48 protein-coding genes are annotated in these 57120 nt (G+C 70.1%); 23 read left to right on the top strand and 25 right to left on the bottom strand.

Annotation, left to right across the window (positions count from 1 at the left end; all coding sequences use genetic code 11):
* Positions 1-149: 149 nt before the first annotated feature.
* Positions 150-1142 carry a helix-turn-helix transcriptional regulator gene (locus ACSQ2D_RS11155; RefSeq protein WP_435986013.1) on the bottom strand — a complete coding sequence of 331 codons (993 nt, stop codon included), beginning with the start codon at positions 1140-1142 and terminating at the stop codon, positions 150-152.
* The gene (locus ACSQ2D_RS11160; protein ID WP_435986014.1) at positions 1139-2179 is read right to left on the bottom strand and encodes a helix-turn-helix transcriptional regulator; all 1041 of its coding nucleotides are present in this window, start codon (positions 2177-2179) and stop codon (positions 1139-1141) included. Before ACSQ2D_RS11160 ends, ACSQ2D_RS11155 begins: the two co-directional genes overlap by 4 nt.
* Before the next feature lie 78 nt (positions 2180-2257).
* Between ACSQ2D_RS11160 and ACSQ2D_RS11165 the strand changes: the two genes are divergently transcribed.
* Positions 2258-3370, top strand: a complete 1113-nt coding sequence (locus ACSQ2D_RS11165; protein WP_435986015.1) for a DUF3866 family protein — start codon at positions 2258-2260, stop codon at positions 3368-3370.
* A gap of 103 nt (positions 3371-3473) precedes the next feature.
* Here the strand turns inward: ACSQ2D_RS11165 and ACSQ2D_RS11170 are convergent, their stop codons facing one another.
* From ACSQ2D_RS11170 to pafA, 3 genes are all read right to left on the bottom strand, one after another.
* Positions 3474-3860, bottom strand: a complete 387-nt coding sequence (locus tag ACSQ2D_RS11170) for an FKBP-type peptidyl-prolyl cis-trans isomerase (protein ID WP_435986016.1) — start codon at positions 3858-3860, stop codon at positions 3474-3476.
* Between the two features lie 43 nt (positions 3861-3903).
* Positions 3904-4899, bottom strand: coding sequence for an FKBP-type peptidyl-prolyl cis-trans isomerase (locus ACSQ2D_RS11175; protein WP_435986017.1), 996 nt, complete (start codon positions 4897-4899; stop codon positions 3904-3906).
* Between the two features lie 178 nt (positions 4900-5077).
* Positions 5078-6469, bottom strand: a complete 1392-nt coding sequence (pafA, locus tag ACSQ2D_RS11180) for a Pup--protein ligase (RefSeq protein WP_435986018.1) — start codon at positions 6467-6469, stop codon at positions 5078-5080.
* A gap of 286 nt (positions 6470-6755) precedes the next feature.
* Between pafA and ACSQ2D_RS11185 the strand changes: the two genes are divergently transcribed.
* A complete protein-coding gene (locus ACSQ2D_RS11185) occupies positions 6756-7979 on the top strand; it encodes a hypothetical protein (protein ID WP_435986019.1) in 1224 nt (407 codons plus the stop codon).
* Positions 7980-8106: 127 nt separating this feature from the next.
* On the opposite strand, the gene prcA is transcribed toward ACSQ2D_RS11185, so the two are convergent.
* Genes prcA through ACSQ2D_RS11200 form a run of 3 tightly spaced genes read right to left on the bottom strand, consistent with a single transcriptional unit; the run spans position 8107 to position 9970 of the window.
* Positions 8107-8937 (bottom strand): proteasome subunit alpha, encoded by an 831-nt coding sequence (prcA, locus tag ACSQ2D_RS11190; protein WP_435986020.1) that lies wholly within the window; start codon positions 8935-8937, stop codon positions 8107-8109.
* The gene (prcB, locus tag ACSQ2D_RS11195) at positions 8934-9767 is read right to left on the bottom strand and encodes a proteasome subunit beta (protein ID WP_435986021.1); all 834 of its coding nucleotides are present in this window, start codon (positions 9765-9767) and stop codon (positions 8934-8936) included. The genes prcA and prcB overlap by 4 nt, the downstream gene beginning before the upstream one ends.
* The gene (locus ACSQ2D_RS11200) at positions 9764-9970 is read right to left on the bottom strand and encodes a ubiquitin-like protein Pup (protein WP_056756869.1); all 207 of its coding nucleotides are present in this window, start codon (positions 9968-9970) and stop codon (positions 9764-9766) included. Before ACSQ2D_RS11200 ends, prcB begins: the two co-directional genes overlap by 4 nt.
* A gap of 365 nt (positions 9971-10335) precedes the next feature.
* Here ACSQ2D_RS11200 and ACSQ2D_RS11205 point away from each other — a divergent pair, with 365 nt between their 5' ends.
* The gene (locus ACSQ2D_RS11205) at positions 10336-11100 is read left to right on the top strand and encodes a hypothetical protein (RefSeq protein ID WP_435986022.1); all 765 of its coding nucleotides are present in this window, start codon (positions 10336-10338) and stop codon (positions 11098-11100) included.
* The gene (locus ACSQ2D_RS11210; RefSeq protein ID WP_435986023.1) at positions 11097-12215 is read left to right on the top strand and encodes a hypothetical protein; all 1119 of its coding nucleotides are present in this window, start codon (positions 11097-11099) and stop codon (positions 12213-12215) included. Before ACSQ2D_RS11205 ends, ACSQ2D_RS11210 begins: the two co-directional genes overlap by 4 nt.
* A 13-nt stretch (positions 12216-12228) precedes the next feature.
* Here ACSQ2D_RS11210 and dop read toward each other — a convergent pair whose 3' ends face one another.
* Positions 12229-13749 (bottom strand): depupylase/deamidase Dop, encoded by a 1521-nt coding sequence (gene dop, locus ACSQ2D_RS11215; RefSeq protein WP_435986024.1) that lies wholly within the window; start codon positions 13747-13749, stop codon positions 12229-12231.
* A gap of 79 nt (positions 13750-13828) precedes the next feature.
* Positions 13829-16342, bottom strand: a complete 2514-nt coding sequence (locus ACSQ2D_RS11220) for a lysylphosphatidylglycerol synthase domain-containing protein (RefSeq protein ID WP_435986025.1) — start codon at positions 16340-16342, stop codon at positions 13829-13831.
* A gap of 195 nt (positions 16343-16537) precedes the next feature.
* Here ACSQ2D_RS11220 and ACSQ2D_RS11225 point away from each other — a divergent pair, with 195 nt between their 5' ends.
* From ACSQ2D_RS11225 to ACSQ2D_RS11235, 3 genes are read left to right on the top strand one after another with little or no spacing between them, the layout of a single operon-like run.
* Positions 16538-17536 carry an alpha/beta hydrolase gene (locus tag ACSQ2D_RS11225; RefSeq protein ID WP_435986026.1) on the top strand — a complete coding sequence of 333 codons (999 nt, stop codon included), beginning with the start codon at positions 16538-16540 and terminating at the stop codon, positions 17534-17536.
* Between the two features lie 40 nt (positions 17537-17576).
* Entirely contained in the window at positions 17577-18566 is a 990-nt protein-coding gene (locus ACSQ2D_RS11230) for a ribose-phosphate diphosphokinase (protein ID WP_435986027.1), read from the top strand.
* Entirely contained in the window at positions 18563-18991 is a 429-nt protein-coding gene (locus ACSQ2D_RS11235; RefSeq protein WP_435986028.1) for a DUF3054 domain-containing protein, read from the top strand. The genes ACSQ2D_RS11230 and ACSQ2D_RS11235 overlap by 4 nt, the downstream gene beginning before the upstream one ends.
* An 84-nt stretch (positions 18992-19075) precedes the next feature.
* Here ACSQ2D_RS11235 and arc read toward each other — a convergent pair whose 3' ends face one another.
* From arc to ACSQ2D_RS11255, 4 genes are all read right to left on the bottom strand, one after another.
* Positions 19076-20839, bottom strand: a complete 1764-nt coding sequence (gene arc / locus ACSQ2D_RS11240) for a proteasome ATPase (RefSeq protein WP_435986029.1) — start codon at positions 20837-20839, stop codon at positions 19076-19078.
* 56 nt (positions 20840-20895) lie between these two features.
* Positions 20896-22110, bottom strand: coding sequence for a tRNA (adenine-N1)-methyltransferase (locus ACSQ2D_RS11245; protein ID WP_435986030.1), 1215 nt, complete (start codon positions 22108-22110; stop codon positions 20896-20898).
* 11 nt (positions 22111-22121) lie between these two features.
* The gene (locus ACSQ2D_RS11250) at positions 22122-22595 is read right to left on the bottom strand and encodes a single-stranded DNA-binding protein (protein WP_435986031.1); all 474 of its coding nucleotides are present in this window, start codon (positions 22593-22595) and stop codon (positions 22122-22124) included.
* Positions 22596-22821: 226 nt separating this feature from the next.
* Entirely contained in the window at positions 22822-23967 is a 1146-nt protein-coding gene (locus ACSQ2D_RS11255; RefSeq protein ID WP_435986032.1) for a site-2 protease family protein, read from the bottom strand.
* 105 nt (positions 23968-24072) lie between these two features.
* Between ACSQ2D_RS11255 and ACSQ2D_RS11260 the strand changes: the two genes are divergently transcribed.
* Positions 24073-24912 (top strand): RecB family exonuclease, encoded by an 840-nt coding sequence (locus ACSQ2D_RS11260; RefSeq protein WP_435986033.1) that lies wholly within the window; start codon positions 24073-24075, stop codon positions 24910-24912.
* An 85-nt stretch (positions 24913-24997) separates the two neighbouring features.
* Here the strand turns inward: ACSQ2D_RS11260 and ACSQ2D_RS11265 are convergent, their stop codons facing one another.
* Both ACSQ2D_RS11265 and ACSQ2D_RS11270 read right to left on the bottom strand, forming a co-directional pair.
* Positions 24998-26380 carry an aspartate aminotransferase family protein gene (locus ACSQ2D_RS11265; RefSeq protein WP_435986034.1) on the bottom strand — a complete coding sequence of 461 codons (1383 nt, stop codon included), beginning with the start codon at positions 26378-26380 and terminating at the stop codon, positions 24998-25000.
* 17 nt (positions 26381-26397) lie between these two features.
* The gene (locus tag ACSQ2D_RS11270) at positions 26398-27900 is read right to left on the bottom strand and encodes a CoA-acylating methylmalonate-semialdehyde dehydrogenase (RefSeq protein WP_435986035.1); all 1503 of its coding nucleotides are present in this window, start codon (positions 27898-27900) and stop codon (positions 26398-26400) included.
* A gap of 60 nt (positions 27901-27960) precedes the next feature.
* On the opposite strand from ACSQ2D_RS11270, the gene ACSQ2D_RS11275 reads away from it, so the two are divergent.
* From ACSQ2D_RS11275 to ACSQ2D_RS11285, 3 genes are all read left to right on the top strand, one after another.
* Complete coding sequence (locus ACSQ2D_RS11275) at positions 27961-29313, top strand: PLP-dependent aminotransferase family protein (protein ID WP_435986036.1); 1353 nt, start codon at positions 27961-27963, stop codon at positions 29311-29313.
* Between the two features lie 134 nt (positions 29314-29447).
* On the top strand, positions 29448-29771 hold the full coding sequence (locus ACSQ2D_RS11280) for a YciI family protein (protein WP_435986037.1): 324 nt from the start codon (positions 29448-29450) through the stop codon (positions 29769-29771).
* Positions 29768-31000 carry an RNA polymerase sigma factor gene (locus tag ACSQ2D_RS11285; RefSeq protein ID WP_435986038.1) on the top strand — a complete coding sequence of 411 codons (1233 nt, stop codon included), beginning with the start codon at positions 29768-29770 and terminating at the stop codon, positions 30998-31000. The genes ACSQ2D_RS11280 and ACSQ2D_RS11285 overlap by 4 nt, the downstream gene beginning before the upstream one ends.
* Here ACSQ2D_RS11285 and ACSQ2D_RS11290 read toward each other — a convergent pair.
* Together ACSQ2D_RS11290 and ACSQ2D_RS11295 are read right to left on the bottom strand one after the other, a co-directional pair.
* Positions 30997-31467 carry a DUF1905 domain-containing protein gene (locus ACSQ2D_RS11290; protein WP_435986039.1) on the bottom strand — a complete coding sequence of 157 codons (471 nt, stop codon included), beginning with the start codon at positions 31465-31467 and terminating at the stop codon, positions 30997-30999. The genes ACSQ2D_RS11285 and ACSQ2D_RS11290 overlap by 4 nt on opposite strands.
* A 4-nt stretch (positions 31468-31471) precedes the next feature.
* Positions 31472-31849, bottom strand: a complete 378-nt coding sequence (locus ACSQ2D_RS11295) for a DUF5997 family protein (protein ID WP_435986040.1) — start codon at positions 31847-31849, stop codon at positions 31472-31474.
* 143 nt (positions 31850-31992) lie between these two features.
* On the opposite strand from ACSQ2D_RS11295, the gene ACSQ2D_RS11300 reads away from it, so the two are divergent.
* Complete coding sequence (locus ACSQ2D_RS11300) at positions 31993-32808, top strand: LysR substrate-binding domain-containing protein (RefSeq protein WP_435986041.1); 816 nt, start codon at positions 31993-31995, stop codon at positions 32806-32808.
* Positions 32805-33386: an SRPBCC family protein gene (locus tag ACSQ2D_RS11305; protein WP_435986042.1), complete on the top strand. Its 582-nt coding sequence runs from the start codon at positions 32805-32807 to the stop codon at positions 33384-33386. Before ACSQ2D_RS11300 ends, ACSQ2D_RS11305 begins: the two co-directional genes overlap by 4 nt.
* Here the strand turns inward: ACSQ2D_RS11305 and ACSQ2D_RS11310 are convergent.
* Positions 33349-34056 carry an HAD family hydrolase gene (locus ACSQ2D_RS11310; protein ID WP_435986043.1) on the bottom strand — a complete coding sequence of 236 codons (708 nt, stop codon included), beginning with the start codon at positions 34054-34056 and terminating at the stop codon, positions 33349-33351. The genes ACSQ2D_RS11305 and ACSQ2D_RS11310 overlap by 38 nt on opposite strands.
* A 4-nt stretch (positions 34057-34060) precedes the next feature.
* On the bottom strand, positions 34061-37843 hold the full coding sequence (gene metH, locus ACSQ2D_RS11315; RefSeq protein WP_435986044.1) for a methionine synthase: 3783 nt from the start codon (positions 37841-37843) through the stop codon (positions 34061-34063).
* Positions 37844-38108: 265 nt separating this feature from the next.
* On the opposite strand from metH, the gene ACSQ2D_RS11320 reads away from it, so the two are divergent.
* The 3 genes from ACSQ2D_RS11320 to ACSQ2D_RS11330 all read left to right on the top strand — a co-directional run bounded on the left by ACSQ2D_RS11320 (position 38109) and on the right by ACSQ2D_RS11330 (position 41515).
* Positions 38109-38963 carry a PAC2 family protein gene (locus ACSQ2D_RS11320; RefSeq protein WP_435987848.1) on the top strand — a complete coding sequence of 285 codons (855 nt, stop codon included), beginning with the start codon at positions 38109-38111 and terminating at the stop codon, positions 38961-38963.
* Between the two features lie 226 nt (positions 38964-39189).
* A complete protein-coding gene (locus ACSQ2D_RS11325; protein ID WP_435986045.1) occupies positions 39190-39774 on the top strand; it encodes a hypothetical protein in 585 nt (194 codons plus the stop codon).
* Between the two features lie 991 nt (positions 39775-40765).
* On the top strand, positions 40766-41515 hold the full coding sequence (locus tag ACSQ2D_RS11330) for an ABC transporter ATP-binding protein (protein WP_435986046.1): 750 nt from the start codon (positions 40766-40768) through the stop codon (positions 41513-41515).
* A 3106-nt stretch (positions 41516-44621) separates the two neighbouring features.
* On the opposite strand, the gene ACSQ2D_RS11335 is transcribed toward ACSQ2D_RS11330, so the two are convergent.
* Entirely contained in the window at positions 44622-45956 is a 1335-nt protein-coding gene (locus ACSQ2D_RS11335; protein ID WP_435986047.1) for an ISL3 family transposase, read from the bottom strand.
* Positions 45957-49555: 3599 nt separating this feature from the next.
* On the opposite strand from ACSQ2D_RS11335, the gene ACSQ2D_RS11340 reads away from it, so the two are divergent.
* Entirely contained in the window at positions 49556-49996 is a 441-nt protein-coding gene (locus tag ACSQ2D_RS11340; protein ID WP_256796448.1) for a hypothetical protein, read from the top strand.
* A gap of 141 nt (positions 49997-50137) precedes the next feature.
* Here the strand turns inward: ACSQ2D_RS11340 and ACSQ2D_RS11345 are convergent, their stop codons facing one another.
* Positions 50138-50608, bottom strand: a complete 471-nt coding sequence (locus ACSQ2D_RS11345) for a hypothetical protein (protein WP_435986048.1) — start codon at positions 50606-50608, stop codon at positions 50138-50140.
* Between the two features lie 291 nt (positions 50609-50899).
* Here ACSQ2D_RS11345 and ACSQ2D_RS11350 point away from each other — a divergent pair, with 291 nt between their 5' ends.
* The gene (locus tag ACSQ2D_RS11350) at positions 50900-51619 is read left to right on the top strand and encodes a hypothetical protein (protein ID WP_435986049.1); all 720 of its coding nucleotides are present in this window, start codon (positions 50900-50902) and stop codon (positions 51617-51619) included.
* Between the two features lie 396 nt (positions 51620-52015).
* On the opposite strand, the gene ACSQ2D_RS11355 is transcribed toward ACSQ2D_RS11350, so the two are convergent.
* Positions 52016-52537 carry a GNAT family N-acetyltransferase gene (locus ACSQ2D_RS11355; RefSeq protein ID WP_435986050.1) on the bottom strand — a complete coding sequence of 174 codons (522 nt, stop codon included), beginning with the start codon at positions 52535-52537 and terminating at the stop codon, positions 52016-52018.
* 154 nt (positions 52538-52691) lie between these two features.
* Between ACSQ2D_RS11355 and ACSQ2D_RS11360 the strand changes: the two genes are divergently transcribed.
* From ACSQ2D_RS11360 to ACSQ2D_RS11375, 4 genes are all read left to right on the top strand, one after another.
* Positions 52692-52907, top strand: a complete 216-nt coding sequence (locus tag ACSQ2D_RS11360) for a hypothetical protein (RefSeq protein ID WP_435986051.1) — start codon at positions 52692-52694, stop codon at positions 52905-52907.
* A 124-nt stretch (positions 52908-53031) separates the two neighbouring features.
* Positions 53032-53541 carry an AAA family ATPase gene (locus tag ACSQ2D_RS11365; protein ID WP_435987849.1) on the top strand — a complete coding sequence of 170 codons (510 nt, stop codon included), beginning with the start codon at positions 53032-53034 and terminating at the stop codon, positions 53539-53541.
* Between the two features lie 120 nt (positions 53542-53661).
* Positions 53662-54033 (top strand): hypothetical protein, encoded by a 372-nt coding sequence (locus ACSQ2D_RS11370; protein WP_435986052.1) that lies wholly within the window; start codon positions 53662-53664, stop codon positions 54031-54033.
* Between the two features lie 184 nt (positions 54034-54217).
* Positions 54218-54649 carry a hypothetical protein gene (locus ACSQ2D_RS11375; protein WP_435986053.1) on the top strand — a complete coding sequence of 144 codons (432 nt, stop codon included), beginning with the start codon at positions 54218-54220 and terminating at the stop codon, positions 54647-54649.
* Positions 54650-54728: 79 nt separating this feature from the next.
* Here the strand turns inward: ACSQ2D_RS11375 and ACSQ2D_RS11380 are convergent, their stop codons facing one another.
* Together ACSQ2D_RS11380 and ACSQ2D_RS11385 are read right to left on the bottom strand one after the other, a co-directional pair.
* Entirely contained in the window at positions 54729-55238 is a 510-nt protein-coding gene (locus ACSQ2D_RS11380) for a hypothetical protein (protein WP_435986054.1), read from the bottom strand.
* 133 nt (positions 55239-55371) lie between these two features.
* The gene (locus tag ACSQ2D_RS11385) at positions 55372-55977 is read right to left on the bottom strand and encodes a DUF3995 domain-containing protein (protein WP_435986055.1); all 606 of its coding nucleotides are present in this window, start codon (positions 55975-55977) and stop codon (positions 55372-55374) included.
* Between the two features lie 192 nt (positions 55978-56169).
* Between ACSQ2D_RS11385 and ACSQ2D_RS11390 the strand changes: the two genes are divergently transcribed.
* The gene (locus ACSQ2D_RS11390; protein ID WP_435986056.1) at positions 56170-56574 is read left to right on the top strand and encodes a hypothetical protein; all 405 of its coding nucleotides are present in this window, start codon (positions 56170-56172) and stop codon (positions 56572-56574) included.
* The last annotated feature ends 546 nt before the right edge of the window (positions 56575-57120 follow it).

Consider the following 57120-nt stretch of genomic DNA (forward strand, 5'->3'; position numbering starts at 1 on the left):
CAGGTGTCCAGCATACGTGCGCCCGGTGAACCTGACCCGTGCGGCGCCAGTGAGAACGGCCAACTGACCGGTATGTGGGCACCCGGGGTCACTGGGTGGACAGCGGTCGCGTCGCCGCGGGACCCGCGGCGCCCCGGCGTGTCGGGTGGTCAGCCGTCCGAGCCGTAGGCCGACAGCGCGGCGCGGGCCTCGTCGGCGACGGCGTCGACGAGCTCGGGCGGCTCGACCACGCGGGCCTCTCCCCCGAGGCGCAGCACGAGCCGACGCACGAGGGCGGGGTCGGCCACCTTGAGCGTGACGCGCAGCGACCCGTCGGGGCCGCGCTCCACGCCCTCGTTGGGGTAGTAGTCGGCGATCCAGGCGGCCCAGCGGCTCGCCTCGATGACGACGGTGACGTCGTTCTCACCGGGGACGAAGACGTCGTCGAGGTCACGGGGACGCGCGTCCTCCGGCGGCGTGCCGTCGACGTCGAGCACCGACGCGTCCTCGATCCGGTCGAGCCGGAAGAGCCGGACGTCCTCGGCGCGGTGGCAGTAGCCCTCGACGTACCACTGGGCGTCGAGGTTGAGGATGCGCATGATGTCGACGTCCCGCTCGGTCGACTCGTCGCGCGTCGCGACGTAGTAGCGCAGGTGGACCCGACGCCCGCGGGCGAAGGCGTCCTTGAGGGTCGCCATGGCCGCGTGCTGGCTGCCGTCGTCGAGGTCGAGGTCGATCCGGCCCGTGGGCCCGCCGACGGTCGTCGCGGCCGCAGCCCGGATCTTCTCGAGGGTGCGCTCGGCGACGTCCGAGCCGACGAGCGTCGATCCCAGGGCCTGGAGGCCGGCGGTCAGGGTGACGGCCTCGTCGCGCGTCAGCCGCATCGGCGCCGCGATGTCGTCGGCGTTGTCGAGGTAGATGTGGCCGCTGTCCCACTGCGCGTCGATGAGCTCGGCATGGCCGTAGCCGGGCGTGCCGCACACGAAGAGCAGCTCGAGGTCCTCGACGACCTGCTGCTCGTCGACCCCGAACTCCTGTGCCGCCTCGGCGATCGACACGCCCCGGTGCTGCAGCAGCCACGGGACCATGTCGAGCAGCCGTCCGAGGCGTTGCGTGGCCGTCTCGGGGGCACGCCGTGCCGTCGTGCGTCGTGTCGTGCTCATGCCTGCTCCCCCGTCCGGACCTGCTCGCCGTCCGACCGCCCATCCTCTTCGGCCTGTCCAGCCGGCTCGGCCTGCGCCTCGAGCACGGCCCGGAGCGCGGACCTCACCCCGTCGACGAGCTCGGGCGGCGACACGGCCACGGCATGCGTGCCGAGGGCGACGACGTCGCGCTCGGTCGTGCCGCGGCGGTAGGGCACCTCGATCTCGGCCCACCGCTCGTCGAGCTCGGTCGTGCGCTGGGCGTGCCGGCGCAGGGTGTGGCCCCGGCCGTGCCGCACGCGCACGACCGCGGTGCCCTCGGGCTCGGGCAGCTGCGCCTCGAGGGCCACCTCGGGCACGTGGTCGGTCGGGACGGCATACGAACCCGCCCGTCCCTTGCGACGGACGGCGCCCTCGAAGCGGCTGAGCCGGAAGGCGCGCTCGTCGCCACGGTCGACGTCGAAGCCCGTGAGGTACCAGCGGCCGTGCCAGTTCTTCAGCGCCCAGGGCTGCACGTGACGGGTCGTCAGCTCACCGTCGTTCTTGCGGTAGTCGAAGGTGATCGGCTGCAGGGCCGACACGGCGGCGTGCACCGCCTCGAAGGCCGGCTCCTTGGTGCGGATGCGCGGCTCGGCACCCGCGGCCACGGACTCGTCGATCTCGACGCCGGACAGCCGCAGCTTGCGCAGGCCCGCGGACGCGGCGCCCGAGATGCTCGCCGTCGACCACGCGCGGGCGGCCAGCGCCAGGGCGGCGACCTCGTCGGCCTCGAAGCTGATCGCCGGCAACGTCGTCTCGCTCGCGTCGATGCGGTAGCCGACCTCGTCGTCGAAGAGGACGTCGAGGACCGTCGTCGTGATGGGGATGCCCATCTCGCGCAGCTCGTCCTTGTCGCGCTCGAACATGCGGTCGAAGGCCTCGTCGGAGCTCGCCTGGGCGTAGGCCGGCAGCGACTCGCGGATCTTCTGCTTCGAGACCGGTCGCCGCGCGGACTTCAGCGCGAGGATGAGGTTGAGCAGCCGTTCGGTCTTGTCGGCCGAGGCAGACGCAGGGCTCATCGAGACCTTCCTGAAGGGGCGCGGCGCAAGGGGGGCAGTCCGACGCTACCCGAACATGCGATCGAATAGGGTCAGCCCATGATCCAGTGGCGCCGGGGTGTCGTGGTCGAGGTGCGCTCGCGCTGGGCGGGCGCGGTCGAGTATGCCGTCCGGCTGCCCTCCGGTGACGTCGTCCGCGCGCTCGGCTACGTCGACGTCGTCGGTGACCTCCGTCCCGGGACCGCCGTGCTGCTCAACACGACGGCCCTCGAGCGGGGGCTCGGCACCGGCGGCCTCGCCATCGTCGTCGCCGCGCCGGACGCCCTCCCCCGCCCCGTCGACGACGTCACCGCCGTGCCCGGGCACGTCGTCAAGGCGCGCTACACCCCCTCCCAGACGATGGTGCTCGGGGTCGACGAGCAGGACAGCGAGCACCACGCGGTGCTCGCCGAGGCCGACGACCTCGACGGGCTGCCCGTCGTCGTGGCCGACCTCCACTCGGCGCTGCCCGCGATCCTCGCGGGCGTGCGCGAGACCGCGCCGACGCTGCGGGTCGCCTACGTCATGACCGACGGCGGCGCGCTGCCCATCGACTTCTCCCGCACCGTGGCCGGTCTGCGCGAGGCCGGCTGGCTCGACGCGTCGATCACCGTCGGTCAGGCCTTCGGCGGCGACCTCGAGGCGGTCAACGTCCACACGGGGCTGCTCGCCGCGCGCCACGTCGTCGGTGCCGACGTCGTCGTCGTCTCGCAGGGGCCGGGCAACCTCGGCACGGGCACCCGGTGGGGCTTCTCCGGGACCTCGGCGGGCGAGGCCGTCAACGCCGCAGGCACTCTCGGCGGCCGCCCGGTCTGCTCCCTGCGCATCTCGGAGGCCGACCCGCGCGAGCGGCACCGCGGCGTCTCGCACCACAGCCTGACGGCATACGGCCGCGTGGCGCTCGTGCCGGCCGACGTGCCGGTGCCCGACCTCCCCGGGGAGGTCGGCACCCGGGTCCTCGCGCAGGCGCGCGCACTCGCGGCGGCGAGCGACGGGCGCCTCACCCTCCAGGAGGTGGCGACAGAGGGGCTCGACGCCGCCCTGCGCGCGTCGCCGGTGCCGCTGCGCACCATGGGGCGCGGATACGACGACGACCGCGCCGGATTTCTCGGCGCGGCCGTCGCGGGGAGGTATGCCGCTCGCGTGGTCCGGCGCGCGTCACGCCTGGCCTGACGAGCGACGCGAGCGCATCGAGCGAGTCGAGCGAGTCGAGCGAGTCGAGCAGGGAAGGCGTGACGTCAGGCGCGCCGAACCCTGCGAGCGAAGCGAGCCAGTGTCAGCGCACGTCGTCGAGGTCGACGACGAAGATCAGCGTCTCGCCGGGCTTGATGGCAGCGCCGGCACCGCGGTCGCCGTAGGCGAGGTGCGCCGGGATCGTCAGCTTGCGCCGACCGCCGACCTTCATGCCCTCGATGCCCTTGTCCCAGCCGGGGATGACCATGCCGACGCCGAGACGGAAGTCCAGCGCGCTGCCCCGGTTCCAGGACGAGTCGAACTCCTCGCCCGTCGAGTGCGCGACGCCGACGTAGTGGGCGCTGACGGTGTCGCCGGCCTTCGCCTCGCGGCCGTCACCCTCGATGAGGTCCTCGACGACGAGGTCGGCGGGCGCGTCGCCCTCCGGGAAGTCGATCTCGGGCTTCGTGCGGTTGGGGTCGAGTGCCATGCTGCGTGTTCCCTTTCGTCGGTGAACTCGGTGGGTGGAGCGGTCAGTACGCGTCGAGGATGTCGACGACGAAGACGAGCGTGTCGGTGCCGGAGATCTTCGGCGCGCTGCCGGCCTTGCCGTAGCCGTCAGCCGGCGGGATGACGAGCAGCACGCGGCTACCGACCTTCTTGCCCACCAGCGTCTTGTCCCAACCGGGGATGACGCCGCCGACGCCGATCGGGAAGTCCGCGGCCGCGCCGCGCTGCCACGAGGAGTCGAAGACGCTGCCGTCCTTCCAGAGGACGCCGTGGTACTGGGCGCTGATCGTCTGGCCCTTCTGGACCGTCGCGCCGGTGCCCTCGACGAGGGTCGCCTGCTGCGTCGTCGTCGGGGCCGCCGACTTGGGCACCGTGACGGTGGGCTCCTTGGTCGGGCCGTTCTTGAACTCGACCGTGGGCAGCCCCGCGGGCGCGGCCGTCTGGGTGCCGTCGATCTTGGTCAGGGGCGTGTGCACGTCCTGGATGTCGGCGACCACGACGATGGTGTCGGTGCCCTTGACGCCGAGCTGGTCGTTGCCGGCGCTGCCGAAGCCCTTCTCGGGCGGGATCGTGAAGGCGATGCGGCCGCCCTTCGTGGCGCCCACGAGGCCCTCGGTGAAGCCGGCGACGATGTCGGTGCGGCCGAGGCGGTAGGCCTCCGCGGACCGTCCGGCGGCGTAGCCGTCGTCGATGAGCTTGCCGCTCGTGCCGTTGTAGATCTGGGCGCGCAGGCGCACGGTGTCGGCCTTCGTCGCGGCCTTGCCGGTGCCCGGGGTCAGCACCTTGTGCTCGACGGCCTTCGAGCTGATCGGCGTGGCGCCGAGGGTCACCTTCGGAGCCGTCTTGAGGTCGACGGCACCGGTCGCGGTCACGCCCTTGAGCGCGGCCGAGGCGGCGACGGTCGTCGTGGCGGTGCCGGTGGAGCCGGACGACCCGGACCCGCAGGCAGCGAGCGTGGTCAGGCCGAGGGCAGCGATGAGGGCAACGGCCGTGCGAGCGGCCGGACGGTTGGGGCGCACAGGGGAAGACTTTCGGTCGGGGCGGGCGGGCGTGGAGGTCCCGCAGGGCAAATCCCAGCCACTGTAACGCCCGCCCTTGTGCGCGCTTCACAGCGCACTGACAGGTCCGCACAGGTTCCCACGGGCTGTCGTGCGGCGGGGAGGAGGCCCGGTCGGGACCGTGCGGACCCGGGTGGGTTCAGAGCGGGCGCTGGATCGTCGGCGACCGGTCGATCGTCTCCATGAGGCGCTCGACGCGCTCGTCCACCGACCGGAAGGGGTCCTTGCACAGCACGGTGCGCTGCGCCTGGTCGTTGAGCTTGAGGTGCACCCAGTCCACCGTGAAGTCACGCCCGTGGGCCTGGGCGGCGCGGATGAAGTCGCCACGCAGCTTGGCCCGGGTCGTCTGCGGCGGGCGCACCTTCGCCTCGAAGATCTCGACGTCCGAGGAGACGCGCGCCGTCCGGCCGTGGCGCTGGAGCAGGTAGAACAGGCCCCGACGGCGGTTGATGTCGTGGTAGGCGAGGTCGATCTGCTGGATCCTCGCGTCGGTGAGCGCCAGCCCGTGCTTGGCGCGGTAGCGCTCGATGAGGCGGTACTTGATGACCCAGTCGATCTCGGTGTCGATGGCGTCGAGGTCGCCCGAGCCGATGGCGTCGAGGGCGCGGCCCCACAGGTCGATGACCTGCTTGGTGTCGGGGCTGTCCATCCCCTCGCGGTCGACGAACTCGACGGCCTTGTCGAGGTACTCGCGCTGCATGTCGAGGGCCGAGAGCTCGCGGCCGTTGGCGAGCCGCACGGTGGCCCGTCCCGTCGGGTCGTGGCTCATCGTCCGGATCGCACGGATGGGGTTCTCCATGGACAGGTCGCGCATGACGACGCCCGACTCGATCATCCGCAGGACGAGGTCGGCACTGCCCACCTTGAGCAGGTTGGTCGTCTCCGACATGTTGGAGTCGCCGACGATGACGTGGAGGCGGCGGTACTTCTCGGCGTCAGCGTGCGGCTCGTCACGGGTGTTGATGATGGGCCGGCTGCGGGTCGTCGCCGACGACACGCCCTCCCAGATGTGGTCGGCACGCTGGCTCACCGCGAAGCTCGCGCCGTGCGCGGTCGCGACGACCTTGCCGGCACCGCAGATGATCTGGCGGCTGATGAGGAACGGGATGAACATGTCCGAGACGCGCTGGAAGTCACCCGAGCGTCCGTAGAGGTAGTTCTCGTGGCAGCCGTAGGAGTTGCCGGCGGAGTCGGTGTTGTTCTTGAAGACGAAGATCTCGCCCTCGACGCCGTCGTCGCGCAGCCGACCCTGGGCATCCTCGACGAGGCCCTCGAGGATGCGCTCGCCCGCCTTGTCCTGGATCACGAGCTCGCGCACCGAGTCGCACTCCGCCGTGGCGTACTCCGGGTGGGACCCCACGTCGAGGTAGAGCCGCGCGCCGTTGCCGAGGAAGACGTTGCTCGAGCGGCCCCACGCGACGACGCGGCGGAAGAGGTAGCGGGCGACCTCGTCCGGAGTCAGGCGCCGCTGGCCCTGCGTCGTGCAGGTGACGCCGTACTCGTTCTCGATCCCGAAGATCCGCCGCTCCATGAACCAACTCTAGGCGGCGGGTCCCGCGGCCGTCGGGCACGACCACCCGTCGGCGCGGCTCTGCGGCCTCCGGAGGCTCCGAGAGGCGTCGGGGGACGCCCACGGCGCCTGCGCCGTACGCCGCTCGAGGAGGGCCGCGGCGGGCCCGTGTCTCGGTGTCGCGACGATCCCTCCGGCACGGTGTCCGACAGGCCGACGTCTGTGATAGTCAGTCAGGTGTGGCTGTCACAATGGCCGCTGTCCCCCTCTTGCCGTACCCCTCCACGATCCCCTGCATTGGACGGAAATGATCGACAGACCACACTTCAAGTTCTCCCGCCGCGGCTACGAGCCCGAAGAGGTTGACTCGTTCATCGAGTCGCAGAACCGCACCCTGCAGGCGGCCAAGAAGGACGCCGCCGAGCGCAGCGTCGAGCTGACCAAGCTCAACGCCGCCCTGACCGACCTGCGGGGACAGCTCGGTCAGCAGTCGCGCGTCATGGCCGACCTCAAGAAGAACAGCTCGCCGGCGCCCGCCCAGACCTTCGCCGACCTCGGTGAGCGCATCGCCCAGATCCTGTCCCTCGCCGACCAGGAGGCCGGCGAGATGCGCACCCGGGCCAACGGCGAGGCCGACGAGATCCGCGAGCGCGCCAACCGCGCCGCCGCCGAGCTCAAGGCGACGACGGCGAGCTACGCCGAGCAGGCCCGCGCCCGCGCCGACGAGGAGGCCGTCCGCATCATCGCCCAGGCCAACCGCGAGGCGCAGGCCATCGTCGCCGAGGCCCAGAGCGTCACCGCGGCCCAGCGCCAGGAGGCCGCCGCGGAGTACGAGGCGCACCGCCTCAAGGCGTCCACCGCCTCCGCCGAGCTCGAGGTCAAGCTCGCGGCTCGCCGTGAGTCGGCCGACGCCGAGTTCGAGGCCCGCCGCCAGCAGCAGGAAGCCGCGCTCAACGAGAGCGAGTCGCGCCTGCGCCAGCTGACCGAGCGTGCCGAGCACGACGCGCACGAGATGCGCGCCAAGGCCGAGCGCCTGCTCGAGAACGCCCAGGCCCAGTCCGACCAGATCGTCTCCGAGGCGCGCGACCACGCCTCGCGCCTGCGTGAGGAGTCCGACCGCGAGCTCGCCGCGGCGACGGCGCAGCGTGACAGCATCACCGCCCAGCTCGGCAACGTCCGTCAGATGCTCGCCACCCTCGGTGGCGGTGCCCTCATGGACACGCTCGGCGCTCCGGACAAGCCGGCGCAGCCGCCGCAGGTGCCCGACGTCCAGCAGCCTGTCCCGGCCGTGCAGCAGGCGTCCGAGACCGAGGACAACGACGACCGCACCGACGAGGCCTCCCCCGAGGCCGTCGCGCCCGAGCCCGAGCAGGCCGAGGACGACGCGCAGCCCAGCGCCGAGGCCGACGTCGCGCAGGGCGACGACGTGCAGGACGACGCGGACGGCGAGAGCTCGTCCTACGGCTCCGACCAGTCGTCGTACTACCAGCGCAGTGCCTCCAGCGACCGGGTCGGCGCCACGCGCCGCTGACCCGACGGCGTCGCCCCGGTGACGGGGTCACGGCACCGCACGGCGGCACACCGGACGACACGAAGGCCGCCCACCGTCACGGTGGGCGGCCTTCGACGTGTGCACCCCCGGGTGCAGCCTCGCCGGCTCAGGCAGGCGGTGGCGGGGACGCGGGACCATCAGGGGTCTCCCCCGTGGCCACCGAACCGCCTTCTCCTGCAGGGGGCTCCGTCGCCGCCACCTCGGTTGGAGCACCGGGGGCACCGCTGTCTCCGGTGGCTCCGGGCGCGTCACCGAGGAGCCGCGTCAGCAGCGGACCCACGATGCGCCGGAACGAGCGGCGCGGACGGTCGCGGTCGAGCACCGCGACCTCGAGCTGGGCCTCGTCGAGGGCCCGGCGCTCGCCGTTCTCGCCGGCGCCGAGGACGTCGACGGCCAGTCGCAGGACCTCGGCGAGGGTCATGCCCGGTCGCCAGCCGGTGCCGAGGCGCTCCTCGGCGGCGTCGCTGGCGCCACCCATCGCCACGAAGCCCTGCTCGTCGGCGACCGACCCGTCATAGGTGAGCCGGAAGATCTGGTCGGTGTCGCTGTCGACCCCGACCTCGGCCACGACGATCTCGATCTCGAACGGCTTGGACTCCTGGGTGAACACCGCCCCGAGCGTCTGGGCGTAGGTGTTGGCGAGGGCCCGCGCCGTGACGTCGGTGCGGTCGTAGGAGTAGCCGCGCAGGTCGGCATACCGGATGCCGGCGACCCGGAGGCTCTCGAACTCGTTGTAGCGGCCGACGGCGGCGAAGGCGATGCGGTCGTAGATCTCGGACACCTTGTGCAGGGCCCGCGACGGGTTCTCGGCGACGAAGGCGATGCCGCGGTCGTAGCCGACGACGATGACCGACCGTCCACGCGCGATCCCCTTGCGCGCGAAGTCTGCCCGGTCCTTCATGACCTGCTCGGGCGGGACGTAGAACGGCATGCTCATCGGGCACCTCCCGGGTTGTCGCGACGGGCCGCGACGACGCGCTGCACGTGTGCTTCGAGGACGTCCTGCGCGACGAACCGCGCACCGGAGTGGTCGACGACGGCGACGGTCGGCCAGATCTGGCGGCCGAGGTCGGGGCCACCGGTGGCGGAGTCGTCGTCGGCGGCGTCGTAGAGGGCCTCGATGGCGACCGACACGGCCTGCTGCTCCTCGAGACCGGGGCGCCAGAGCTTCTTGAGGGCACCACGTGCGAAGACGGACCCGGAGCCCGTCGAGTGGTGGCCGCCCTCGACGTAGCAGCCGCCCGTGACGTCGTAGGAGTAGATCCGCCCCGTGGCCGACTCGAGGTCGAAGCCGGCATACGTCGGGACGACGGTCAGGCCCTGCATCGCGAGCGCGAGGTTGCCCCGGATCATCGAGGCGAGGCGGTTGGCCTTGCCCTCGAGCGACATGATGGCGCCCTCGATCTTCTCGTAGTGCTCGAGCTCGACCTGGTAGAGCCGGACGAGCTCGATCGCGATGCCGGCCGTGCCGGCGATCCCCACGACGCTGTAGTCGTCGGCCGCGAAGACCTTCTCCATGTCGCGGTTGGCGATGACGTTGCCCATGGTGGCCCGGCGGTCGCCGGCCATGACGACGCCGCCGTCGAAGAGCAGGGAGACGATGGTCGTGCCGTGCGGGGCCTCGATGCTCGCCCCGGACGGCAGGCGCCGACCCGAGGGGAGCAGCTCAGGACGGTAGGCGGAGACGAACTCGGCGAACGACGACGACCCCGCGCTGAGGAAGGCGTCGTCGAGGCGGCGGGGCTGCCCCGTGGACCACTGGGTCACTGGCCGCCCTTCTGCACGAAACCGCGGACGAACTCCTCGGCGTTCGACTCGAGGACACCGTCGATCTCGTCGAGGACGCTGTCGATGTCGTCGGACAGCCCCTCCTTGACGGCGGCGCCGGCGGGCGCGGTCGGGGGTGCCTCCGGTGTCTCCGGCGGCTCCTCGTCACGACGCTGTGGCTTGACGTGCTCCTGACCCGGCATGGCTACCTCCCAGACGTGAAAGACCTCGTGCCCCGACCCTAACCCGTGCACGCCCCGCGGTCCGAGCACCCACCGTCGACGGTGGACGCGCCTCTCCCCCGGCGCGGCTCACGATGGCGTCACGCCCTCACCGACGCCTGCCGTTCCCCGGCCGACCGGTCGCCTCGGCTCGGGTGTCACGGCCCCGCTCCCGGACCGCTCGCGGACACGGCTGGGACGCAGCGGTGGGCACGGTCGGGACACAGTGGGGCAACCCGGACACCTTGTGCGCCAAGCGTTCCCATCGATGGCGGTGGCTGTTACGTTGTCGCCGGACGCCCTCGTTCTCGGCGTCCACACAACTGCATCTACTCGGGGGAGTAACCATGAACGCTGCTCAGCAGCAGGCGACCGCGCCTTCTCGCGGCCAGTCGCGACGCGCCGTCGTCAAGGGGGCCGCCTGGGCGGTGCCCGTCCTCGCGATGGGGGCACCGGCCGCGCACGCCGGCATCAGCCGGTGCACGGTGACCGGTTCGATCCAGATGGGTCCCAACGTCTTCACCGACGTCGACGCCGTCTGCCAGGCCAACGCCCAGAGCCCGGACCTCAACGTGCCTCGCATCCGCACGGGCTACGGCCGTGCCTACCTGCCGGTCTACATCGAGATCTGCAACTGCACCGTCGACTCGGCGTGGTACCGGTTCCGCGAGGTCGACACGCTCGACAACTTCCAGATCGAGGTCGCCGGTCGGCACAACGACCAGAACGGGGCGGGGGCGGGCTACCGCCCCGGCTTCAAGCTGAGCCCGGTCGGCGAGTCCGGCGGCTGCCAGCGCTTCCCGCTCACGTACCGCACGTCACAGAGCCGTCCGTTCTCGTCGAGCCTGAGCGGCGTGCCGGGCAACGCGGTCGGCGTCTCGATGACCGTCACCCTCCAGCGTCACCCGAGCGCGAGCGGCAGCGCGCCCTCGCAGAACGACCCGGGGTGGGCGACGGTCTCGACCTTCACCGTCTCGGGCTCGGTGTGGCGCACGGTGCGGGTCGGCGCGTCGAACAGCTCCGACCCCGTCAACTTCGGCTCGTGCGCGCGGCAGTCGGGCGTCGCCGGCGCGGCCGTCCAGGCGGAGACCCGCGTCGCGGGCCTCGATTGAGGCGTCAGACACGGCAGGCCGTCACCCGCGATGACGACGGCCTGCTGTGCCTGCGCGTCCTCGGCGAGGTCGTCGGTGTGCGCTTCGCGGGCTCCGGCCCACGGGAGCAGGTGCGGGCGGTGTGGTCGAGGTGTGTCGTCCCGACGCCCGACGGCGCCGTACGCACCATCCGGTCCGAGGAGTCCGACCTGCCGTTGACCCGGCCGCTCGCGCACCGGCTCGCCCACGACCTGACCGACCTCGGAATCGACCTGCAGGCGGGCCGCGCCGTCATGCTGCACGCAGCGGGGCTCAGCCGTGGCGACGGGTCGGTCGTCGCACTCGTCGCGACGTCGGGGACCGGCAAGACGACAGCGGCGGCGACCTTGGCCCGCAAGGGGTTCGGCTACGTCACGGACGAGACCGTGGCGGTCCTCGCGGACGGCACGGTGCTGCCGTTCCCGAAACCCCTCTCGGTCGTCGTGAATCCCGACGTCGCCGACGACAAGGTCCACGTCGGTCCGGACGAGCTCGGGCTCGAGCCGTGCCCCGACGGGCTGCGGCTGCGTGCGGTGGTGCTGCTCGACCGGGACGCCACGCAGGCGGGTCCCGCGCGCCTGGAGCGGCTCGACGTCCTCGACGCCGTCATGCACCTCGTCGGTCACACGAGTGCCCTGACCCGCCTGCCCCGACCCCTCCTGCGCCTCGCGCGGCTGGCGGCCGACGGCGCCGGGGTCCATGTCGCGCACTACGCGGAGGCCGGGGACCTCGAGCCGCTCCTCCACGCGTTGCTCGAGGCACCCCCCGCGGCCCCCTCCGTGCTCGACGACGTGCACACGGGCGGCCGAGCGCGTATGCCGGCCGGTGCCCCCGGGCGGCATCGCGAGGGCTACGTGCGCGCCCGGGTGGCGGACGGCATACGCACGCAGGACGGTGCGGTCCTGCTCGTCGGGGCCGACCCGGTCCGGCTCGGCCCGCTGGGGCTCACGCTGTGGGACGCCGCAGCCGACGGGGCCGGGCGCGAGGACCTCCTCGCGGCGGCCCTTCGCGAGCACGGACCGCACCCGGACGCGGAGGGTCTCGTCGACCGTGCCGTCGCGGCCCTCGTCGACGCGGGGGTGCTCCGGGCTCGGTAGGCCGTGGTGTCGCCTACTCGGGCGTGGCCAGGCCGCGGAGCAGCTCGCCCACGTCGGCGCTCTGCTCGAGGAGGGTGCCGACCTGCGCCCGGGTGCCGCGCTCGGGCTCGAGGATCGGCACGCGCTGGAGGCTCGCCCGGCCCGGCACGTCGAAGACGACGGAGTCCCAGCTGGCCGAGAAGACCTGGCCGGTGAAGCGGCGGACGCACTCGCCGCGGAACCATGCGCGGGTGTCCTCCGGTGGTGTCGTCTGGGCCGCCTTGACCTCCTCGGGGGTGACGAGGTCACGGAGCAGCCCCCGGTCGCGCAGCCGGTGCACGAGCCCCTTCTCGGGGCGCACGTCGGCCCACTGGATGTCGATGGCCGCGAGCCGGTGGTCGTCCCACGCGAGGCCGTCACGGGCGCGGTAGCCCTCGAGCAGCTGCAGCTTGGCGACCCAGTCGAGCAGCGGCGCGCACGACATGACGTCGCGCCCGAGGCCGGTGAGGACCTCCTCCCACAGACCCATCACCTCGGCGGTCGCCTCGGCCTCCGGGTCGTCGCCGCGACGGTCGAGCCAGGCGCGGGCGGCCTCGAGGTACATCCACTGGAGGTCGAGGGCGGTGACGGTGCGACCGTCGACGAGCTCGACGGTGGCGGTGAGCGTCGGGTCGTGCGAGACGGCCTGGAGGGCGGCGACGGGCCGGCGGACCGACCAGTCCTCGGTGAGGTGGCCGTCCTCGATCATGCCGAGCACGAGCGAGGTCGTGCCGGTCTTGAGCAGCGTGGCGACGTCGAGGTGGTTGGCGTCGCCGATGATGACGTGGAGGCGCCGGTAGCGGTCGGCCACGGCGTGCGGCTCGTCGCGGGTGTTGATGATCGGGCGCTTCAGCGTCGTCTCGAGCCCGACCTCGGTCTCGAAGAAGTCGGCGCGCTGCGAGATCTGGTAGCCCGCTCCCCTGCTGTCGACGCCGATCCCGACGCGTCCCGCACCGCAGACGACCTGCCGCGTCACGAAGAACGGGATGAGGTGCCGCACGATGTCGGGGAAGGCCGTGCGCCGTGGCATGAGGTAGTTCTCGTGGGTGCCGTAGGACTGGCCCTTGCCGTCGGCGTTGTTCTTGTAGAGGTTGACCGGCGGCTGCCCGGGACGCGCGGCGAGCAGGCGTACCGACTCGAGCGCGATCGCGTCCCCGGCGCGGTCCCACGTCACGGCGTCGCGCGGCAGGGTGACCTCGGGCGAGCTGTACTCCGGGTGCGCGTGGTCGACGTAGTAGCGGGCACCGTTGGTCAGCACGACGTTGGCGAGCGTCGGGTCCTCGACGTCGGTCAGCTGGCTCGGGTCGGCCGTCTGCCGGTCGAGCTGCCACCCGCGCGCGTCGCGCAGCGGGTCCTCGAACGCGTAGTCCCAGCTCGACTGGTTGGACCGGATCCCCTGGGCGGCGGCGTAGACGCTGATGACCTGGCCCGAGAGGAACATCGGGTTGGCCATCGGGTCCCCGGGCACGGAGATGCCGTACTCGGTCTCGAGCCCCATGATCCGCCGCACCGTCATGGCCCGACGATAACCGTCCGGGCCGGCTGCGCCGCGTCCGGTCCCGCCGTGACCGATGGCGTATGCCGTCCGGCCGGGGCTAGATGGCCCCAACCTTCTGCAGCCGGTTGAGCGAGAACCACCCGAACGGGATCGGCAGCCAGTACGTCGCGAGCCGGTAGAGCAGGACGGACGAGACGGCCGTGCCGCTGTCGACGCCGATGGAGATGAGCCCGAACGACATCGCGGCCTCGATGCCGCCGAGGCCGCCGGGCGTCGGGACGGCCGAGCCGACGATGGCACCCGCGAAGTAGACGACGGCGATGGCGGCCACGGGCGCGTCGGCACCGAACGCCCTCGTGGCGCAGACGAGGGCGGCGACGAACGACATGTCGAGCAGGAGCGCCCCGCCGAGCAGCTGGGTCAGCTTGGCCGGGTGCTGCAGGACGGCGAGCACCTGCGGGACGGCGGACTTGACCTGCGGGAGCACCCGGTCGGTGAGCAGCGCCCGGACCTTCGGCAGCGCGAGCAGCCCGAGGGCGAGGATGACGACGACGAGGATCGCCGCCACGAGCACCGGGGACGGGCTGAACGAGACCGCGGGGCCGGTGCCGGCGAGCACGCCGGAGATGACGAGCAGGACGAAGTACGAGCAGAACTGAGCGACCTGCGCGACGCCGACGCTGGCGCCCGCGACCGTCGGGGACAGCCCGGACGTCTGCAGGTAGCGGGTGTTGAGCGCGATGTTGCCGACCGCGGCGGGGGCGACGAGGCCGCTGAACGCCACGGCGAGCTGCGTCATGTAGGTCCGGACGAACCTGAGGTGGATCTGGACGGCGCCGGCGAGCGCGACCGAGGCACCCGCGAAGGTCGCGGCCGCGAAGAGCAGCAGCAGGGCGGCCCAGCGCCAGTCGGCCGTGCTGACGACCTGGCCGATGTCGACCTGGGCCAGCTGCGTCAGGAGCAGGTAGCCGGCGATGCCGCCACCGATCAGGGTGACGATGCCGCGCGCCGAGATGCGACGCAGCTGGACGGGCTCGACGGCCTCGGCCTTGGGCCTCAGCGCCACGAGGCGCTCGCGCAGCTCGCCCATGACCGACTTGGACTCCTTGAGCGCCACGCGTGCGTCGGGGCTCAGGGCGACGGGCTGGAGCACGGGCACGGCTCGCAGGACGGCGTCCTCGCCGAGGGCCGCGACGGCCGAGTCGACGGTCCGCTCGGGACCGACGGCGAGGGCCACGGTCGTGAGCAGCTGCGCGAGGTCGATGCGCAGGCTGATGTCGTCGGCGGCGACGTCCCCGCTGCCGAGGCGGGACAGGGCGACCCGCCCGTGGTCGTCGATGAGGATCGTCGACGGTCCGAGCTGACGGTGCACGATGCGGCGTCGGTGCAGCGTGGCGGCGAGTCGCCAGATCGCGGCGAGCCGGGCGTCGTCGAGATCACCGTCGACCTCGGTGAGCGGGGTGCCCTGCGGCTCGTCGTAGGCGATGACCGCCGAGAAGGGGCCGACCTCGGACACGGCGACCGGCCGTGGCGCGCGGATGCCCGCGTCGTGCAGGGCGAGGCCCATCAGGGTGCGGTGCTCGATCTCGGAGCGCAGGGTCAGCGCGGGCGGTCTCGTGAAGCCGCTGCGCAGCCGCAGCACGCGCAGCAGGCGCCGACCGGAGGCGAGGCCGAAGGTGTCACGGTCGATGACGTGGACGTCGAGGGTCCCGTCGTGGGTGGCCCCCACGTAGCGTCGGTCGCCGGCGTCGTTGGCGTCGATCAGCTCGAGGCGGGTCAGGGGCACCCCGCCCGAGACCAGCACCGCGGCCACCTCGATCCCCGGTGGGCGGGTCGACGTCACGCCGAAGGCGAGTCGGAAGGCCAGGCCGACGATCCAGCCGAGCAGGAGCGAGCAGACGAGGGCCGCGAGGGTCATGGCCCCCGAGAGGAGGGTCGTGACGAGCGTCGCGATGACGACCACCGTGGCGATCGGGGAGATCCACTTGCGGCCGGAGATGTCGGCGACCGTGAGCAGCGCAACCATCGAGACGATGACGATGTCGAGCGGACCGGTGCGGCCTGTCGCCGTGGGTCGGGTCAGCACGTCGGTGAGGAACCCGCCGTTGCCCGAGTGCACGAGCACGGCCACGACGATGACGAGGACACCCCCGACGACGGCGGCCCCGAGCGCCTGGATCAGCTGCATCGGGCGGCGACGCACGAGCAGGTCGGCGCCCACCCCGATGGGCAGCAGCAGGACGCCGAGGCCGCTCATCCAGCCGAGCAGCGTGAGCAGCAGCCGCGGGAGCCCGCTCGTCGCCTCGGTGAGGTCCTGCTCGACCGCACCGCGCGTGCCCGACGCGACGTCGGCCACGACGAGGCCGAGCACGAGGAAGACGACGGCCGCGGCCAGTCGGACGCCGTCGACGGGACGGCGTACCCGCTCCGGGATGGGTGGCTCGATCACCTCGACGTCGGGGAGCTGCGGCCGGGAGCGTCCGTCGGACGGCGGCTGCGCGCCGGGCACGCCGCCGTCGTCAGCACCGGCGACCGGTTCCCCCTCGGTCACCTCGGCGCGCTCGTCACGCTCCTCGGTCTCGTCGTGCACGTGCTCCGCCGTCCGGCGCATGGTCTCCCCCGTGGTGTCGTCCGATGATCCGGCGGGTCGGGAGACGGCCCCGTCCATGGGGGGCTGCGTCCTCTCCGAGTCGCCGGGCATGTCCCAATCCTGCCTGAGGCGGGGGCCGAATGGCCGCAGCGTCGCCGTGCGAGCGTCCGTGCTCCCGGTGCGGCGACCATCAGGAAGCGGTGCGAGACTGACGCCGTGACGGTCACCGACTCGTGGGACATGCCCCTGCGCACCAAGCTGCTCGCCCGCGTGCTGAGCCGCACCCGCGACGGGTCGCGGATGCTCTCCGGTGACGAGATCGCCCGCAGCAGAGCGTGGTTCGCTCCTGCGCGGGTGCCCTTCACGTGGGTCACCGGTCCGGTCCCGGCCGGCGTCGAGATCGGCGAGACGAGCTTCGCCGCCCGGGACGGGCACGTCGTCGACGTCCGCACCTACCGTCCGAGACACGCCGACGGCGAGGCCCTGCCCGCGATGCTGTGGTTCCACGGGGGTGGCTGGGTGCTCGGCAACACGCGAGGGTATGACCCGATCTGCGCCTGGATCGCCGACCGCGCCCGGGTCGCGGTGCTCAACGTCGACTACCGCCTCGCGCCGGAGCACCGCGCCCCGCAGGCCGCCCACGACTGTGTCGACGCCGCCCGCTGGGCCGCGTCCGACGCGTCCGGCGACCGCATCCGCCACACGGGTCTCGGCCTCGCCGGTGACTCGGCCGGCGGCAACCTCGCGGCCGTGGCCGCACAGGTGCTCCGTGCCGAGGGTGGCGCCGACGTGGCCTACGAGGCGCTCGTCTACCCGGCCGTCGACGCGACGATGAGCTCGCCCTCCGTGGCCCAGCACGCGGCGGCACCGATCCTCACCCGCAGCGACATGGACGCGTTCCTCGCGCACTACCTCGGGGACGGCGACGACGCCCTCGACCCGCTCGACCCGCTCGTCTCACCGCTGCACGCCGACGACCTGGGCGGGCTGCCCCCGACGCTCGTGCAGACGGCCGACCTCGACCCGCTCCGCGACGAGGGCACGGCCTACGCCGAGGCGCTGCGCGAGGCCGGGGTCGAGGTCCGGCACACCAACTACCCTCGCGTCCCGCACGGCTTCATGAGCTTCCCCGGGGCCACCCGCGTCGGCGGCGCCGCCCGTGCGGAGCTCGCCCAGTGGGTTGCCCGGCACGCGCGACCGGGAACGGTCGGATAGTCTGCGAACGCACGCGAGTCTCGTGAGGGATGGTCTCGAAGTGAACGATGTCGTCGTGTTCAGCGGCTCGGCGCACCCCGCCCTGGCCGACCGGATCTGCTCCCACCTCGGGGTGACCCGGTCCCCCGTCGACATCAAACGGTTCAGCAACGACTGCCTGCAGGCGCAGCTGCTCGCCAACTGCCGCCAGCGCGACGTCTACATCGTGCAGCCGCTCGTGCCCCCGACGCAGGAGCACCTCATGGAGCTGCTCCTCATGATCGACGCGGCCCGCGGCGCGTCGGCGGCGCAGATCACCGCGGTCATGCCGCACTACGCCTACGCCCGCTCCGACAAGAAGGACGCCTCGCGCATCTCCCTCGGTGGGCGGCTCGTGGCCGACATGATCTCGACGGCCGGCTGCCACCGCGTGCTGACGATGGCCCTCCACGCCCCCCAGGTGCACGGCTTCTTCTCGACACCCGTCGACCACCTGACGGCCATCGGAGTCCTCGCCGACCACTTCCGCGACAACGACCTGACCAACTCGATCGTCGTCAGCCCCGACCTCGGCAACGCCAAGGTCGCGACCCAGTTCGCCCGCCTCCTGGGGCTGCCCGTGGCGGCCGGCTCGAAGCAGCGGGTGGCCGACGACCGCGTCGTCATCGACTCGATCGTCGGCGACGTGTCCGGTCGCCGGGCCATCATCCTCGACGACGAGATCGCGACCGGCGGCTCGATGCTCGAGCTCATGGACCGCCTCAAGGACGCCGGCGCGACCGAGGCGGCGATCGTCTGCACCCACGGACTCTTCGCCGGCAAGGCGGTCGAGCGGCTGCGCGACCACCCCTTCGTCACCGAGGTCGTCACCACCGACACGGTCCCCGCTCCGGACGGCTGGCCCGAGCTCAAGGTGCGGTCGGTGTCGGCACTCTTCGCCGAGGCGATCAGCCGGATCCACCACGGTCGCTCGGTGAGCTCGCTCTTCGAGGGCGTCGACCCGACCCACGCCCCGCCGCAGGCCAAGCTCCCCTTCGACACGCCTTCATGAGCCGACCCGCCTGGTGGCGCCGCCCCGCGGTCGCGCTGCTCCTCGACGTCGCGCTCGTCCTCGTCTTCGCCGCCGTCGGTCGGGCGAGCCACGAGGAGTCGAGTCCGGTGGTCGGTGTCCTCGCCACGGCGTGGCCCTTCCTCGTCGGGACCGGCCTGGGCTGGCTCGTCGTGCGGGTCCGGCGTCGCGCGTGGCCCCTCGACGTCGGGCCGGGCATCACCGTGTGGTTCGCGACCGTCCTCGTCGGCATGCTGCTGCGTCGCGCGGTCGGGTCGGGCACGGCGCCCAGCTTCGTCGTCGTCGCCTCGGTCGTGCTCGCGCTCTTCCTGCTGGGATGGCGTGCCCTCGGGACGTACGCCGCCCGCCGCGCCACCCGGCATACGCCAGCCCCGCCGACACACCGAGCAGGTCACAACCCACCGTGATCTGATCCCGGTGGGTCGTGACCTGCTCGGTGTGTTGCGGACGGTGTGTCTCGTGACGAGGCTGCCAGGGCGTTGGCCGAGGACTCAGAGGTACTGGCCGGTGTTGGCCGTCGCGATGGAGCGGCCCGGCTCGGTGCCGTCCTTGCCCTTGAGCAGCGTGCGGATGTAGACGATCCGCTCGCCCTTCTTGCCGCTGATCCGCGCCCAGTCGTCGGGATTGGTCGTGTTGGGCAGGTCCTCGTTCTCCTTGAACTCGTCGACGCAGCTGTTGAGCAGGTGCTCGACGCGGATGCCCTTCTGGCCGGTCGTGAGGAAGTCCTTGATCGCGAGCTTCTTGGCCCGGTCGACGATGTTCTGGATCATCGCGCCCGAGTTGAAGTCCTTGAAGTAGAGGATCTCCTTGTCGCCGCCCTGGTAGGTCACCTCGAGGAAGCGGTTCTCCTCCATCTCGGAGTACATCCGCTCGACCGCGGCCGTGATCATCGCCTCGACGGTCGCGTCCCGGTCCCCGCCGTTGACGGCGAGGTCGTGCTCGTGGAGCGGCAGCGACTCGGTGAGGTACTTGCTGAAGATGTCGCGCGCGCTCTCGGCGTCGGGACGCTCGATCTTGATCTTCGCGTCGAGGCGACCCGGCCGGAGGATCGCAGGGTCGATCATGTCCTCGCGGTTGGAGGCACCGATGACGATGACGTTGTCGAGGCGCTCGACGCCGTCGATCTCGGCGAGCAGCTGCGGGACGATCGTCGTCTCGACGTCGCTCGAGACGCCCGAGCCGCGGGTGCGGAACAGCGAGTCCATCTCGTCGAAGAAGACGACGACGGGCGTGCCGTCGGAGGCCTTCTCGCGGGCCCTCTGGAAGATGAGCCGGATGTGCCGCTCGGTCTCGCCGACGTACTTGTTGAGCAGCTCGGGGCCCTTGATGTTGAGGAAGTAGCTCTTCTCCGTCTGCTTGCCGGTGCGCGCGGCGACCTGGCGGGCGAGGGAGGCGGCGACCGCCTTGGCGATGAGCGTCTTGCCGCAGCCGGGAGGACCGTAGAGCAGCACGCCCTTCGGCGGCTTGAGCGCGTGCTCCTTGTAGAGCTCGGGGTGCAGGAAGGGCAGCTCGACGGCGTCGCGGATCTGCTCGATCTGGCCGGCGAGGCCACCGATGTCCTCGTACTCGACGTCGGGCACCTCCTCGAGGACGAGCTCCTCGACCTCGAGCTTGGGCACGACCTCGTGGACGAAGTTGGACCTCGGGTCGAGCGTGAGCGAGTCGCCGACCCGGAAGTGCTCACCGAGCAGGGGCGTCGCGATGCGGCACACGCGCTCCTCGTCGCCGTGGGTGACGACGACGACGCGGTCGTCGTCGAGACGCTCCTTGACCGTCACGACCTCGCCCACGCGCTCGTAGCCGTGGACCGAGACGACGTTGAGGGCCTCGTTGAGCATGACCTCACGGCCGAGGCCCAGCTCCTGCTGGTCGACGGAGGGGCTGACCGCGACGCGCATCTTGCGACCACCGGTGATGATGTCGATCGAGCCGTCCTCGGGCGGGTCGATGACGAGGCCGTAGGTGCTCGGTGGCTGCGCGAGACGGTCGACCTCCTTCTTCAGGGTGACGATCTGCTCGCGGGCGTCCTTGAGCGTGCGCACGAGGCGCTCGTTCTGGGACGAGAGCGTCGACAGGCTCGTCTGGACGTGGGCCAGCCTCGCCTCGAGCTCACGCGTGCGCTGGGGCGAGTGTCGCGCCACCTCGCGCAGCGACTCGACCTCGGCGCGCAGGGCTGCGAGCTCGCGGTCCCCCGCTCCGGGGACTCCGGCGCCGGCGGCACCTTCGGGGTCTGGGTTGCGGACGTCATCAGACATCTCGGCCTCCTCAATCCGTCACTCGCACATAGTGACGATTCGACCCTAACCCCGTGTCAGCCGATGTCGTCGGACGTTTCAGCCAGTGATCGGCGCACGCGTCGGATCGTCTTGTCGCTCTTGACGCGCTCGCCGAGCGCCTCGGGCGTCCACGCGTCCGCCGGGATGTCCGTCGAGGCGGTCGAACCGGCGACCGGCGCGGCGGCACCCGCAGCGTCGTCCGAGGCGTCGACGACCGTCGCGGCCGCGTCGCCCGCGTCGCCGTAGGCGCCCTTGGCCGGACGGCGCTTGCGCTCCGGCGGGACGACTCCCGGCGCGAGCCGCCGCGTCGTGATGAGGAAGCCGGTGTGCCCGTGCATGCGGTGCTGCGGACGCACGGCGAGGCCCTCGAGGTGCCAGCCACGCACGAGCGACTCCCAGGCGGACGGCTCGGTGAACCCGCCGTGGGCCCGGATGCCCTCGGCCACCCGGCTCAGCTGGGTCGTCGTGGCGACGTAGCAGATGAGCACGCCACCGGGGATGAGCGCGTCGGAGACGGCGTCGAGGCACTCCCAGGGCGCGAGCATGTCGAGCACGACCCGGTCGACGGTGCCGGCCTCGGCGACGGACGGCAGGGACTCGACGAGGTCACCGACGGTGACGGTCCAGGCCGGGTGGTCTCCGCCGAAGAACGCCCGTCCGTTGCCACGGGCGATCTCGGCGAAGTCCTCGCGACGCTCGAACGACAGCAGGCGTCCGCGCTCGCCGATGGCGCGCAGCAGGGACATCGACAGCGCACCGCTGCCGACGCCGGCCTCGACGACCGTCGCGCCGGGGAAGATGTCGGCCATCTGGACGATCTGGCCGGAGTCCTTGGGGTAGACGACCGCGGCGCCTCGCGGCATCGACATGACGTAGTCGCTGAGCAGCGGCCGGAGCGCGAGGTACTCGACGCCGGCGGTGTTCGTCACGACGGAGCCGTCGTGGGAGCCGATGAGGTCGTCGTGGCGCAGGAAGCCACGGTGCGTGTGGAACTCGCGCCCGGGCTCGAGCGTGATGGTGTGCAGACGTCCCTTGGGGTCGGTCAGCTGGATGCGCTCCCCCACCTCGAAGACGCCACGACGGTCGTGCGCGCCGGCGACGTGGGACCGCTCCGTGTCGGCACTGGGGCCGTCGCTGGGGACGGCGCTAGTGCCCGACTCGTCGCGGGTCCCGGCGTGCCCGGTGTCAGGCCCGGAGCGCTCGGAGTGCTCGGCGTCGGGCTGCTCGGCGTCGGTCGTGGGAGCGGTCATGGGAGCACAGTCTAGGTGCCGGCGAGGCCTCCTCCGGACACCTTCCGGAGCGCCGCCGCCTCGACCTCGTAGCGGCTCTGGGGACCGGCCGGCCCACCGAAGAACCGTCGCCGCAGGGCACCCTCGACCTCGACGAGGTCGCCCGCGCGAAGACGCAGCGCGCGCCGTCTCGTCACGGCCGTCCAGCACACGACGTCGATGGTGTCGACCGTCGCCCGCCTCGGCTCGTCGGCGCCTGCGCGGCGTCGCCCGGGCAGCGGAGGGCGTGGGACGACGACGCGCAACGTCGCGATGCGGTCACCGCTCGGGAGCTCACGCTCCTCCGCCTCGGACCCCAGGCGCCCGCTCAGGACCACCTCGTTGCGGCCCGACACCGACGCGCTGCCGACCGGTCCGCCGCCTTTCGCCTGGCGGCCCGGGCGCGGAGAGGACCGAGGTGCTGCCCCGCCCGCAGTCGTCGTCGTCTCGCTGCGGCTCGTCCTCATGGTGTCTCCCTCCGGCCCGCCCGTCGGGCCCTGGACCAACCGTGACGGGATCGTGGCCGTCCTGCTGCCGCGGTGGGAGCGCCTGTGGACGACGGACCGAGCCGTCGAGGGGGTGTGGACACGACGAACCGACACGGGGCGCTGAGGTGACGGACGCGGGGGCCTGCGCCGCACGGCACACGCCGTCAGGGGCCCTGGGCGGCCTGGCCCGACTCGGTGGAGGGGGTCAGCGACGACCGCGGCGCGCCAGCTCGGCCCCGACCACGGCGTTGATCCGCTCGGCGCTCGCCAGGCCGCGGATGTCGCGGGTCGCCTCGTCGACGACGACGGCCAGCGAGAGCTCGCGCTCGCTCATGACGCGGATGAGGTCGGTGAGCACGGCGTCGTCGGGCAGCGCCACGACCCACGACGCGGGCTGGGCCAGCGTGACGGACGCGATGGCCGTTCGCGCCCGGCTGTCGGCCGGCACCCCGGCCGCCGAGTCGGCGTCGACGACGCCGAGCGGCCACCCGGTCGGGTCGGCCGCCGCCACCCATGCGCCTGCAGCCACCGCGGTCTCGACCTCGGAGACGGTGGCCGTGCCCGCGACGAGGGACAGCGGCTCGAGCACGTCCGTCGCGCGGCCGGCGGTCGCCTCGTGGATGTGACCGGCCCGGACGGCTCCCGTCGCGCCCTGCCAGAGGAAGAAGGCGATGGCGAACGGCCAGACGAGGTCGAAGATGTCGGGCGCCCGCCCCTCGGCGAGTGGGCGCAGGGCGAACCACGCGACGGTCAGCACCGCGACGACGCGTCCCAGCCAGCCGGCCGTGACGAGGCCGCGACCCTTGCTGCCCGTGGCGCGCCAGACGAGGGCGCTGACGATCTGGCCGCCGTCGAGGGGCAGGCCCGGCAGGAGGTTGAAGACGCCGACGAGGACGTTGGCGAAGGCGACGATGCCGAGCAGCGTCAGCGCGGTCTCGTTCGTCGTCAGGGCACGGAGGCCCCAGACGACCGCGGCGAGCGCGAGGTTCGACAGCGGCCCGACCACGGCGACGATGGCGGTCGTGCTCGGCGACGTGCGGGTCGCGTCGTAGACGGTGTGGCCGCCCCAGACGTCGGCGACGATCCGGTTGACCGGGTGCCCCCGCCACCGCGCGGCGAAGGCGTGGGCCGCCTCGTGCACGAGCACCGAGACGAGCAGCAGGAGGGCGTAGGCCGAGGCGAGCAGGTAGCCGTAGGCGGCGCCGCGGTCGGACCTCGACAGGTTGGGCCCGAAGACGACGACGATGAGCACGGCGATGATCGGCCAGGACCGACCGAGGTAGACCGGGATCCCGGCGAGGCTGCCGATCCGCCACCCGTGGGACGCGTCCGGGCGGGCGGGAGTGCTCATGGGCTCGACCCTATGCCCTGCGCGACCCGCTCCCCTGTGCCGGTCCCGTGCGCGGGCTGTGGGTGGCGGCCGTGCGGTGTCGGCCCCGCGGCATACAGTCGCCCCATGGTTGCAGCGCTGTCCCCGAGTCGGGCCTCCGACTTCATGTCGTGCCCGATGCTCTACCGCTTCCGGGTCATCGACAAGCTCCCGTCGCCGCCCACGCAGGCGACGGCCCGGGGCACGCTCGTGCACGCCGTCCTCGAGCGGCTCTTCGACCTTCCCGCGCCCGAGCGCACCATCGACGCCGCGGTCGGGCTCGTCCCCCAGGAGTGGGAGCGGCTCGCGGAGGAGGAGCCGGCGATGCTCGACCTGCTCGCCGAGCACGACGGCCGCACCGACGAGTGGTTCGCCGGGGCGGCGACGTTGCTCCAGACGTGGTTCGGTCTCGAGGACCCGACGCGCCTCGAGCCGGCCGAGCGCGAGTTCTACGTCGAGACCGAGGTCGACGGGCTCGTCCTGCGCGGCTACGTCGACCGGCTCGACGTGGCCCCGGGCGGCGCGATGCGCGTCGTCGACTACAAGACGGGCCGGTCACCCTCCGAGCACTTCGAGGCCAAGGCACTCTTCCAGATGAAGTTCTACGCGCTCGTGCTCTGGCGCCAGCGCGGCGTCATCCCCAAGCGGCTCCAGCTCGTCTATCTCGGCAACGGCGAGATCGTCGCCTACGAGCCCGACGAGCAGGACCTGCTCGGCACCGAGCGCAAGGTCAAGGCGCTCTGGCAGGCCATCGAGCGCGCGGCGACGACGGGCGACTGGCGCCCCAGCCCCAGCCGGCTGTGCGACTGGTGCGACCACCGCGCGCTGTGCCCGGCCTGGGGCGGCACTCCCCCGCCGCTGCCCGACGACGCCGCCCAGCGAGCCGTCGACCCCACCGTCACGGGGCTCGTCGAGCTCGACGCCTGACCCACCGACGACCGAGGGCGTATGCCGCCGGGCGGGCCCGACGGCATACGTGCGCCCTTCGTGTCGGGCGGAGGTCGGACGCGCCTCAGACGGTGAACTCGTCGGCGACGTCGAGCGCCTCGTCGAGCACCGCCAGGCCCTCCTCTACCTCGGCCGGGGTCGTCGTGCATGGGGGCACGACGTGGGTGCGGTTGAAGTGGGTGAACGGCCACAGCCCGCGCTCCTTGCACGCTGCCGCGAAGGCCGCCATCGGAGCGGCCGCCTCACCCGCCGCGTTGTAGGGCACGAGCGGCTCACGCGTCTCGCGGTCACGCACGAGCTCGACGGCCCAGAAGACGCCCAGTCCGCGCACGTCGCCGACGCTGGGGTGCTTCGCCGCGATCTCGCGCAGGCGCGGCCCGATGACGTCGGTGCCGAGGCTCCGGGCGTTCTCGATGATGCCCTCCTCACGGAACGCGTTGATCGAGGCGACGGCCGAGGCGCAGGCGAGCGGGTGACCGGAGTAGGTCAGTCCGCCCGGGAAGGCCCGCTGGTCGAAGGTCCCCCGGATCTCGTCGGAGATGACGACGCCCCCGAGAGGGACGTAGCCGGAGTTGACGCCCTTGGCGAAGGTGATGAGGTCGGGGCGGATGCCCCAGTGGTCGACGGCGAACCACTCGCCGCACCGACCGAAGCCGGCCATGACCTCGTCGGCGATGAGCATGATGCCGTGCTCGTCGCAGAGGTCACGGACGCCCTGGAGGTAGCCGTCCGGCGGGACGAGGATGCCGTTGGTGCCGACCACCGTCTCGAGGATGATCGCAGCGATCGTGTGGCCGCCCTCGACCATGAGCGTGTCGCGCAGGTGCGCGAGCGCGCGGTCTCGCTCCTGCTCCTCGGACTCGGAGTGGAAGGCTGAGCGGTAGGTGTAGGGGCCCCAGAAGTGGACGATCCCCGACAGGCCGGGCTCCGAGGGCCAGCGGCGCGGGTCGCCGGTCAGGGTGATCGAGCCACCGGTGGCGCCGTGGTAGCTGCGGTAGGTCGCGAGCACCTTGTGCCGGCCGGTGTGCAGACGGGCCATGCGGATGGCGTTCTCGTTGGCCTCCGCCCCGCCGTTGGTGAAGAAGACGGCGGAGAGCCCCTCGGGAGCGACCTCGGTGATGAGCCGGGCCGCCTCGCTGCGCGCGTCGTTGGCGAACGACGGCGCGATCGTCGCGAGCCGCGCGGCCTGCTCCTGGATCGCGGCGACGACCTTCGGGTGGTTGTAGCCGATGTTGACGTTGACGAGCTGGCTGCTGAAGTCGAGGTAGCGCTTGTCGTCGTAGTCCCAGAAGTAGGAGCCCTGGGCCCGGGCGATGGGCAGCGGGTCGATGAGCCCCTGGGCCGACCACGAGTGGAAGACGTGGTCACGGTCGAGGGTGCGCACCTGCTGCTCCGTCATCCCGTCGAGGAGGTCGGCGATCACGGTGCGCTGGTCGAGGTCGGTCATGGGTGGGTCCTTCTCTCTCAGCGGGTGCGCGGGAAGCCGAGGTCGACGGTCGAGGTGGCCGGGTCGGGCCACCGCTGCGTCACGACCTTGCCGCGCGTGTAGAAGTTGATGCCCTCGGGGCCGTACATGTGGGTGTCGCCGAAGAGCGAGTCCTTCCAGCCGCCGAAGGAGTAGTAGGCGACGGGCACGGGGATCGGCACGTTGATGCCGACCATGCCGACCTCGACCTCGTTCTGGAACCGGCGTGCTGCGCCACCGTCGCGGGTGAAGATCGCGGTGCCGTTGGCGTACTGGTTGCGGTTGATGAGGGCCAGGCCCTCGTCGTAGGTCGCGACGCGCACGACCGACAGGACGGGGCCGAAGATCTCGTCCCGGTAGACGGTCATGTCGGGCGTCACGTCGTCGAGCAGGGTCATGCCGAGGAAGAAGCCGTCCTCGGGCACGTCCTGCTCGCGCCCGTCGACGACGACGGTGGCGCCGGCCTCCGCTCCGGCCGCGACGTAGCCGGCGACCTTGTCGCGGTGCTCGCGCGTGATGAGGGGACCCATGTCGGTGCCCTCCGCCGAGCCGGGGCCGACGGTGAGCTTCGGCAGGCGGGTGGAGATCGCGGAGACGAGCTCGTCGCCGACGTCACCGACGGCGACCGCGACCGACAGGGCCATGCACCGCTCACCCGCGGCGCCGTACGCGGCGGAGACGATGGCGTCGGCGGCCATGTCGATGTCGGCGTCGGGCAGCACGAGGGCGTGGTTCTTCGCGCCGCCGAGGGCCTGGACGCGCTTGCCGTTGGCGGTGCCGCGCTCGTAGATGTACTTCGCGATGGGGGTCGAGCCGACGAAGCTGACGGCCGCGATCTCGTCGTGGTCGAGGAGCGCGTCGACGGCCTCCTTGTCGCCGTGCACGACGGTGAAGACACCGTCGGGCAGGCCGGCCTCCTTCCACAGCCGGGCGAGGAAGAGGGCAGCCGACGGGTCCTTCTCGCTGGGCTTGAGCACGAAGCTGTTGCCGCAGGCGATGGCGTTGGCGCACATCCACAGCGGCACCATGACGGGGAAGTTGAAGGGCGTGACGCCGGCGACGACGCCGAGGGGCTGGCGGATGCTGTAGACGTCGACACCGCTGGCCGCCTGTTCGGAGAACCCGCCCTTGAGCAGCTGGGGCACACCGGTGGCGAACTCGACGTTCTCGAGGCCACGGGCGATCTCGCCGACCGCGTCGGACAGGACCTTGCCGTGCTCGGCGGTGACGATCGCGGCGAGCTCGTCGGTACGCGTGTGCAGCAGCTCGCGGAAGGCGAAGAGCACGGCGGCCCTCCGCGACAGCGAGCTCGTGCGCCAGTCGCGCCCGGCGGCGACGGCGGTCTTGACCGCCGCGTCGACCTCGGCGGCGGACGCGAGCGCGACCTCACCGGTCTGGCGCCCCGTGGCGGGGTCATGGACGGGCGCGGTGCGGCCGGAGGTGCCGGGCACGAGGGCGCCCGAGATCCAGTGGTCGATGGACGTCACGGTGGGGGTCGTCATGCTCCTCACGCTACGTTCCAGTTGCACCCCATACAAAGCATTGATTGCTATGTTACGAACATGCGCGCCCTCATCTCCTCCATCGAGGAGCGCCTCGACGCCCCCACCGCCAAGGGCCTCGCCCAGGCCGTGTCCCGGGCGATCCGCGACGCCACGCTGGTCCCCGGTGACCAGCTGCCGCCGATCCGTCGCGTGGCCGAGGAGCTGATGATGTCCCCGACGACGGTGAGCGCCGCCTGGCAGCTGCTCGCCCGCTCGGGCACCATCCGCTCGGACGGCCGCCGGGGCACGACCGTCGCCCCCACCGCTCGCGGCGGGGAGCGCTACACGAGGGCCTTGCGGCACGAGTCGCCGGTGAGCCTCGACCTGTCGACCGGCATCCCGGACAGTGCCCTGCTGCCCGCCCTCGTCCCGGTGCTGTCCGCGCTGACCGACCCGACGACGCCGAGCAGCTACCTCGACGACCCCGTGCTCGACGAGCTGCGGGACGAGCTGACCCGCGACTGGCCGTATGCCGCCGACGACCTCCTCGTCGTCGACGGCGCCATGGACGCGCTCGACCTCGTCACCCGCGCCCTGCTGCGTCCGGGAGACCTCGTGATCGTCGAGAACCCGGGCTTCCCTCCCCTGCTCGACCTGCTCGAGGACCGCGGCGTCGCCGTCGTCGGCGTGCCGCTCGACGAGACCGGCCTCGACCTCGACACCGTCGAGGCGCTCCTGCCCCGCCGACCCGCCGCGGTCGTCATCCAGCCCCGGGGACAGAACCCGACCGGCGTGTCGATGTCGCCCACCCGCGCGCGACGTCTGGCCGCGCTGCTCGAGGGACGCGACTGCATCGTCATCGAGGACGACTCGAGCGGCCCGATCTCGACGTCGGCCGCGACCAGCCTCGGCCGGTGGATCCCCGACCAGGTGCTGCACGTCCGCAGCTTCAGCAAGTCGCACGGGCCGGACCTGCGGATCGCCGCCCTGAGCGGCCCGGACGCGCTGCTCGCCCCGGTGCGGCACGCACGGGCCATCGGACAGGGCTGGACGAGCCGGCTGCTCCAGCGGGTCCTGGCCGGACTGCTGCGCGACGAGGGGTGCGCCCGCGGGATCGCGTCGGCCGGCGCCGAGTACGCCCGCCGCCGGGAGCTCGTCGTCCGCCGTCTCGCGGAGCACGGCATCGAGGTGCCCGGCACCGACGGGCTCAACATCTGGGTGCCGGTGCGGGACGAGGCGGCGGCGGTGCTGCGGCTCGCGAGCCAGGGCATCGCGGTCACGCCGGGGTCACCGTTCTCCGTCGAGCACGTCGCCGGACCCGAGGGGCACGTCCGCGTGACGACGGGGCTGGTCCGCGAGAACCATGCCGAGGTCGCCGACCTCATCGCCGAGGCTGCGAGCGCCGGCGCGTGGACGGCGCAGCACCGCTGAGCTCCACGTCGAGCACCGGCACCCGAGGTCGACGAGAATCGGTGGCGCGCGGTGTCCGATCCGGCCCGGGGTGTTCGTTGCACAGGTGAGAGGCGGCCCGCACGGGCGGCCCGAGTCACAGGAGATGGTCCGACATGCAGTACCTCGTATCCGTCATCGACGACGGCACCGGCCCGGAGACCGCCACCGAGGAGGCCGCCATCGATGCCTTCAACGACCGGCTCCGGTCCGAGGGCTACTGGGTCTTCGCCGGCGGCCTCGGCTCCCCCGACCCGGCGACGGTCGTCGACAACCGCGGCAGCGAGGCCGTCTTCACCGACGGGCCCTTCCTCGAGTCGAAGGAGTACCTCGCCGGCTTCTGGATCCTCGAGGCGCCGGACCTCGACGTCGCGCTCCGGCTGGCGGCCGAGGGATCCAGGGCCTGCAACCGCAAGATCGAGGTGCGACCCTTCCTGTGAGCCGGGTCGACGTCCGCGAGGCGATCACCCGGGTCCACCACGACGAGTGGGCCCGGCTCGTCGCCACCCTGACCCGCCGCTTCGGTGACCTCGACCTCGCCGAGGACGCCGCGGCCGAGGCGTTCGCGACCGCCGTCGAGCTGTGGCCCGCCGACGGCATACCCCCCAACCCCGGTGCGTGGCTGACGACGACGGGCGCCCGTAAGGCGATCGACCGGCTGCGGCGCGAGAGCAAGCGGGACCACAAGCACCAGGAGGCTGCGATGGTGCACGACGACCTCGGCTCCGAGCCGCTCGGCGCCATCGACGACGACCGGCTCCGTCTCGTGTTCACCTGCGCTCACCCCGCGCTGGCGATGGAGGCCCGCGTCGCCCTGACGCTGCGGATGGTCGGGGGCCTGACCGTGCCCGAGATCTCCCGGGCCTTCCTCGTGCAGGAGTCCGCGATGGCTCGGCGCCTGACCCGGGCCAAGGCCAAGATCGCCGCGGCCCGTATCCCGTACCGCGTGCCGACCGCGGAGGACCTGCCGGCGCGGGTCTCCGGCGTGCTCGCCGTGCTCTTCCTCGTCTTCAACGAGGGCTACCTCGCCTCCGGTGCGGACACCGACCCGGTCCGCCAGGACCTCACCGGCGAGGCGATCCGGCTCACCCGGATGGTCAGGGACCTGCTGCCCGACGACGGCGAGGTGGCCGGGCTGCTCGCCCTGATGCTGCTCACCGAGGCCCGCCGGGAGGCCCGGGTCTCACCGGCCGGTGAGCTGGTCCCCCTCGACGAGCAGGACCGCGGAGCCTGGGACCGCGCACTCGTCGCCGAGGGCCACCGTCTCGTGCGCGAGCGCCTCGACTCAGGGGCGGCACCGGGTCGCTACCAGGTCATGGCCGCCATCAACGCCGTCCACACCTCGGCCCGCGGGATGCGTGACACGGACTGGTCACAGGTCGTCGCCCTCTACGACCAGCTCCACCTCCTCGACCCCTCACCGATCGTGGCTCTCAACCGGGCCGTCGCCCTCGCCGAGCTCGACGGGCCGGAGGTGGCGCTGGCCGTCGTCGACCGTCTCGCGGACGCGTTGGCCGGCTACCACGCGTTCCACGCGGTCCGGGCCGACCTGTTGCGCCGCTCGGGTCGCGACGAGGAGGCGCGCGAGGCGTACCGACAGGCGGCCTCGCTGGCCGGGAACACGGCCGAGTCGGCCTACCTGACCCGCCGCCGCGACGAGCTGGCCTAGCGTCGCCCGGCGCCGTCCCGGAGGGCCTCGACCACCTGGGAGAGTCGTCGCTCGCGGGTCTCGTCGGTCCTGGCCGAGGACACCGAGAGCGCATGCGCCTTCTGCTTGCCGGCGGACAGGGCCGTCCAGGCGGCCCGCAGACCGGGGTCGGCGTCGAGGACCGCTCGGAGGGTATCGGGCACGTCGACCTCACGCGGTGCGTCGTCGACCTCGAGCCGGACCTCGACCTCGTCACCGGCCCCGCGTCCTGTCGCAGCCCGCGTCTCGGCGTTGAAGGAGACGAGGAACCGGCCGCCCATGGAGGCGATCGACGTCCGGTAGGTGTAGCCGCCGTCCACCGTCACGGAGACGCGTACCCGCTTGCCCCGGGCGAAGGCCGCGACGACCTCTTCGGGGACAACGATGCCCACGTTGTTGCCGCCTGTCGCCTCGAGGGTGGTGCGGAACGTCCGGACGGTCTCGCCCACGGGGTCAGGCCCGTCCGGCGTCTCTGGCCTTGAGGCGCAGGTCCTCGGCGCGGACCTGCGCGAAGGTGTCGCGCTCGGCGACGAGCCAGTCGGGCATCTCGTCGAGGACGGCCTTGATCTCGTCGGTCGTCAGGTGCTCTCCGACCCCACCGCGGGCCAGTCCCGAGTTGGAGATGCCGAGCCGCCGGGCCGTCTCCTGCCGGGTGTGGGGCCCGTTGCGGCGCAGGGTCGCCAGCCACTCCGGCGGCTCGGCCTGCAGCGCGTTGAGCTCGGTGCGGCTGACGACGCCCTCCTGGAACTCCGCAGGGGTCTCGGACAACAGGACGCCGAGCTTCTTCGCGGCCGTCTGGGGTTTCATGGTCTGCGGCTTCGGCGTGGGCATGGGTCCAGCCTAGGGCGTCACCCGACCACGCCGGCCCGCACGTCAGGCAGCGGAGCGACCAGCCGTGTCCGCTCCGGCGGTCCGGTGGCGCCGACGCGGTGGACTAGCCTCGGAGGGACCTGTCCCGACCGCGAAGGCCCACCATGACGGATCCGTTCCACGTCGAGTTCGTGCCCGGCGTGACGCCCGACAAGTGGCTGCGTGTGTGGAGCCAGCGCCTGCCGGACTCTCCCCTTCAGGCCGCCCCCGTCGAGGACGCCGACGCCCTGGCCCACCTGCGCGACGGCACGTCCTCGATGGCGCTCCTGAGGCTGCCGGTCGACCGCGACGGTCTGCACGTCATCCCCCTCTACGAGGAGGTCCCCGTCGTCGTCGTGGCCAAGGAGCACGTCATCGCGGCGTTCGACGAGGTCGACGTCGCCGACCTCGGCGAAGAGGTCCTCATGCAGGACCCCGCACTCGTGCCCGAGTGGGTGGCGGTCGCCACGTCGGAGGTGCGGGACCGGGCTGCCGCCATGCCACCCATGACGACGAAGCAGGCGGTGTCCGTCGTGGCGACGGGCTCTGGCATCGTCGTCGTGCCGATGTCGGTCGCGCGACTGCACCACCGCAAGGACGTCGTCCACCGGCCCGTCACCGGCGTCGCGCCCTCACGGGTCGGCCTCGCGTGGAGGGTCGACGACGACGACCCCCGCATCGAGGACTTCATCGGCATCGTCCGGGGCCGGACCGAGCGCAGCACGCGTGGCGGCGGGTCGGACCCGACGTCGCCGTCCGGCTCGGACGGGCCGGCCGGGCAGCGCGGCAACGCCAGCTCCTCCAAGACCTCGAAACCCGCCAAGGGCGCCAGGACCTCGGCCGGCTCCCGTGCGCACGGCGCCGGGTCCCGGCGCGGTCAACAGACCGGGCGCAAGGGCGCGACGCGCGGCGGTGGCCCCAAGCGCAAGGGCCGCCGGTGAGCTCAGGGCAAGCGGCCGGCTCGACGGAACTGGACGGGCTCCCTTGGCGCTGGGGCGAGTTCGGTGCATCGAGCCTTCCCGACCGTCTGGTCGGCCATGCCGGCCCGGTCGTCAGCCGCGCGGTGACGGTCCGCGCCGAGCCCGCGGTCGTCTTCCGATGGCTCTGCCAGCTGCGCGTCGCGCCGTACAGCTACGACCTCGTCGACAACCTCGGGCGCCGGAGCCCCGGCACCCTGACACCGGGCCTCGAGTCCCTCGCGGTCGGACAGCGCTTCGCGACGATCTTCACCCTCGTCGACTGGGTGCCCGACGAGCTGGTCGCCCTCGAGATCACCGCGCCGGCCGGCATACGCCTCTTCGGGAGGCTGCCGCTCGTCTACCAGACCGTCCCGCTCCCGGGCGGGCCGGAGGCGCGCACGACCCTGCGCGGCGACATCGCGCTCCCCCGCGCCGGGTCACGCTCCGCCCGCGCACGGTCGGCCGCCCTCGCGTGGGGAGACCTCGTGATGATGCGGCGTCAGCTGCTGACGCTCGCGCGCCTCAGCGAGGAGACCGCAGGCTCGACACGATCGTCGTGAGGTCGGCCGCACCGACCCCGGCCAGCGTGTCGATGTGCACGGCGCCCTCGACCTGGGGCACGGGCACGACGTGCGGGATCGCGATGGTCGGGACCCCGGCGGCCGTCGCGGACCGGACGCCGGCCGGTGAGTCCTCGATGGCAATGCACTCGGCGGGCTCGGCGCCCACGAGACGCGCCGCCGCGAGGTAGGGCTCCGGGTGCGGCTTGCCGTGGCTCACCTCGTCACCGGTCACGAGGTAGTCGAACGCCCCCTCCGGGAGTCGACCGACGACCGTGTCGGCGAGCGAGCGCCACGACATCGTCACGAGCAGGGACGGCACCCCGAGGTCGCCGAGCTCGAGCAGCAGCTCCCGCGCACCGGGACGCCACGGCACGCGCTGCTCGACCTGGGCGATGACCCGCTCCAGGAGGGCGTCGATGATCTCGGGGACCGTCAGCGAGATCCCCGACTGGTCGATGATCAGCTGCGCCGAGACCTCGAGGGCGTTGCCGACGAGCTGGTGGGCGAACTCGTCGTTCCAGACGCCGCCGTGCGCCGCGACGAGCTCGTGCTCGGCCTGGATCCAGTAGGGCTCGGTGTCGACGAGGGTGCCGTCCATGTCCCACAGGACGGCAGCCGGGAGGGCCGGCACCGTGCGGTCGGGGTCGGCGGTGTGCGAGAGGGTCACCGGGTCAGTCCTCCGGGTCGTAGGCGAGGTTCGCGGAGAGCCAGCGCTCGGCCTCGGCCAGCGTCCAGCCCTTGCGGTCGGCGTAGTCCTGAACCTGGTCGCGGCCGAGCCGGCCGACGACGAAGTACTGCGACTGGGGGTGCGAGAAGTACCAGCCCGACACCGAGGCACCGGGCGCCATGGCCATGCTCTCGGTCAGCGTCATGCCGGTGTTGGCCTCGACGTCGAGCAGGCGCCAGAGCGTCTCCTTCTCGGTGTGCTCGGGACAGGCGGGATAGCCCGGGGCCGGACGGATGCCGGCGTACTGCTCCTTGATGAGGGCCACGTTGTCGAGGTGCTCGTCGGGCGCGTAGCCCCAGAACTCCTTGCGGACCCGCTCGTGCATGCGCTCGGCGAAGGCCTCGGCGAGGCGGTCGGCGAGCGACTCGAGCAGGATCGCGTTGTAGTCGTCGAGGTCGGCCCGGAACGCCGCCACCCGCTCCGCGCCACCGAGACCGGCCGTGACCGCGAAGCCTCCGATCCAGTCCTTGGTCCCCTTCGGGGCGACGTAGTCGGCGAGCGACCGGTTGGGCACCCCCGCGCGGTGGTCGCCCTGCTGCCGCAGGTGGTGCAGCACGGTGAGCGGATCTCTGCGGGCGTCGTCGAGATAGACCTCGACGTCGTCGCCGACGGAGTTGGCCGGGAAGAAGCCGATGACGCCGTTGGCGGTCAGCCACCGCTCCTCGATGACCTGGTCGAGCATGGCCTGCGCGTCGTCGTAGAGCTTGCGGGCGGCCTGGCCGCTGGCCGGGTTGTTGAGGATGTCGGGGAAGCTGCCCTTCATCTCCCACGCGTTGAAGAAGGGTTGCCAGTCGATGTAGCGGCGCAGCTCACCGAGGGGATAGCTGCGGAACACCTTGACGTGCTGGGAGATCCGGTGCGAGCGGGTGATCGAGGAGACGTCGTGGTCCTGCTGGAGCAGCAGGTGCGGGTGCGGCGGACGGTAGCCGGACCAGTCGACCGGCGTGCGTCGCGCACGGGCCTCCTCGAGCGCCAGCAACGGCCGGTCCGCCTTGCCCGCGTGCCGGGCACGCAGCGAGTCGTAGTCCTCCTTGACCTTGGCCATGAGGGTCGGCCGCAGCTCGTCGCTGAGCAGGGCCGCGGCGGTCGGCACCGAGCGGGACGCGTCCTTGACCCAGACGACGGGGCCGTCGTACTTCTGGTCGACCTTGACCGCCGTGTGGGCGCGCGAGGTCGTCGCTCCGCCGATGAGGAGCGGGATCGTCAGGCCCTGGCGCTGCATCTCGGCGGCGAAGCCGACCATCTCGTCGAGCGAGGGGGTGATGAGCCCCGAGAGGCCGATGATGTCGGCGTCGTGCTCGCGGGCTGCGTCGAGGATCTTCTGGGCCGGGACCATGACGCCGAGGTCGATGACCTCGTAGTTGTTGCACTGGAGCACGACGCCGACGATGTTCTTGCCGATGTCGTGGACGTCGCCCTTGACCGTGGCCATGACGATCGTGCCGTTCGTGTCCTTCTGCGTCGCCAGCGAGGGGTCGTCGATCTTCTCCTGCTCGATGAACGGGATGAGGTAGGCCACGGCCTTCTTCATGACGCGCGCGCTCTTGACGACCTGCGGGAGGAACATCTTGCCGGCGCCGAAGAGGTCGCCGACGACGTTCATGCCGTCCATGAGCGGACCTTCGATGACCTCGATCGGTCGGCCCCCGCGCTCGGCGATCTCGGCGCGGAGCAGCTCGGTGTCGGCCTCGACGTGCGCGTCGATGCCCTTGACGAGCGCGTGCGTGATGCGCTCCCCGAGCGGCAGGGCGCGCCACTCCTCCTCGCTGACCTCGGCCGCCTGACCGACCTTGTTGTACTCCTCGGCGATCTCGAGCAGCCGCTCGGCCGCGTCAGGACGCCGGTTGAGCACGACGTCCTCGATGCGCTCCCGCAGCTCCGGGTCGACCTCGTCGTAGACGGCCAGGGCGCCGGCGTTGACGATGCCCATGTCGAGGCCGGCGCCGATCGCGTGGTAGAGGAACACGGCGTGGATCGCCTCGCGCACCGGGTTGTTCCCGCGGAAGCTGAACGAGACGTTGGAGATGCCCCCGGACACCTTGGCCCCGGGGAGGTTCTCCTTGATCCAGCGCGTCGCCTCGATGAAGTCGAGGCCGTACGAGGCGTGCTCCTCGATGCCGGTCGCGACGGCGAAGACGTTGGGGTCGAAGATGATGTCCTCGGCCGGGAAGCCGACCTCCTCGGTGAGCAGGCGGTAGGCGCGGGAGCAGATCTGCCGGCGCCGCTCGAGCGAGTCGGCCTGGCCGTCCTCGTCGAACGCCATGACGACCGCGGCGGCGCCGTACTTGCGCACGAGCCGGGCCTGCCGGAGGAAGGGCTCCTCCCCCTCCTTGAGGGAGATCGAGTTGACGATCGCCTTGCCCTGCACGCACTTGAGCCCGGCCTCGATGACCTCCCACTTCGAGGAGTCGACCATGACGGGCACACGGCTGATGTCGGGCTCGCTCGCGACGAGCTTGAGGAAGCGGTCCATGGCCGCGACCCCGTCGATCATCCCCTCGTCCATGTTGACGTCGATGACCTGGGCGCCGTTCTCGACCTGCTGCGCGGCCACCGACAGGGCGGTGTCGTAGTCGCCGTCCTTGATGAGCGTGCGGAACCGGGCCGAGCCGGTGATGTTGGTGCGCTCGCCGACGTTGACGAAGAGGCTGTCGTCGGTGATGGTGAACGGCTCGAGGCCGGAGAGGCGCATCGCCGGCGTGACCGTCGCGGGCTCGCGGACCGGCTTGCCCTCGACCGCCTGCGCGATGGCGGCGATGTGCTCGGGGGTCGTGCCGCAGCACCCTCCGACGAGGTTGACGAGGCCGGCGTCGGCGAACTCGCCGACGATGCCGGCGGTCTCGTCGGGCGCCTCGTCGTACTCGCCGAAGGCGTTCGGCAGCCCGGCGTTCGGGTAGCACGACACGAACGAGTCGGCCAGGCGGGCCATCTCGGCGATGTAGGGGCGCATCTCCTTGGCGCCGAGGGCGCAGTTGAGCCCGACGGCGAGCGGCGACACGTGCCGGATGGAGTCCCAGAACGCCTCGGTCACCTGGCCGGACAGGGTGCGTCCGGATGCATCGGTGATGGTGCCGGAGACGACGACCGGCCAGCGGCGCCCCTGCTCCTCGAAGAGCGTCTCGACGGCGAAGATCGCCGCCTTGGCGTTGAGCGTGTCGAAGATCGTCTCGATGAAGATGACGTCGCTGCCGCCGTCGACGAGCCCGCGGGCCGCCTCGAGGTAGGCCGCGACGAGCTGGTCGTAGGAGACGTTGCGCGCGCCGGGGTCGTTGACGTCCGGGGAGATCGAGGCCGTACGCGTCGTCGGCCCCAGCGCCCCCGCGACGTAGCGCGGCCGGTCGGGGGTGCGATCCGTCATCGCGTCGGCCTCGCGGCGGGCCAGCGCGGCCGCCTCGACGTTGAGCTCGTAGGCGAGCTCCTCCATGCCGTAGTCGGACAGGGAGATCGCGTTGGCGTTGAAGGTGTTCGTCTCGATGATGTCCGCGCCGGCCTCGAGGTACTCGCGGTGGATCCCGGCGATGATCTCGGGCGCCGTGAGCGTCAGGAGGTCGTTGTTCCCCTGGACGTCGCTCGGCCAGTCGGCGAAGCGCTCGCCGCGGTAGCCGGCCTCGTCGGGCCGGTCGCGCTGGATGGCCGTGCCCATGGCGCCGTCGAGGATCATGATGCGCTGGCCGAGCGTGGCGGTCAGGCTCTCGGTGGCGTCGGGTCGCTGCTGCGACTGGGACAACGTGGCTCCTCTCGGCGGCACCTGTTTCGTGCCGAGTGACGGGACCGGCCCGATTCTACGGACCTGCTGTGTCCGGCGCGTCGCCGCCCGCACTGCGGTCACGCGACCGCGCCACACGGCATACCCCGTCCGGTCGCTGCGTGGGCAGCGGACGTCTCCCCGACGCGGGTGGGGCGCGCCCGCCCGCTGGACTCCGGCGCTTCGGTGGCGGCAGGTCCTAGGCTGGAGGTGTGGACGCGAGCGCGCCCACGGTGAAGGAGACATGGTGCTGGAGTTCGAGGACGTGCCGGAGCTGACCGATCCGGTGCTCATCGCGGCCTTCGAGGGCTGGAACGACGCCGGCGAGGCCGCCACGAGCGCGGTCCGCCACCTCGCGGAGGTCTGGGACGCGGAGGTCGTCGCGGCCTTCGACCCCGAGGACTACTACGACTTCCAGGTCAACCGCCCCCGCGTGTCGCTCGAGGAGGGTCGGCGCATGCTGGCCTGGCCCACGACCCGCATCCTCGTCGCGACCGAGACCGGCTTCGACCGCGACGTCGTGCTCGTGCAGGGCATCGAGCCCTCGATGCGCTGGCGCGCCTTCTCGATCGAGCTGCTCGAGCTCGCCGACCAGCTCGGCGTCACGACGATCGTCACGGTCGGCGCGCTGCTCGCCGACGTGCCGCACACGCGCCCGATCCCCGTCACCGCCACCGCCGAGGACGAGGCGGCGATCCACCGCTTCGACGTCGAGGCCTCGCGCTACGAGGGCCCCACCGGCATCGTCGGCGTGCTCAGCCACGCCGCCTCCGACGCGGGCATCCCGACTGTCTCGGCGTGGGCCGCCGTGCCGCACTACGCCGGCGGAGCCCCCTCCCCCAAGGCGACCCTCAGCCTGCTGCGCCGCATCGAGTCCCTCATCGGTGTCACCGTGCCGCACGGCGAGCTCGAGGAGAACGCCCGGGCGTGGGAGCGCGGCGTCGACGAGCTCGCGCAGTCCGACGAGGAGGTCGCCGAGTACGTCCAGTCCCTCGAGGAGGCACAGGACACCGCCGAGCTGCCCGAGGCGAGCGGCGACGCGATTGCGCGCGAGTTCGAGCGCTACCTCCGCGGGCGCGACGACGACCAGACGGGTCGCTAGGACCTCCTCGGCGACCCACCGACCACGTATGCCGCCGGGTGCCCTCGGGTGCCCGGCGCTCGCGTCTCAGGTCCCCCGGCCAACGGGCCTTCGGCGCGAGACCTACTGCACCGTTACGGAGTGTGCGAGGCGAGCTCACGGACGGTCGTGAGCGTCCGCATCTGCCGATGAGCGCGCGTTGCCGCGTCGCCTGCTTCTACACCCTCCCTTGCGGGAGGATGCTTTGATGACCGTCGACGCCCAATACCGAAGAGCCTTGTCGGACCCGAATCTCACGGAGCGGATCCGACAGGGCGCGTACTCGGTGCAGGTAGCGCGGAGGCTGCTCAACGCGGAGGACATCCATCAGGCGTTGGCAGGGGTCGATCACCCGGATCTGCGCCCGCGTGACCTCGACGAGATCGCGACGTCGTCGGATGCGCTCCGACGGTACGTTGCCGCGAGTTCCACGCGGGCCGGCGCGCTCACGCTCGCGCGGCTGGCCGAGGACCCCGATCCACGCGTCCGGGAGGCAGTCTCGGGCAATACGAGCACGCCTCCCGACGCCCTCAGGAAGCTGTACGACGATCCTTCGATGCGGCCGGCGCTCCTCGCAAACCATGCGTTGCCGCAGCAGCTCATCTCCGACGTGTCCTGCGACGAGCTGTCTGCGGCAGCAATCATCGGATTCCTCGCCTGGCGAGCAACTGGGTCATCGGGGATTCCTGGAGACCACGTGTTCGCGCGGATCAACGAATCCGAAAGACCTGCGCCGTCTGCTGGGGAAAGTGTCGGCCAGTACGCCACCCGTGCAGGATTCCCACCACGCTGAGTACGCCGGTTACGCGATCTTCAAGCACGCCACGGACGCCCGCTCGCAGCCACCGCGGTGTCGACTTGGTGCGGCCACGAGGACGCTCATGCCGCGGACGGGACGTCCGATCCTGCCGCGGTCAGCGCGGTCGTGCCGAGAAGCGGACGTTCTTCGGAGGCGCTCTAGCGTCAGTGACGGAGCCACCGCCGCGGGCGGCGTCGTCGCTCCCGGCGTCGTCGAGGGGCCGCGGCTCGATGGCGCCGAGATGTTAGATGAATCGAATGCCGTTGACAGTGTCGTCGAGGTGGGTGACCGGGGTCTTGGTGAGCCCGCCCCGTACGCAGCGAAAGACCTCTACCGTCGGGCTTCGCCACGTCACGCCAGGGGCCCGTCAGATTGAGGGCGGCGGCACACCGTGATGTGGTCACGCCTCCGGTTGCAAGCTGGGTTGGTTTTACGCTCAAGGGATCCGTTTCGATTCGGTGCGGTTCAACCCGCCCGAAATGTCGGTTGGTCCGCTACGATGCACGATGCACGGCTCACTGCCGTGCGTCGGTGCAGACAGGGGAAAAAGATGCTGACAACTACGTGGAAGCGTCGCTGCGGCTTGACAGGGAGCATCGCAGCAGTGCTGCTCTCAGCCACCGGCGTAAGTTTTGCGGCTGCCTCCATCCCGTCCAGCTATTTCACCTTTTCCACAAGGTCAAGTGGTAGCGCTGAATCGCCTACTTTCGGTCCTCTCAACCCGATGCGGCTGTGCTCAGATGTGCAGAACTCAACGTCGTCCACGTTGCTCTACAGCCGTTTGATGCGCAACCTCCAGTTCTCTCCCGACCCCGTCCAGCGCGATTACTGGCCGACGTACAGTGCCGCCTACGGCTGCAACCCCAATACGTTCAACGGATCGAGCGGCGAGGGGTACTACACGTCCGCTTCATGGGCCTCCGAGTCGACGGGCCACCCGGGCTTCGTCCAGATTACGAAGTAGGTGCTCGATCCAGTTCTCGTCGTGCAGGGCCTCGCCGTAGATTTCGGTTCGACTCAGGCCCTGCGCGACGTCACACTTGTCATGGAACCGGGTGAACGTATCGGTTTGCTCGGTCGCAATGGTGCTGGCAAGTCCACACTGTTCGACGCGATTATCGGCGCGGCTCGTCCGAGTGCAGGACAGTTGGTGTACGGCCAAGGCGTGCTGGACTCGCCCCGCCGTTGGCGCTCTTGGCGGGCATGTGTGGGCCTACTGCCTCAACGGTTCGCTTTCGACCCGGCCCTCACCGCGCAGCAGACGGTCGAGTACTCGGCGTGGTTACACGGCGTTCCGAAGAGAGGTCGCGACGTCAAAGTAAGCTCTGCCCTGGATGCCGTGGCGCTCTCTCGTTCGGCACAATCGTCTCGCATGTCAAAGTTGTCCGGCGGGATGGTGCAACGGGTCGGCCTGGCCTCCGCGCTGGTACACGAACCATCCGTGCTTCTGCTGGATGAGCCAACCACTAGCTTAGACATCGAACAGCGGGCGATTTTCCGCGAGCTTTTGCTTTCCATGGACACACGCGCCGCGGTCCTGATGAGCTCTCATCTGGCTGAAGATTTGGCGGCAACCTGCGAGCGACTCCTCATCATCGAACAAGGCCGGATCGTTCGCGATGGGCCCATGCACGAGGTGTGTGGGCTCCCCGATAACTCAGCTGTGACGGGGCAGGAGCTTGAGGCGGCGTTCCAACGCACTCTTCAAGGAACGTCTTCAGGACGGCTGTCGTAACGTGCCATTCCGTCGCAACCCCGTCCTGTGGGTCTTCCCGCTCCTCTTAGGGCTCCTTGTCGGTTCGTTGGCGCTGGATCCGGCTGCGACCTGGCCGGGCTGGTGGCAGCGGACCACGGTACAGATTCACACGGCCACCCTGATGCTGCTTGGGACCGCCACGCTGGCGGCCTCGGCGTGGTTAGTAGCCGTGGCTCGAGCCCGCGGACTCTTGGGCCGCCAAGCTGCAGTCCCGAGGACGGGTCCTGCCATTCTCGTCGGACTGGTAGCCCCCGTCTGGATAGCCAGCGCCTCGTGTTGTCTCGCCCTGCTCCTCGTGGCCAGCATTCGCTCCGCGAGCCAGTCCAGTGGTATGCCTTCTTGGCCGCTGGTTGCTCTAACTGTGGCGTTCCTCCTCGTTCAGAGCGCGTTCGGGTCCGTGTGTGGCATGTGGTTACCGCGATTTGTAGCCCCAGTCGTAGCGGTTGTTTTTTTTATGGTTTTCACTTCGACGCAGTGGTATGTCACCGGAGCCGAAGTAACGTGGGGACGTTTATTGCCAATCCTTCAGCAGCCGTTCTGGGATCCTACGTTGCAGGCGTCAACCCCTAGGATCTTGCTTACAACGTTCTGGTTGGTGGCGTTTGCGGCCCTTCTATTCGTGATCGCCGGACTGAAGAGGCCACTCACTCCGGTCAAGTCCACCCGAGCGTTGGCTCTTCTGATGATCTCCGCCTTGTCACTGCTACTGGTCCTGGTCACAGTCGTGCCGGCGGGCAGCGCGGCGTTTGCTGACCCGATGCCTCCCCGGGAGGATGTCGTGTGCGAGGCCGCAGGGGGAGGTCAGGTTTGCGTTCGTGGTCGCGAGCGGGATCTTCTCCCGACGTTCCGAGCCTCGTATCAGCGTCTCGAAAGTGCAATCGGGACCTTAGACGCCATGCCACGCGCCCTTAAAGAAGAGGGCCTGGAGTTGACGGCCGGAGATTCGCCCGTCACGCTCATCGCTCGGCACCCGTCCGTTGACTCAATCCTACTAAGTCAAGCCGGTCTCCTGGTTGCGTATTCACCGAGCGGATGCCCTCGCACAACTGAGCCATCGCTCGGTCAAGAGCAATGGTCGCAGATCTTCGGAGAGCTGCTACTGCGGCGACTGGGTTTGCCTCCCCAGGCCGACCCTTATGCTGCGGTGCAGCGTCTGGAGCGTTCGACGCGCGCCGTTCAAGATGATTGGATCGATCGAGCGCAAACAGCGGTGTCCAACTGCGCCGCAGTCCCTCGTCTCCCATGAGCCCCTCGGACAGGCAACGTCCCGCAGCGCTGCAACCTTCGACCTCGCTCAGTCTGCGTGCATTGAGGCGACCCGGGCCCGGGCTCACATTTCTTCGAACACGTCGATATCAAGTGGCAGGTCCAATGATCGCGGTCACGCTTCTCGTCTTTTCGACGTTCCTCCGAGACCTATCCCTTCCAATAGGCGCCTTGACGGCCCCAGTTCCCCCGTCCGCTCTGATGATCCGGGTTGCTGAGCCCTCACTACTGGCAGCACTATGCGGACTGACGCTTCATTCCGGTATGGCCATGATGGAATCGGCATCGTCGAGACGCATAACATCCTGGCACATGTCTGCGCATGCCAGCCTCTTGTCGGTGACCCTCCTTGTGGTATCCGTGCAGGGTCCGACCGCATACGTCAAAGGGTCGTTGGTCGTGGCCACAGTTGGCTACCATGCCATTGTTATGATTGGCACGGCGGTTTTCGGTACATTCGGCTCGATGTTGAGTCTCGTATTCGCTTTCGCCGTCGTTGTGATGGGGGTCGACGGGGTAAATCACCCCGCATGGTGGGCCTGGCCTCTCCAACCGGACATTGCGCATCAGGCCGCGATCGTGCTGTTGCTGTGGCTCGCCGGAGCCGCAGCGTTGATAGCTCGTCAAAGTCGCCGTACTGGGCTCGTGCAGGAGTAGATCAGACAACCGGCTCTGCCGCGGACGGGACGTCCGACATTGCCGCTGTGGGTTTTCTTTTTCGGGGGTCGGGTGGTGTCTTGCCAAGGACGGCGTCGCGGGCTTCGCGGAGGTCGTTTAACACAGCCAGAGCTCGGCCCACGAGTAGGCAGATGTACCTAGATGCCGCAGCGGCACCCAGTTTCTGAAATCGAGTGGCCTTCAGCCCATATGTCAACAAGCGTCAGAGCGGCATTTGAACCTTTCCGAACCTTTAAGCACCTTTGAACCTTTCAGTGGGCTAGAGCGACTAGCATCACACCCATCCACTAGTTCTCGCGAAGGAGCGTGCTCTCATGTCTCAACTGCGCCGAAGAAGGTCGGCCACGCTTGTCGTAGGGGCTGTGGCAGCCCTCGTGCTGAACGCGTCCGTATCGTCCGCGACGGAGTCGGTCACAACTTCCATCGCAGGCACCGAGTCCTGCCCCGCGGGCTCGGTTGTTCGGTTCTACGTCACCACGACATACAGCCAGCTCGTGTCTGGTTACTGGCCCTCAAGCCGGACCACCGCGAACTCGACCCAGTACGCCTCCAACCAGGCAAGCTTCCAAACGACGTCCCAGTCCACGTCGTGGAAGGTGACAGGCCCGTCCCTGCAAACCGCCGACTCGTACTGCTCACCCTGACGATGTCTGAACGAGCTCTACTCAATGAGACAACCGGAAGCGTGCGGCCGCTGCGAGTTGTCGAGCCCCAGGACGTGCGGGACCTTTGCCTCCAGGCCCTAACTCTCTTTGGTATCCCCGCCGTCCCTCGCGGCAATACGGCAATCGACTTTCCCGACGATCTAGACGATCGCGACGCCGACCTTCAACACGCGGTTCTTCGCCTGGTTGAGCTGAGGTTCCCGACGTTGGGCGACCCACGCTCGGCCCTCGTCGAGCCAACGCACGACACGTAAGAGCCGGAACCCGAAGCCCAAACGAGCCGGCACGATCCTGATCGTCCACGTCTGAAGGCCGACCAACAGGTGGGCCCGAATCAAGCCGTCACCGTGGACCTCGATCAGGTTGACACAGCCAAGGCATGATGTCGCTCACGGGGTCGACAGGCAGAACGTGCGACGATCTCGTCGTGAGAACGATGGGTGGTCTTATCCGGCTCTTCTCAGATGAGTGTGGGGTCATAGGTTCAGGCCTCCTCCGATGAGGAGCATTCTGAGCCGGTAGTTCTCGCGGTTGCGGAAGCCTCGGGCGACGCGTCGGTGCAGCTCGATGAGGCCGTTGATCGCTTCAGTGCCGCCGTTGTTCGCGCCGCCGGTGGTGAAGTACGCCAGGAATGCCTCACGCCACTGCGCCAACGTCCGTCCGAGGCGGGCGATCTCTGGGATCGGGCACGAGGCGAAGCTGTCGAGGATCTTCTCCGCGACGACGCGGCCTTGGGTGTGGTTGCTCTGGTGGTAGGTGGAGCGGACCTGCTGGGCGCACTGGTAGGCGACCCACACCTCGTCGTGACGCTCGTCGGCGGCGATCGCTGCGGCGAGCCGGGACCGTTGGCGTTCGGTGAGGTGCTCGGCGCCGGCGTGCAGGATGTTCCGGATCCGATAGAGCGGGTCGTTCTTGCGGCCGCGGTGGCCGTGGATCTCCTGCTGGACGCGACGCCGGACCTCGTCGACGGCCTGGATGGCCAACTTCACGACGTGGAAGGCATCAAGGACGGCGACGGCGTCCTGGAGCTGGTCATCGATGGCGTTCTTGTAGCCGCGGAATGGGTCGAGCGTCGCGACCTGCACCCGGGCTCGGAAGGCCTCGCCGCGGTCGCAGAGCCACCCGGCGTACGCGGGGCCGGAGCGGCCGACGACCAGGTCGAGCAGCCGCGCCCGCACGATGTCCTTGCCGGGGTTCTTCGGGTCGGGTTGGCGGGTCAGGTCGACCATCCCGGTCAGCTCCTTCGGGCCACGCTTGATCGGGGACACGTGGTGCCACACGTGCTCATCGACCCCGAGGGTGGTGACCCCGTCGAACCGGGACTCGTCCGCGGCAGCGTCCTCGAGCAGCGGCCGGATCGAGGACCACACCGTGTCCCAGCCGGTGCCGAGCTGCCGGGCGAGCCCGTGGATCGAGGCGTGCTCGTGGCGGATCTGCTCGATGGCCCACCGGCACGCCCGCGCGGTCAGCAGCGCCCTCGGCCGGGCGATCTGCTCGTCCTGCTCGACGAACGAGACGCGCGGACAGGACGGCTCGGGGCACACCCAGCGCCGCTTGCGCCACACGACCGTCACCGACCGTCCAGCCCACGGCGCATCCACCAGACGCACCTCGACTCGGCCGTGTCCGTGGGCCAGCACCCCGCACGATGGACAGCCCATCACCGCCTGTTCGGACTCCACGGCGACGCTCAACGCGCCGTGCTCGTCACGGGCCACGGCAGTCACGCGTAGGCCGTCCAGGCCGACAAGAAGGTCACAACGGTCGCAGTAGCCGCCCAGCGCGGAGCAGCACGACGTAGGCTCGGGCACGTCGAGGTCCTAGAGATCAGGAGAGGTAAGAGTCCTCTGATCCTCCGGGACCTCGACCCATTCCCAGCTCAGGCAGCGACCCCGCGCGTCGCGTTCACCCCACACTCAACTGGGAAGAGCCTCTTATCCCTTCAGACAGCGCCCCTGGGAAGACCTCGACCGGGAGTTCGACTCCTGGTCCACGACGCATCCCGAGTTCCAGCACATGTTCGCCATCGTCACGAGCGTGCGAGAAGCGTGCGCGGTGGAGGTTCTCGCGGCATCCACTTCGATGCACGACTTGTTAGTCCTGCCCACTCCTCTGCCAGACCCGCCCTATGACGTGGTCGCGGTTCGGCCCCCAACTCGATGTTCAAGGTGGCTCCTGGCTCAGTTCTCATCGAGCACCTGTCCGTAACCGGGAGGAACGACCGCATCGTGCGCCCTGCTGCGGCCGCCGTCCCGCCGTTTTGACGCTTCATGATCGAGAAGTTCGGGGTCGCCCCCAAGTTGTGCGAGCGACCATCATAGAACCGCCGGGGAGCACCGTCTGACCACCAGCGGTAGGCGTTACCGCTCATGCCGCGGACGGGGTCGTCCGACATTGCCGCTGGGAGGACGGGACGTCCAACATTGCCGCGTTCAGTGCCCCGCGCATGGATTCGAACGGGTGTGGCAATCTGCTTTCGTGATGATGCGGCCTCAGCTCGTGAACCGAGTTGCGAACCCCTTGCCTGGCGTAGCGGCAACGGTGCTGGGGTTCGCCGCCCTCGCACCTGAGAGTGGGTGGTGGGTGGCGGGCTCAGTCCTGATCCCAGTCGGTGCGCTCGTGGCGGTGCGCGGTTATCGACTTGGTGTCGAGACCCACCAAGCCTCGGTCCAGGTCCGGGGCATGTTGCGCACGCGCTCGATCCCACGAGGTGCCATTCAGCAGATCACCGACTGCCCGGCCATTGCGTGGACGGATACGACCGGTCGTGCGCGCTGGACCCCGGTCACGGCGTTCATCACACCAGGGCGCACCTTGACCCCGATCGCGTCGCACCATGCTGACTGCGTGAAGCAGCTGCGCAAGTGGGCAAGGAGTCGGTGACCCCGGATCATCGAGACCGAGCAGGCGCTGTTAGCAATGCGCTGTCATGCCGCACTGAGGACGGCTACGCTCGTCCGAATCTGCCGCACTGAGGACGGCTACGCTCGTCCGAATCTGCCGCACTGAGGACGGCTACGCTCGTCCGAATCTGCCGCACTGAGGACGGCTACGCTCGTCCGAATCTGCCGCACTGAGGACGGCTACGCTCGTCCGAATCTGCCGCACTGAGGACGGCTACGCTCGTCCGAATCTGCCGCACTGAGGACGGCTACGCTCGTCCGAATCTGCCGCACTGAGGACGGCTACGCTCGTCCGAATCTGCCGCACTGAGGACGGCTACGCTCGTCCGAATCTGCCGCACTGAGGACGGCTACGCTCGTCCGAATCTGCCGCACTGAGGACGGCTACGCTCGTCCGAATCTGCCGCACTGAGGACGGCTACGCTCGTCCGAATCTGCCGCACTGAGGACGGCTACGCTCGTCCGAATCTGCCGCACTGAGGACGGCTACGCTCGTCCGAATCTGCCGCGTTTGTGGCAGGCGGTCCGCGCCGAAGCGACCGGGGCTGGCTGCGTCTTTACAGAGAAGATGGCGGGTCTGTCAGGATCGATTCATGGTTCGGTCCAGGGGTCACGCCGAGTACATGGAACCGTCCCGCCCGCGCGCTGGCGGCCGGCGTCGCTCATGGCTCCGGACCGCTCGGCTAAACGTAGTGGGCTGGTCGGCGCTCATCGGTGTTTGTCTCTTGGCAGCCGCTGCAGGACTTGCAGTATCGGCGGCAACTCGCGTTCCGCTCCTGTTCGGCGCCGCATTTGGCGTGGCCCCGTTGCTCGTCGTCGCCCTTCTCGATCGCAGGCGGTGGTCGCGGATGCAGACCAGTTTCGGTTGGGGTGGCTCAGTGGAGGAGGTTGCTCAGCTCGCCGCAGAACTGGCAGCACGAGGAGTTCAGGCGCGAGTCGTCACTGAGGAAATCGCGATTGAATGGGGCGAGAGTGCGCATCCCCATGCCGGTGACCGTGTCGTGAGGACGGCGGCTCTTGAGTACGCCAACCGGGACAGGGCGGCAGTGCGTCAGGTATTGCGCGGGCACGGCATCCGCCCCCCGGACGCGTTGTAACGGGCTACAGGGGGCGCCGTCACCCCGTCCTGTCATGCCGCCCGTCGGACGACGTCCGACCATGCCGCTGGCCGGTGATCACTTCTGCGTCGTGGGGCCGGAGATCCGCGTCAGCTCTTGTCGTCTCCGCCGTACAGCCGACTCCTCCACTTCGTGCCCGACCGAATGTTCTGCCAGAGGATGAGTCGGCCCAAGAAGAGGATCACGACCGCCGCTATCGCAAGTTCCCACCGCGAGCCCTCACCCAGACCCAAGATGGCGGATAGGGCGGTGATGGCGAGCAGGCCCTGTACGAACGCCCAGCCAAGTCTGTCTCGCTGTCGGACGGCACGATCGCGAAGGTCCAGCATCAAGATCCACGCGCCCACTCTTCGGAGTCGAGACACCAAAGTCGGCATGTGCCTAACGCTCTCATGTCGGGATGAGCCCGGACGTCCGTTCTTGCCGCACTGAGGACGGCTACGCTCGTCCGAATCTGCCGCGTTAAGGGCGGCTGCGGAGCCGCCCGGTCCCTGCTCCGGTTGCTCGGTGATTGGCGAAAGCCGCGTGTGCCGCATACTCGCTGCCATGCGATCGATCTCGTGGGCGAGCGACCCGACATGGGTGGACGCAGGGAGCGTTCTGATGGGCACCATCACAGTCCCGTCCGCGATTCGGCGCCCCGCCGACAATGGGAATGACGAGCTCGAAATCGACATAATCGGGCCCGAAGCCGAGCAGCGTTGTGCTGCGGTTCTAGCCGAGTTGCCCGGCCTCCTCATCTCCCTGCCTGGCCTACGCCAAGCCGCGCTGCGCGCCGCTCCTCGAGAGTGGACAGAACACTTCGGCCAACCCGACCTGTGGCTCATGGCGATTGAGTTTGAGCCAACCGCCACGCGCTTGGTCTTCGACTTCGGGGACTTGGACTCGCTGGTTCTTAAGATCGATCCCACGGGGGCGCGGACTGTGTCCGTTCGGCCATAGCCGTCCGGTCATGCCGCTTGTCGGATGCTTGTTCGCAACGCAGGAGATCGCCCGGCGGACCACAGCCGTGGCGGCCGACAACACGTGAACGCGACCCCTGGTCCCTCATTCCTTCCAAGAGCGAGGGCCGAGCGGAGCGCCTCCTTGTCGCATCTGCCTGGTGGCCATCAGCTCCTGATGGCCGCAGCGCTGGCAGACGAGCATGTCCTTGTCCCCGGGCTTGTGTAGGTACATGTGGCCCATGACCCAGCACGGGAAGTTCTTCAAACGCATACTTCGATCGTCCACCCGTCCGCGCTTGGGCGGTATGGGTTTCGGAATGCTGAGGTGTGTCGAGACGACGGTATTGTCTACGTCCGGTCATGCCGCGAGCCGCGCGTAGTGGTTCCTCTGGCGGTTCCTGCTTCGCAAGCCACTGCTCCAAGCCGCGCCATGCGACACTCGCGCATGCCCACGACAACGACGGAGTCCGTCGAGCGGACAGGACGGTCGCGGCGCGGCCTACGGCTCAAGGTCGCGATCGCCATCGCGGGTGCCGTCCTGATCGCGGCCGCCCTGATCGGGTGGCACCTTTGGACTGATCGCCAACCCACGATCTACTCCGCGATCGACGCATACACCTCCGCCGTGGAGTCCGGGGAGCGATCCGCGCTCGAAGCGATCATTGCCGAGGGCCCCGGCAGCGGGGCGCTACTCGCACGTCACGTTGGAAAGCCGAGCGCGGTCACCGGCGTCACGCTGGAGATGAGCGTCTCGGCCGTGTGGTGGCAGGTCGAGGTGCGCTATGAACTCCCCGGCCAGGAGCCGGTCAGCGAGCACCTGTTGGTGCACCCACGGAGTGACTCGCCCGACCGCTTGATCGACTACGTGATCAGCCCGGCTCCCTGAGAAGCCCGTCGGCGGCCCGGCCGGCGACGTCCGAATCTGCCGCGCTCAGGACCTTTTCCCATGCCGATTTGGATCGGGCTGCAGCGAGGCCCGGGCTCGAGTGCAGGAAGTCTGGACTTCAACCGTCCTCCGGATACGCAGTCACTTCAGGCTGCCGGAGAGTGCTACCGGTGGTTCCCCAAGGGTCATGTGCAACGGAACGGCGGTGGCGTGTCGCCGGGCTTCCACCAACTCGTCGTCGAGTGATCCCGTCACTATGTCGACGCCGCTGCCGTCGACAGCCGGTGAGAACGAAATGCAACGCAATCCTTGTGGGACGCTGCGCCTCCGCTCATCAGAGATGACGGCGTCGACCGCTGCCTGCAGTTCGACGAGGGAGTACCGGGCACTCATGACGTGCACCGTGATGCCTGAGCGTCGGACGCGTTCGGCCGCTTCCTGCACTCGGGACGGCACGGGGCCGCGCCAGTAAAGGGTCACCGAGTACTTGTCGAGGTCGATGGCCACGCTCGTGTAGCCGTCATCGTCCGACGTCTCTCTCACCGGGAGGAGCTCGTCACACGCCGCGGTCAACCGCGCCTGCTTTCGCTGCGAGTACGCGGCATAGGCCATGGATACAGATTGCCAGTGCGCCACCTGCGGATGTGCCGCTCCCGATCACGTCATCGGATCCACTCATCCGAATCTGCCGCTGCCCGCGCGATCGTGCCGAATGGCGGACGTTCGGTTGAGCGCTCCTTGGTCCCCGCGTGGCAGGACCTCACGTTGGCGTGCGGCCATTGGCTGCTAGGTCACGATTGCCGCACGGTACTGCCTTGGTCTGCACACTTGACCGGCTGGCACTCCTATCTTGACCGACAGGGACAGGGACAGGGGGATCCGATGGGACGGAGTCAGAACGCCGTGGATCAAGTGCTGCGAGGTGGCCTCATCGTGATCGGAGTGGGAGTCGCCGGCTACCTCGCGATGCTGGTCCTGCTCTCCTTCGCGATGCAGGAGCCGTATCCGTTTCTGAACGTCGCCAACAAGAGCGGTCGCCCGCTGCTCATCGAGCAGGCCGACGTCGTGAGTTCCCCGGGGTGGCGGTCGAGCAGGCTCGTGTGGGGCAACTCGGGGATCTGGCCGGCGGCCGGCAAAGGTGCGTGCGAACAGGACCGACTGGTGGCTCGCGACCTGCAGGGCACGGTGGTGGCGCGCCGCACGGGCGCCTGCAGATCGGACACCTGGACCATCACAACCGAGGGCTTGTCGGAAGCACCCCGCTACCCGCGGCTGCCCGTACCTCCCGGCCACGTCGAGGTCCGGCTCGTCCTCGATTCCTCCGGGACGGAGGACTCGGTGGTCGCCTGGTGGCGCGCGCTGCCCCAAACCCTCGAGCGCGCCACGGCAAGGGGCGCGGCCGCGGGAGTGACCGTACACGGCCCGTTCCTCGAGAATGAGGACCTCGCGATATACGTCCGAGGGCCAGACGCCGCCACGGTCCGGGATTTCGCCCGGACCCAGGTGCTGCGGCCCTCACCCGGCCGGGTGTACGCGTACGTCGGCGCCCCAGGTCAACTTGCACCGCACACCGGGGCGGAGATCCTTGTGCCGACGGTCGCGCCGAGCGTCACCACTCGCTGAACGTGGCGGACGGGCTGTCGCGCGAAACGTCCGACCATGCGCAGATAGCGCGTCGGCCAGATCGACTGCCGCCAGCCGTAGGTCTGCTCATGAGCTCCAGGACACGACGGCTTCTGGTTGCGGGCTGGGCTATAGGAGCAGCCCTTGGCCTTGGCGCGTGCCCGGCAGGGGGTGCGTCTCAGGACGCTTGCGCTCAGCCGACGGCAGGTCAGACGGCGGCCGACGAGTGTGACGACACGGGCGGCGGTCCGGTCTACCGGCCTTGACGAAGAACCGATCGAGGAACGTCCGCTTCTGCCGCGAGCAGCACGAGCGACACTCATCCGCGAGGCTCTCTGCCACTCGTGCGCGGCAGCGCAGCTGTCGCCACTTTCGAGGGCCACGGCGGACCTCGGCTCAGGAGCGAATCCTGGAGGGGTGCACAGCCTGCTCCATGCACACCAGTCGGTCCCGCGAGTCCCAGGAGTCGACCACGGTGAAGCCGATCCGCTCGTAGACCCGGAGGGCATCCGTCCGCCACGCCCACACCGACAGTCGAACGGTGTCGACGCCGACATCGGCGGCATGCTCCAGGCAGGCCTTGACCAGGGCCGACGCGACACCTCGGCCACGCACAGCCGGGTCCACCCACAACCGTTTGATCTCCGTGCGTCGCTGGGCCGGTGCCGTCACCACCGCGCAGCCCACAGCCACTCCCCCGCTCATCGCCACCAAAACGATGTCGTCGGCGAACGCAGCGCTGGGCTCCAGGACCTCGGCCCGATATCGCTCTGGCAACTCGACTAGATCGACAACGGCCGAGCCCTTCTCCGCCTCGGTCTGAAGATGGTAGGCAGCCAGCAACCCCGCGAGCTCGCTCTCAGAGGATGCGCCGTGACCTGTCCAGCGTGCGACGACAATCCCGGGGTGAACCGTCATGGCGGCCAGCATCACACGAACTCTTGGCGGCTCGACACACGACTCCCAGATTCACGTCTAGAAACAGGCCGTCAGGACTCGTCCGCACGTGCCGCCGACAGGGCACTGAGTTCGACGGCCTACGGACGCTGAAGAGCCAGCTACTGTCTGTGCCATGGGCGCGGACGACCTCGAAGAACTACTCGCCCGCGCCCTGCGCGTACTCGTCGACTACATCGACGAACGCGAGGACACCTTCACCGCCGATGATGATGTGCGAGCACTCGAAGAGGTCGCAGCGGTGCTGCATGAGGTCTCGCCGGCGAGCCGTGACCGGCTCAGGACGCTGCTCGGCCCCAAGCTGTCCTTCGAGGTAGGACTCAGCGAATGAGGGATTGCCCGGTCATGCCGCGTCAAGGGCGGCGTCGCCCACCGGCAATGCCGCTGGATGTGACGGCCCAGCCGGCACACGCTTGGATGGCCAGGTGGACGCGACGCCGACCCCGCCCGCCGTTGTGACTCCAACCCTGACCGTCCTGGCGGGGCGGCCAGGCACTGGCAAGACCACGCTGGCGACTGCTCTGGCCCGCCGTCTGCGGGCGTGCTACTTGCGAGTGGATGCGGCAGAGACAGCGCTTCAACGGACCGGCCTCCCCGTCGGCATAGAGGGCTACGCCGTGATCCATGAGCTCGCCGTCTCCAACCTCCTTCTCGGCCTCGATGTCGTCGTTGACGCTGTCAACCCGGTTCCAGAAGCTCGGGCGGGATGGCGCAAAACGGCCCACCGTGGCAGAGCTCAACTGCTGCAGGTCGAGACTTGGCTGCCGGACCAGATCGAGCACCGTCGCCGCGTCGAAGCTCGAACAGGCGACATCCCTGACCACCACCTCCCGGCGTGGCACGAGGTCGAGACCCAAGTCTGGGTGCCGTGGGACTCAGAGCGGGACGGGCCTCGCATCCTCATCGAGACCATCGACTCTCGCGACGCCCTGATCGCTCTCTTGGCAGTGCATCCGTCTTCCTAACGACGTCCGCCTTGCCGCTTTGAGGGCGGGACGCGCCGTCTGCGAATGATCCTGCCGGTGCGCGAACACGGGTGCCGATACTGCTAGGACCGGGGTCCCAAGGGCAGCACAATCGAGACCATGACTCGCGCCGCTCAGCAGCGTTACCGACTGACGACTCCGGGACGCCGGGTTCTGCGCGCACCCAAGCCCGAGGTTGTGTTGGGCGTCATCGAGTCACTGCCCAGGGACGGTCACGCTCTTCTCGAGAGCATGGACCAGCCGGAGGTATACATCCAGGTCTGGTTACGTTCCGACGGCAGCTACCAACTAGAGCTCCGGGATGGTTCGGTTCACACCCACGTGCAGACGCGCTCCGTGTCCCGCGAACGCGTGGCTGCGGCCTTCACGAGCTGGCTGCAGGAACACAGTGGAGACGGCGACGCTGGTTGGCGGGACAACTATCACTGGAACGACATCAGCGGCACCTTCTCGAATGGGCCCCAGGCATGAAGCCCACTAGCTCGCAGCCGGCGTAGCGCCCGCTCGACGGCCATTCGGATAGCCGCTCCAGCCGCTCTCCGCGACCCGTTGTACCGACGCATCGTCGTTGGGAAGCCAGACGTCGTCTCGTTTGGCACGGACGGCAAGTACGCGTGTTCGTGGTCGCCGCCGTGCCCCTGTGCTTCCATGAGTCATGGCAACCGCCCAGCGGTTCCGACGCGCCGCACGAGGCATCATCGGCGTCGGCCACCTGCTGGTTGGTGGGGCGGCGTTGGTCTTCGCCGGAGTGATGATCGTCGCCGGTGCAGACTCCGGCGCCGAACTGGGCGGAGTGGTTCTCCCACTGGGGGTGTTGCTCGCGCTCGCCGCAGGAGTCTTCACGTACACGGCAGCCATGGTCCTACGGCCTGGACGAAGGGATCGTCACCGCCCCTCGTTGATCCTCAGCATCGTCGAACTGGTAGCCGGAGCGACCTTGGCCTCAGGGGTGATTGTCGCGGTGCAAAGCTACGGCGACCCCTGGCGCTCTCCTCTGCTGCCGCCATCGGTGCTACTCGTCGCTCTCGGCCTCGCCGGCCTCGTTCTCGAGGTCTCGGAACCCATGACAGCGTCGCCGACGCACTGAACTGGCGCGTTGAGGACGGGACGTCCGACCCATGCCGCAGGAAGCAATGGTCCGCTCCAAGGGCATGGGCCTCCTGCGCCTAGTCGCCAGGCGTGTTAGGCCCGGCGAGAAAGGTGCGCCAAAGCGAGGGGTGCGACCTATTCCATTCGGCCAAGGCGACCACCCGATCGGCTCCGATCAGCTCAGCGATGGTCTCGCGGTCTTCATCGGCAAGCCAGATCGCGAGGCAGCTTCCCTCGTCGGCCAGACTGGCAACCTCGGCGTAGTCGGACCGCCAAAACGTCGCATCGTAGGCATGTGGCGCTACAGCGATGAAGTCATCGCGCGTTCCGGGGTCTTCAGTCGACGTGACGTCGGTCATCATGTACGGCTTCTGGCGGTCCTGCTCTGGCACGAAGCGATCTCGCAGCCGTGCCGCTGCCTTCACTGCCTCTGCAGGCCACGTGTCGCGCGTGCTCCACGGAATGTCGGTCTGAGCTGTTGCCATGTCCACTTCAACAAGATTGAGCGCCACCCTGCTGGCTGCCCACAGGGTGTCGTTGTCCAGCCCATCCAGAAGGAGCAAGTACTCCAAGCGATCGCTCGGCACGACGCGAGTATGCCAGTGGCAGAAACATCCTTCGGCCCGGGCGCGGAAGCACGAGAACATCCCGGTGCCGTCCCAAGCGCTCGTCAGGTTGTCGCGGAACCGTCCTCACATTCCCAGGTCGCGCGTCGTGCACCTAGAGCGGTACGCCGCCAGCGAACGCTGAGCTAGAGGACGGCTCGGCATCGTCGATGCGGCCGAGAGGAGCAGCGCCGGGGCGGTTCTGGTCGCAGACCTGATCTGAGCGCACATCCCCTTGGGTCAGCGCGAGGGTCACCTCTCTCCTGGCGAGCCGGCGTCGGGTCTGCCACAGGCCGACCCCGAGTACTAGCCCCCACACCAGGAACAGCGGGTCCCACAGCCAGGCGTGACCCCGCGTCGCTGCGAGGTCGTCCACCGAGCCGACGACGCCGACGAGGGCGAGATTGGCGACGGCCGTGTTGGCCAACCCGTACGCCACCAACAGGACGGAGCCAGCCCAGCACAGCAGCCGCAGCGCCCCACGCGGGCCTCCAGAGCGTGCAGAGATCCATGGCACTGACGCGGCGGTCAGCTTGACAAGACCGATGGCAGCCAGAGCGAACCCGGCAGCCACGGGAGAGCCGGCGCGCCAGGCCACCGCCCAGGCCCCGACGGTGTCTGCGAGCGCATCGCCACCCAGAGCCCAGTACAGGCTTGCCGCAGCATGCACCGTGCCGACGCCGGCGGCGATGGTGAACCAGGTCAGGGAGGCGCGGTGCATGTCGTCGACACTAGGTGCTCCTGGCATGCGGCAGGGATGGGTGAGATCCCCCAGCTGGCCCTGGTCCGACGTGGGCATCGTAGGGGGCGTCCCGACCCGAACGCCGACAAGAGCGGAACATCTGGTCGTGCGGCGGTGACGGCGTCCTGCTACGCCGTCACCGCACCGCAATGGTGCGTGCCACCATCAAGCATGCGGAAGCGCAAGCAGCCCGGGTCCACCTTCGCCGACCTGGTCAAGGAGCCGACCTGGTCACACAGCGATGCCTCCCGGAAGGGCCTGCACGCGCCCCGGCCCGGACGTTTCAATGGCGCGGGTGACTTCTTCGACCCGAGCGGCAACCCGTTGAGACTCGTGGCGGAAGACATCACCGAAGAGGAGGCGCAGCGTCTGCTCGAGGCCGGTGCCGCAATCGTCTCCGAGGCCTGCGGGTGCGGAGGCGCCTACGGCGACTGCACCCCGGCGTGGGCTCCGGAGAACCAGCTCCGAGAACTGCGGTCCGGCCCACCTCCGACGTTCACCGACCGCCACGGTGCCCCGACGTGGCTCGATGTCTGGGCCAGCCGAACACGATCGGCTCCCACCACGACTGCGTGAGCTCGGGCGAAGACCCAGGACCCGCGACCGCTCGTCGCCCCGTCCTCACTTCTGCCTCAAGGGTGCCCGTCACCTGCCCGCGACGGACCGTGGCCAAGAGATCGAGAACCTCGGCGTATTGGCGGTCGCGCAGTACACCGTGGAGCCGGTCGCGGGCCTTCCAGGCACGGCCGCTCGCAAGGTCAGCTCGGGCCCTGGAGAGTTGATCTGTCACGCGCCGATGTTCCCAGCGGCGGTCCGCCTGCTCAACGGCATTCTCGTCATCGTCGGCAACGTACGCACGTGGCTGCGATGGGCACGGTGCGGGCCCTTGCCTCAAGGCCAGACTCGGGCCACGCTCGTGGATGAGTACCTACGAGAACGTCCTGGTCCCGATCCCGCTACCTCCTGAGTCAGACTCGCTCCGGCGTGCTGTGGCTGCCTACCTGGCCCGGTTCAGAAGCCAGTCCCGTGTCCACACCGAGTCGGATCTGCGCGCGTACCTGACGTGGTGCGCCAGTCACCGCCTGGACCCCCTCATTGCGCAACGACCCCACCTCGAGCTCT

This window comes from Terrabacter sp. LjRoot27 (assembly GCF_964254175.1).
GTDB lineage: Bacteria > Actinomycetota > Actinomycetes > Actinomycetales > Dermatophilaceae > Terrabacter.

Coding starts and splice junctions, on each gene's coding strand:
- ACSQ2D_RS11155 (WP_435986013.1), bottom strand. CDS start 1,142: ATGAGCACGACACGACGCACGACGGCACGGCGTGCCCCCGAGACGGCC.
- ACSQ2D_RS11160 (WP_435986014.1), bottom strand. CDS start 2,179: ATGAGCCCTGCGTCTGCCTCGGCCGACAAGACCGAACGGCTGCTCAAC.
- ACSQ2D_RS11165 (WP_435986015.1), top strand. CDS start 2,258: ATGATCCAGTGGCGCCGGGGTGTCGTGGTCGAGGTGCGCTCGCGCTGG.
- ACSQ2D_RS11170 (WP_435986016.1), bottom strand. CDS start 3,860: ATGGCACTCGACCCCAACCGCACGAAGCCCGAGATCGACTTCCCGGAG.
- pafA (WP_435986018.1), bottom strand. CDS start 6,469: ATGGAGCGGCGGATCTTCGGGATCGAGAACGAGTACGGCGTCACCTGC.
- ACSQ2D_RS11185 (WP_435986019.1), top strand. CDS start 6,756: ATGATCGACAGACCACACTTCAAGTTCTCCCGCCGCGGCTACGAGCCC.
- prcA (WP_435986020.1), bottom strand. CDS start 8,937: ATGAGCATGCCGTTCTACGTCCCGCCCGAGCAGGTCATGAAGGACCGG.
- ACSQ2D_RS11200 (WP_056756869.1), bottom strand. CDS start 9,970: ATGCCGGGTCAGGAGCACGTCAAGCCACAGCGTCGTGACGAGGAGCCG.
- ACSQ2D_RS11205 (WP_435986022.1), top strand. CDS start 10,336: ATGAACGCTGCTCAGCAGCAGGCGACCGCGCCTTCTCGCGGCCAGTCG.
- dop (WP_435986024.1), bottom strand. CDS start 13,749: ATGACGGTGCGGCGGATCATGGGGCTCGAGACCGAGTACGGCATCTCC.
- ACSQ2D_RS11220 (WP_435986025.1), bottom strand. CDS start 16,342: ATGCGCCGGACGGCGGAGCACGTGCACGACGAGACCGAGGAGCGTGAC.
- ACSQ2D_RS11235 (WP_435986028.1), top strand. CDS start 18,563: ATGAGCCGACCCGCCTGGTGGCGCCGCCCCGCGGTCGCGCTGCTCCTC.
- arc (WP_435986029.1), bottom strand. CDS start 20,839: ATGTCTGATGACGTCCGCAACCCAGACCCCGAAGGTGCCGCCGGCGCC.
- ACSQ2D_RS11245 (WP_435986030.1), bottom strand. CDS start 22,110: ATGACCGCTCCCACGACCGACGCCGAGCAGCCCGACGCCGAGCACTCC.
- ACSQ2D_RS11250 (WP_435986031.1), bottom strand. CDS start 22,595: ATGAGGACGAGCCGCAGCGAGACGACGACGACTGCGGGCGGGGCAGCA.
- ACSQ2D_RS11255 (WP_435986032.1), bottom strand. CDS start 23,967: ATGAGCACTCCCGCCCGCCCGGACGCGTCCCACGGGTGGCGGATCGGC.
- ACSQ2D_RS11260 (WP_435986033.1), top strand. CDS start 24,073: ATGGTTGCAGCGCTGTCCCCGAGTCGGGCCTCCGACTTCATGTCGTGC.
- ACSQ2D_RS11265 (WP_435986034.1), bottom strand. CDS start 26,380: ATGACCGACCTCGACCAGCGCACCGTGATCGCCGACCTCCTCGACGGG.
- ACSQ2D_RS11270 (WP_435986035.1), bottom strand. CDS start 27,900: ATGACGACCCCCACCGTGACGTCCATCGACCACTGGATCTCGGGCGCC.
- ACSQ2D_RS11275 (WP_435986036.1), top strand. CDS start 27,961: ATGCGCGCCCTCATCTCCTCCATCGAGGAGCGCCTCGACGCCCCCACC.
- ACSQ2D_RS11280 (WP_435986037.1), top strand. CDS start 29,448: ATGCAGTACCTCGTATCCGTCATCGACGACGGCACCGGCCCGGAGACC.
- ACSQ2D_RS11295 (WP_435986040.1), bottom strand. CDS start 31,849: ATGCCCACGCCGAAGCCGCAGACCATGAAACCCCAGACGGCCGCGAAG.
- ACSQ2D_RS11300 (WP_435986041.1), top strand. CDS start 31,993: ATGACGGATCCGTTCCACGTCGAGTTCGTGCCCGGCGTGACGCCCGAC.
- ACSQ2D_RS11325 (WP_435986045.1), top strand. CDS start 39,190: ATGACCGTCGACGCCCAATACCGAAGAGCCTTGTCGGACCCGAATCTC.
- ACSQ2D_RS11340 (WP_256796448.1), top strand. CDS start 49,556: ATGCCCACGACAACGACGGAGTCCGTCGAGCGGACAGGACGGTCGCGG.
- ACSQ2D_RS11345 (WP_435986048.1), bottom strand. CDS start 50,608: ATGGCCTATGCCGCGTACTCGCAGCGAAAGCAGGCGCGGTTGACCGCG.
- ACSQ2D_RS11355 (WP_435986050.1), bottom strand. CDS start 52,537: ATGACGGTTCACCCCGGGATTGTCGTCGCACGCTGGACAGGTCACGGC.
- ACSQ2D_RS11360 (WP_435986051.1), top strand. CDS start 52,692: ATGGGCGCGGACGACCTCGAAGAACTACTCGCCCGCGCCCTGCGCGTA.
- ACSQ2D_RS11370 (WP_435986052.1), top strand. CDS start 53,662: ATGACTCGCGCCGCTCAGCAGCGTTACCGACTGACGACTCCGGGACGC.
- ACSQ2D_RS11375 (WP_435986053.1), top strand. CDS start 54,218: ATGGCAACCGCCCAGCGGTTCCGACGCGCCGCACGAGGCATCATCGGC.
- ACSQ2D_RS11385 (WP_435986055.1), bottom strand. CDS start 55,977: ATGCACCGCGCCTCCCTGACCTGGTTCACCATCGCCGCCGGCGTCGGC.
- ACSQ2D_RS11390 (WP_435986056.1), top strand. CDS start 56,170: ATGCGGAAGCGCAAGCAGCCCGGGTCCACCTTCGCCGACCTGGTCAAG.